Raw genomic sequence first — 57671 nt, forward strand, 5'->3', positions numbered from 1 at the left:
AGCACCAAGCACCCCGCTGACCGGAAACGGTTGGCGGGGTGCTTTTTTGCTGTTATCCTGAAAAAAGACGAGTGCTCGGTTTTGCCGAGCACTCGTCTTTTATATGTAAACCAGATTGAAAAGGTACCATGTACTTACACCGCAGCCATGGCGGCCAGAACGCTCTGCCAGCTCTTGCTGCGTGCGGCAGGCACCGGGGCGGGACGGGCGCGCCGTGCAGCCGGGGCAGTATGACCGGTCGCAGAGGATACCGTCAGGGCAGGGGAGGGGCAGAAGAACACAGCCGTATCCTTTGCCAGCCACTGCGCAGCCAGTGCAGCGGCCTGCGGGTCAGACTGCAATGCGCGGCGCTCGTTCCCGGCCAGAAAATCAGCCAGCCAGTACAAAATTGCGGCCAGCGGCAGGCAGGGGGAAGCGTCCTGATTCCAGTAGCTCCAGCGTGCGCCGCAGCCAAGGTGACTTTCCACCGTGATCTGTGCACCGGTGCGGGCATTCTGCGGGATGGAGCCAACATAGTTGGTCCCGGCGCGCTGCCCAAGCTCCTCCACAAGGCGCTGGGTGCGGGCAGCATTCAGCCGATCCTCCCGGCAGTAGGCGCGGAAGTCGGTCTGGCTCAGCAGGCTGTCGGCACTGGACGGAAAACGCCCGGTCAGCTGACCCTCCGCATTGTGGCACAGCTGCCAGCCCTTGCGGAACAGCTGAAAATTCAGGCAGCGCCGCCCCATGGTGGAATAGCACACAAGGGCACTCTGCTCCCCGGGCAGCTGTTTTACTTCAAGATAGGCATCGTTGCCGCAGGTGTCCTGCAAACGGACGGTAAGCAGCAACTGTGCACCGGCGTGCTGGGTGGACATGGCGTTGTGCATGGCGTCAAAATAACGGGAAGCATCCATGATTGATCTCCTTCCTGAAAGCAAACAGCGAAACGTTGTAAAAGCACCAGCCGGGTGATCGGGCCGACAGGCTGCATAAAACTTCTCTGAACGTAGTATAGCATACTTTTAAATAAAAAACAACTGTAAGTTTTCCAAAATGACAAACTTTTGCAAAAATTTGTGGCACAGAGCGAACAAAGGTTCAAAGTATGGTTGTGCTTTGAAATAAACGGTTGTAAAAAACGCCCCCTGCGGGAGTAGCTCCGGCCTTAGTCGGTAGCTCCCGCAGGGGGCGTTTTTTATCTTCAATCGCCAAGTTCCCGAATCTCGTTCTGGATCAGCCGTCCGGCAGCGCGGGCAAGCTGATCCATGCCGCGGATACGCGCCATATTTTTGCCGTAGATCTGCGTGGCGGCACCGGCGTTGCTGTCCTCGCCCATAAAAACAGCAGACACCCGCACGCCTTGCCGCTGCAAGGTGCGCACCTGCGCGGCGGTATCGGCTACACCGGCGGCGTCCTCGTAGGCGCAGCCCAGAGGATTCTGTGCCGTGGGCGGGATGCGGCGGCTGTCGTTGGGGCTGGCATCGGTCAGCAGGATCATCAGGTGGCGCTGGGCGGGGCCGGGGGCATACCGGATCAAATCACCTGCTGCCCGCAGTGCCAGACCGTCCCGGTTCCAGCCCGAGGCGAAGTAACGGAAGATATTCTGCCGGTTTTTGTCTGCAAAGCCTTTCAGCACCCGCAGCACCGTGTAGCCACGCAGGCTGCTGAAGGCGCTTACCCGCACCGGAATGCCGCAGTTGGCCAAGCTTTCGGCCAGAATGGCACCCTGCGCCGCGATCACCTCCTGACAGTGCAGGCGGGAGGCGGAAGCGTCCAGCAGCAGATCCACCGTAAAGGCAGGGCAGTTTTCCTCCTCCGGGCACAAAAACACCCGGTCGTCGTTCAGGTAAGGGGCGCGCCACACCCGCCCGGCGCACAGGTCGCCGCTGCGCGCCACCCGCTGGTCGGGCTGCTGATGCACCAGAATGCAGTTGCGGATCTGCTCGGTAAGGCGCAGTACAACACTTCGATGCAGCTCCTGATTTTTTGCATAGTAGGCGCGGTTGCGCTCGGCCTGCAATTCTGCTTGCTGTGCCAGTTGCCGCGCCTCCGGGGTGGGTGCCTGCGCCGGGCTGGGCACTCCGGCGCTGAACCACAAATGACAGCCCAGATGCACTCCGGTGCACAGCTCCTGCTCGGCCTTGTGCAGCTGTTCCGGCGGGTAGAAGCAGCGCCCGAAGCAGCTTTCAATGTAGGCGCGGTCCTGCGCGGCGCGCTGCTTCAGGGTAATGTTTGCCCGGCGCTTGTCCACCGCCAGCCCGCTGCCGGTGGCATCCACCGCACCGGAATGCTCCACCGTCACCCGGTCGGTCTTGATCATCTGGGTGGGCATGGTTTTGGTGGCAAGCTTTGCCCAAAAGCCTTGCAGCCGCAGATGCAGCGCGGGCTTCTGGCGTACCTCGCCGTCAAACAGGGCAAATTTTGCAAACAGCGCCAGCAGGTCGTTTTTGAGCTGTGCTGGTTCCGGTACAGTTTCCGGTTCCAGCGCGGCAGCAAGGCTGCTCTCGTAAGGGGTCATGACCGGGGCGGTGCGTCCCAGAACCTTGCGCCAGCGGGCGGCCTGCATGGTGTACACCAGCTGGTTCTTCGCCATCCACTCCTGCCGCGAAAGCTTGTACTGGATGGCAAAAAAGTAGTCCGCGTGAGCAAACCGCAGCGCCTCCAGCACCGGGCGGCGGGGCAGCTCCAGCCGGTAGGCTGCGTTTTCTAAGTACAGCCACGCCATATCGTCCAGCATGGGCTGGCGCACATCGCCCTCCCAAGCAGAAAAAATGTCCCGGATCAGCGCGTCACCGTAGTATTTGTGCACCAGCCCTACGATGCAGTTCATGTAAAAATCAATGGTGCCGTCCGTGTTGCGGGCCAGAAACAGCGGCTCAAAACCGTAGGCTCCGGCAGCGGCCCAGACCTGATTGGCCGCGCGCCGCTCCTGCGCGGTGTAGCTTTGGGCGTCCATCAGGCAAACAGCTTTCCGGCATCCAGCTTGGCCGGGATGCGCGCGGCGATCACGTCCCGGATCAGCCCCTGCTCGTAGGAGTCAAAGGCCTTGTTGGTGATGCCCATATCCAGCGCCGCCCCGGCCGGGATGCCCCGCCGAATCAGCCGCAGCGCGTCCAGCATACCGCGCAGATCCAGCGCTTTGGTGGAAATTTCTGCACTGTCGCATTTTTTCTGCAGGTCCAGAAACAGCAGCGCAAACTGATGCACATATTTTGCGGTAAGATCCGGGAACTGCGCCCGCAGCAGCTTTTCCAGATTATCTTGGGTGATGGTGGGCATCTGCACCACCGCAAAGCGAGAGGTCAGCGCCTCGTTCAGCTCCCGGGTGCCCGCGTAGCCGTAGTTCATGGTGGCAATAAAGCGGGTCTCCTCGGCCAGCGGGATGCGGTCGTAACCGGGTACGTCGATGGCGCGGCGGAAGTCCAGCACCGCGTGCAGCACCGCCAGCGCCTCGTTTTTGGCCATGTTGATCTCGTCCAGCACACCAAAGCCGCCGCACTGTGCGCAGCGGTACACCGGCCCGGGACGGAACACCACCTGCCCGCCCGCAAAAGTATCCATGCCGATGAGGGAGGCGGCGTCCATGTTTACATGAAAGGAGATGTCCCACGCGGGGCGGCCAAAGGCAGCGGCAAGGTTTTCGGCCAGCACGTTTTTGCCGGTGGCCTTGCCGCCGGCCAGCAGCAGGTTTTCGCCGCAGAGGAGGGCTGCCAGCGCCTGCTCCCACACCTCTTTGCCGTAGTAGGTAAAGGCAGGGGCGGGGATGCGCGGGCGCAGCGCCTCGCTGAGCGGATGGGCGGCGCGGTATTCCTGCACCGCCGTAAGCAGGGCGGGGTCCACCCCTTCCTGCCGTAAGGTATCCAGAATATCCGACATTTGTACAAACACCTCGATCTTGTGACCGGGCGGGAATGAACTGCCCGGTTTTCAGCCTTATCATAGCACAATCGCGGGCATTTGTGTAGGGGGCGTGCGGGGTAAAAAAGCAAAGAGGGGCAACCCCGAATGGGGCTGCCCCTCTTCACATGAAAAAGAAGAAAAGAAGAAACGCTTAGAGTATGCCGGGGAACTGCGCTTTATCAGGCGTTCTCCAGACCTGCCATCTGCTTGACGGATTTGATGGCAAAGGTCAGGGTACGGCCACAAGCGGTGCCGCCCATGACGCAGGGGTAGTTGTTCTGGAAGAAGCTACCGGACATATCGCCGGTAATGTACAGGCCGGGAATGGGCTCGTTGTTGCTATCCTTCGCCTGGCAGTTTTCAGTGATGGAAATACCCTGCATACTGCACAGCAGAGAGGCACCCAGCCAGCAGCCGTAGAAGGGCGCGGTGCGGATGGCGCTCAGGCGGCTTGCAGGCTTGCCGAAGTCCTCGTCGTTCTGCTTGTCGTACAGCTCGTTGTAGCGGGCAACGGTGGCTACAAAGTTGTCCTTGTCAGCACCGGTAAAGCCCATCTTGTCGGCAAGCTCTTCAATGGTGTCCGCCTTCATGATCAGGCCCTCACCCTCGTACTGCTCCAGCTGACCTTCCATCATGCCGGGGATGTAACGGGTCAGTGCAGAGCAACCGATGGTGTGGAAGCGATCTACGTCGCTGCGGAAGTTTGCATCGTGGATCATGGCATAAACGTGCCCCGGCTGCTGGAAAGAAGCATGGGAGGCATTGTCGTATTCCTGACTTTCGTTCATAAAACGCTCGCCATGGCGGTTGACCTTCAGGAAGGGCTGGCTGCCGGGGTTGTACTGACCCACAGTGCCGGGGAAGGCCTTGCCGCCAAAGGCAGAGCCATTGTCCACATAACCGGCATCCACACCGGGTGCCACCAGACCGCGGTCGAACAGCACGGGAGCAGGCTCTGCATCCAGATGTGCACCTGCCCAGATAGCGGCGCGGATACCATAGCCTTTGTCAGCAGGGGTATAGGAGCAGGCGGTGGTCACGCTTGTGCCCAGCGGGTCCAGCTGCTCCATCATGTAGGGATTGCCTGCATAGCCGCCACAGGCCAGCAGTACGCCCTTGGCTGCGTTGATGCGGATGAAGTGGTCGTCGGCAGTGCTCTGGGCGATAACGCCGGTGATGCGGCCGTCGGCATCCTTTTCCAGCTTGGCAAGGCCGGTGTTAAAGTCGATGCTGTAGCCCTTGCTCTCGATATACTCCTGAAATACCACATTGCGGGGCTTTTCGGCGCTGCTGTAGTCGACTTGCTGCACAGGGAACATCAGCTTGCTCTGGCTCACCTGCGTATCATCCGGCCATTTGGCTTCATCGCCGGAGGTCAGGTTGCATACATAGTTGTAGGGCTCGCTTTCCAGAATGCCGGAAACAAAATCGTGCATGGCGGCAGACTCATTGATCCAGGTCTTAACTACGCGCTGGTCGCAGCGACCGCCCATGGAGCGGGAGATCTCGCTCAGCAGCTCGGCGCGGTCAACAGGAGCGATGCCCTTTTTCTTTGCTTCGCTGCTGTCGATGGTGCCGTACCAGTGGCGGGTATCCATAACGGCAGAATTCTGCTCGATGATGCGGAAGTTCAGTCCGTTCTGTGCAGCATAAGCGGCTGCGCACATACCGCCGTTGCCAGCGCCCACAATGACGATATCGGTATCCCATGTCTCGGTGATGGAAGCCTCGTCGATGTCAGGCTCTTTGCCCAGCCAGTCGTTCTCATCGCCGGTGGGCAGCTGCACGCTGGAGACCACGGCCTCGCCCTTTGCCTGTGCGTAGCAGCTCTTGGCGGCCTTCATCACGGCATTGGAGGTGACGGTAGAGCCGGAAACGCCATCGATCTCGGCAGAACCGGCAGCCATCAGCTGCTCGCGCAGCTCATCGGCAGCGGCAGCGCCGTAGGAAGCGGTCTCGCCGGAGGTGTCCACCACCACGTCGGTGACAGCGCTGTCAGAGAAGGTCATGGTGACCTTGACGGTGGAGGAGATGCCCTCGGCAGTGCCCTCGTAGGTGCCGGGGATGTACTGGCCGGCAGCACCGGAAGTGGAAGCGGAAGCAGAGCCGGAAGCGGCATTGCAGGCAGCCAAAGCACCAGCGGTCACACCGCTCATGGCGGCAGCAGCGGCGATCTTGATAAAGCCCTTACGGGAGATTTTGTTCATAGGTACGCTCTCTTTCTTTTTTCTCTTCTTGTTTTCCTTCTTGTTGTGCAGCAAGGTGAAGGCCACTTTGCTGAATCCTTAACAATTGTAGCGTAGAAGGGTGCTGTTTACAATTCAAGTTTATTATATTATAATTAAGAAAAACCTAATGTATTGTAGGAGGAAGGAAAGAATGAACCAGAGCGCGATGGCGGGCTTTGTAAAGATCGTGGAGCTGAACAGCTTTTCTGCGGCGGCAGAGGCGCTGTATCTTTCACAATCGGCACTTTCGCAGCAGATCCGCACGCTGGAAGGGCAATTGCAGTTTGAACTGTTCCAGCATGTGCCGCGCCGTGTGGTGCTGACCCCGGCGGGATGGGATTTTTACCCCAAGGCAAAGCAGCTGCTGGAATTGTACAATGAGGCGGTGCATCATGCGCAGGCAGTAAAGCTGAATGCAAATCCACCCAAACGGCATCTACTGATCGGACATCAGAATATGCCGCTGCAAATGCTAGGCTTTGACCTGTTTGCCGCTACAGGGGAGTTGAGCAACCGCTTTTCTCCTATAATGCACCGCTGTGCCAGCAGAAAGGATGTCTGGAGGGCGTTGCTGAATGATGAGATCGATCTTTCGTTGCAGATCGAGTGTGCAGAGATTGCGGCGCGAGGCTTGCACTTTTATCCGGCAGTGTATATGCCAGAGATCGGCGTCCCATTTCATACGCCGCCGGAGGTGCCCCGTGGATATATTACGCTGGAACAGGCGGTGCAGTATCGGTGGATGTTTGCAGAAACACCAGAGCAGTCACTGTATGAGACCGCATTGCTGCACGAGGCTGCGAGACAGCAGGCAGAAATCATTCGCAGCGTAAAAAGTGTACAGTATGAACTGCCCAGCCTGATGCTGACCCCGGCAGTGTACTACCGCAGACCGGATCCTTCACAGGTGTTTATTCTGGATTGGAACAAGGGAATGCGGTTTGGTATTGTTACGAAAGCGGAGCCGGACCCGGTGGTAATGGCTTATGTCCGCGCCTTGCAGCAACAGCTGCCGTCCCTCTCGGAAAAGCTGTTCGGCTTGAAGCTGGAACCGGTGGAGGAATCATAAAGAAAAGACGAAAAACCTCTCAGGCGCATTCGCGCCAGCTCTCCCGAAGGGCGAGCTCTATTGCAGCTGACCGACAGATGCTGAAAAGCTCCCCCTCTCGGGGGAGCTGGCATCGCGCAGCGATGACTGAGAGGGGAATGCAAAGAGCACCTGCTGTCCTCAGAAAGGAAGGCAACAGGTGCTCTTTTTGCAGTTATATTGCGATAACAGGTGCTTTAATCCACAACATCCTCGAACTGGCTGTTGTACAGGTCGGCGTAGAAGCCGCCGGCCTCGATCAGCTGGTCGTGGGTGCCCTGCTCCACAATGTCGCCGTCCCGCATGACAAGGATAAGGTCGGCGTCCCGGATGGTGGAAAGGCGGTGAGCGATGACAAAGCTGGTGCGGCCCTCCATCAGGCGATCCATGGCGGTCTGGATGCGCTGCTCGGTGCGGGTATCCACGCTGCTGGTAGCCTCGTCCAAAATCAGGATGCGGTTATCTGCCAGAATAGTGCGGGCAATGGTAAGCAGCTGCTTCTGTCCCTGACTGACGTTGGAGGCGTCCTCGTTCAGCTCCATCTGGTAGCCGCCGGGCAGGGTGCGGATAAAGTGGTCGGCGTTGGCGGCCTTTGCGGCGGCGATCACCTCTTCATCGGTGGCGTCAAGCCGACCGTAACGGATGTTCTCCATGATGGTGCCCTTGAACAGCCATGTGTCCTGCAGCACCATGCCAAAGCCCTCGCGCAGAGCGCTGCGGTCAAAGTCCCGCACATCGTGGCCGTTCAGGGTGATGGAACCGGCATCCACATCGTAAAAGCGCATCAGCAGCTTGACCATGGTGGTCTTGCCCGCGCCGGTGGGGCCTACGATGGCTACCTTCTGGCCGGGCTGCACCGTGCAGCTGAAGTCGTGGATAACAGTCTTGTCCGGGGTGTAGCCGAAGCGCACATGGTCAAAGGTGACCTGTCCGTCAATGTCGGCGGGGTCGGCGCGGCGGGCAGGGTTGGCCAGTTGCTCTTCCTCCGGCTCGTTCAAAAACTCGAATACCCGCTCGGCGGCAGCGGACATGCTTTGCAGCATATTGGACACCTGCGAGAGTTGCTGGATGGGCTGGGTAAAGTTTTTGACGTACTGGATAAAGGCCTGAATATCACCAATGGTGATGACCCCGTTTGCGGCAAAAATGCTGCCCACGATGGCCACTGCCACATAGCCCAGGTTGCCCACAAAGTTCATGATGGGCATCATCAGGCCGGAGAGGAACTGGCTCTTCCATGCGGATTCGTACAGCTTATCGTTGGCGGCGTTGAAGTCAGCCAGCACCACGGCCTCCCGATTGAAGGCCTTGACCACGTTGTGACCGGCGTAAACCTCTTCTACCTGACCGTTGACCACGCCCAGCGTGGCCTGCTGTGCCTTAAAGTACTTCTGGCTGAACTTGACCACCACCAGCACCAGCGCCAGCGATACCGGTAAAATCAGCAGAGCGATCAGAGTCATGTGGGGGCTGATGGAGAGCATCATCACCAGCACACCGATCATAGTGGTTACGCTGGTGATCAACTGGGTGATGCTCTGGTTCAGGCTCTGCCCCAGCGTGTCCACGTCGTTGGTGATGCGGGAAAGCACCTCGCCCACGGTGCGCTTTTCAAAGTACGCCAGCGGCAGGCGGTTGATCTTTTCACTGATCTGGCGGCGGAAGTCGTAGCAGACCTTCTGGGAAAGGTCGGTCATCAGCCAGCCCTGAATAAAGCTGAAAGCGCTGCTCAGCAGGTACATCCCCAGCAAAAACAGCAGAATGCGGGCGATATACACAAAATCAATGCTGCCGGTGCCGCGCAGCCGGGCGATCCAGCCGGTGGCAAGGGCAGTGGTGGCTTTTGCCAGCACCTTGGGGCCTGCAATGTTGAAGATGGTAGAAAGAATTGCAAACAGCATGGCTGCCGCAAGGGGCAACTTGTAGTGGCTCATGGTGCGGATGAGCTGCCGCAGCGTGCTTTTAAAGTCCTTGGCACGCTCGGTGGTGGGACGTCCGGGTCTGGGCATATCACTCACCCTCCTTTTCTGTATTCAGGGTGTCCAGCGCCAGCTCCTTCTGGCTCAGCTGGCTGCGGGCGATCTCCTGATATTCCGGGCAATTGACCATCAGCTGGGCATGAGTGCCCTTGCCCACCAGCCTGCCCTCGTCCAGTACAAGGATCTGGTTTGCGTGCAGCACGGTGGAGATGCGCTGTGCCACAATGATCACGGTGGCGTTGTCGGTCTGTGCCTTCAAAGCGCGGCGCAGCGTTACATCGGTCTTGTAGTCCAGCGCCGAGAAGCTGTCGTCAAACAGATAGACCTTGGGATTTTTGGCAATTGCCCGGGCAATGGAAAGCCGCTGCTTCTGGCCACCAGATACGTTGGAGCCGCCCTGTGCAATGGGGCTTTGGTAGCCCTCAGGCTTTGCCTCGATAAAATCAGTGGCCTGTGCAATAGCGGCGGCTTTGTGCACCTGTGCGTCGGTGATATCCTCGCCGCCGAATTTCAGATTGCTGTCAATGGTACCGCTGAACAGCACACCCTTCTGGGGCACATAGCCCAGCAGGTCGTGCAGCTGTGCCTGCGGCATCTCGCGCACGTCAATGCCGTCCACGGTCACCTTGCCGCCGGTCACATCGTAAAAACGGGGGATGAGGTTGAGCAGGGTGGATTTGCCGCAGCCGGTGGAGCCGATGATGGCGGTAGTCTCGCCGGGCTTTGCGGTAAAGCTGATGTGCTCCAGTGCATCGCTGTCTGCACCGGGGTAACGGAAGCTCACGTCCTCGAACTGCACAACGCCCTGCCAGTCGGTGTGCGCCTGTGCAGCTTTTGCGGTGGCTTTGTCCGGGTCGTGGATGGTGGCCTTGGTGCGGATGACTTCGTCGATACGATCCGCAGCCACACCGGCGCGGGGCAGCATGACGGCCACCATCGCCAGCATCAGGAAGGACATGACAATCTGCATGGTGTAGGTGATAAAGGCGATCATCTCGCCCACCTGCATGGTGCCGGCATCCATGGCCTTGCCGCCGAACCAGACGATGAGCAGGCTGGTGCCGTTCATGATCAGGGTCATAAAGGGCATCATAGCCACCATGGCGCGGTTGGTAAACAGCTGGGTGCCCATCAGTTCCCGGTTGGCCTTATCAAAACGCTGCTCCTCAAACTTTTCGCGGCTGAAGGCGCGCACCGGCATGATACCGGTCAAAATCTCGCGGCTGACCAGATTCAGCCGGTCCACCAGCTGCTGCATCACCTTGAATTTGGGCATGGCAACGCTCATCAGGAAGAGCAGCAGCAACAAAAGCAGAGCCACATCCAGCACCACGATCCACGAAAGGCCGGAGCTGTTGCCTACAACGTGCAGCACACCGCCAATGCCCAGAATGGGCGCGTAGGCCACCATGCGCAGCAGGATGACGCAGACGAACTGTACCTGCTGGATATCGTTGGTGGTGCGGGTGATGAGGGAAGCGGTGGAAAAATTCTCGATCTCTGCATTGGAGAAGCCGATGACACTGGAGAAGGTTTCCCGGCGCAGGTCACGACCGATGGCGGCGGATACCCGGGAGGCAAGGAAGCCCACGGCCACAGCCACGGCCACCATCAGCAGGGTGAGCGCCAGCATCTGGCCGCCCACCCGGAAAAGGTACTGCATCTGCACATCCCGCGCAACGCCCTGTGCCTCGTATTCCAGCTGCACCAGCAGCAAAGACTGGCTTTTCAGGTTTTCCAGCAGGGTGCTGTCCAGCTGGCTCATGGCACTGTCCAGCTGTTTTTGCAGCATACTGCGGTCAAAGCCGGGCATCTGGCTCATGGCGGCAAACTGGCTGCAAACGGTGTCCAGATCTGCTGCCGTGGGGGTGACGGTCTCGGTGTCGGTGTCCGCAGCGGCAGAGGGCATCTCGGCAAGGCCGGTCATGCCCATGCTGTTCTGCCCGGCGGAGGTGTTGGCGGCCTGTGCAGCAGCCATATACAGCACGATGTCCGGGGTGGTCACGGCATCTTCCAGTGCGGTGCGCTCGTCCTCGGTCAGGTCGGAGCGCAGCTGCAACACGCCATCGTCCTGCAGATAGTACTGGTAGGCGCTTTGCAGCTTCTGCGCATCCTCCTCGTTCATCAGCAGGCTCAGCGCGTCCAGCGTACTCTGGCGCACCGTCTGGGGCAGGGGGCTTTCAATGCCGCCCTGCTGGATGCCGGTGTCCACGATCTTGCTGGTGTAGTCCGGCAGGGCAAGGTCGCAGTACGCCTGCACGAACAGCAGTGCGAACACCACAAGGCAGACCGCCCAGTGCCGGGCCAGCTGCTTAAAGATCTTTGTCATGGTTCGTTTCTCCCTTCGGGTCAATGTTGCGCGCGGCATTTTCCGCAAGAATGGCATCCATCAGCGCGCCGCGCAGCGCGTCCATCTGGGCTGCCTGCTCAGGCTCTAACCGTGCCAGCACGCTGGCAAAGTAGTCGCGCAGAGCCTGCTCACACTGGTGGCACAGCTCATACCCTTTGGGGGTGATGCGCACCAGCGTTTTGCGGCGGTCGGCGGGGTCCGGCTCCCGCACCACGGTGCCGTCCTGCTCCATCAACCGCAGCCCGCGCGAGACCGCCGGCAGCGGCTGACGGATCTCCTGGGCAAGGTCGGAGACATAAATGGCACCGTCCTTTCCGTGGCAGTTGATGGAATGCAGCAGGCCTTCCAGCATATTAAAGTGGCATTTGGGGCAATCGGCCAGCGCCGCCCGCATCCCGGCCTTGGATGCCTTGCTCAGCTGCCCGATAAAGTGGCACATCCCCTGAAAGCTGGGAGTGCTTGGCTCGGACACAACGATCCCTCCTCGTTTGCATTTTCAAATACTTAACAGTTGTTAAGTATTAACGCCTGATAAGCATATTCCTTTTGCAGCGGGATTGCAAGAGAATAGGGAAATATTAAACAAAAATTCACAAAAAACTTGTAGGCTTTGTCAATGCGCAAATCGGCTCTCGCTGCATAGAAATAAGGGACAGGCAGAAACGGAGGGTGCGGATGGAGCAGGGATTCCAAGTGTTGTTACAGGCATTCGGCGGATTGGCGCTGTTTTTATACGGGACGGACAGCCTGTGCCGGGCGGTGCAGCAGGGAGCGGGCAGGCGGCTGCGCAGCTTGCTGGCGCGGTGCACCGCAAACCCGGTGGCGGGACTGCTGACCGGGGCGGCGGTCACGGCGGTGCTGCAAAGCAGCTCGGCGGTCACGGTCATGGTCATTGCCTTTCTGGCGGCGGGGCTGTTGCAGCTGCGGCGGGCGGTGCCGGTGGTGTTCGGGGCGAACATCGGCACAACGGTCACGGCACAGCTGCTGGCGTTCCGGGTGGAAAGCTGGCGGTATCTGCTGCTGTTTTGCGGGGTACTGCTCTGCCTGGCCTGTAAGGGCTGGCGGGGACGCTGCGTGGGTGAGACAGTGTTTGGCTTCGGACTGCTGTTCGAGGGCGTCACGGTGATGCGCAGCGCCATGGAACCGCTGCTGCAAAGCCCGCTGCTCCGGCTGGAGCTTGCCCGGGTGCAGCAAAGCCCTTTGCACGGGCTGCTGGCGGGCGTCTGCATGACCTTAACGGTGCAAAGCAGCTCTGCCACGGTGGCGCTGCTGCAAAGCATGGCGGCGCAGCCCGGGGCAGACGGCGTACACAGCCTGCTGGGGCTGACGGCGGCTATCCCCATTCTGCTGGGGGATAACATCGGCACCACCATCACAGCGATGCTTGCCGCCATCGGGCAGGGAAGAGACGCCAAGCGGGTGGCGGCAGCCCACGCCATTTTTAACCTGAGCGGAGCGGCGGTGTGCTGCGCACTGCTGCAGCCCTTTGCGGCGCTGGTGCGGCTGTGCTCACCCGCAGGGACGGAGTGCGCCATGATCGCCCGGCAGATCGCCAACGCGCATACTCTGTTCAATGTACTGTGTGCGCTGGTATGGCTGCCCCTGACCGGGCAGATGGTGCGGCTGGTCTGCGCGTTGCTGCCCGATAAAAATCGCCCGAAGGAACGGTTGTAAACCGGAGCGGGGAATGGTATACTGAAGCAGATGATACCATTATATATAAAGGATGAAATGCAATGAAACGGAAAATCGGCAGGCTGTGCATGGTGCTGGGTGCGGTGCTGATCTTATGCGCCGCCGGGCTACTGGGCTACAACCGGTGGGATGCCGCCCGGGCAGAAAAGGCTTCGCAGGAAGTATTGGGCGAACTGGAGCAGACCATGCAAAAGACCATCACGGAGCACCGGCAGGAAAACGAGACTGTAGCCCCGCAGCCTGTGCTGGACCCGGCGCAGGAGATGACCACCGTGGAGGTGGAAGGGCAGGACTACATCGGGGTGCTTTCCATCCCCGCGGCGGGGCTGGAGCTACCGGTGATGGCACAGTGGAGCTACGCCGGGCTGAAGGTCGCCCCCGGGCGGTACAGTGGCACCACCTATGCCGATGATCTGGTGATCTGCGGCCACAACTACGCAAAGCATTTCAGCCCCATCAAGTGGCTGGCGATCGGCAGCCCGGTCTATTTTACGGATGCGGACGGTCTGCGCTGGAGCTACGAGGTGGAGAGTGTGGAGACTTTGCAGCCCACCCAGATCGAAGAGATGACCACCGCCGCCGAGACGGACAGCTGGGATCTGACCCTGTTCACCTGCACCTCCGGCGGCAACGCCCGGTATGCAGTGCGCTGTGTGCGGACTGGTTATCCTGTCCGGGTGACGGACGCGGCAGAGTGATGTCGGCGCGGCGTGACGATTTGGAATGGCTTCCGCTTTGCTCTAGCCATTATCAGCGGAAAATTTGTTTTTAATTTCGGGATAGCGGAGCGTCTGCGGACGCTCCGCTATCCCATTTTCACGGGAAGGGGTCGTGACGGAAAACGGCAGCTCCGGAACCTGTTTCCTGCGGAAACGCGGCGCTGGGAGAAGATTTATTCTCAAGGAAAGCGGTTTTGACGGAAGGATGAAGGCTGCGGGGACTGCCAAAGACCCGATTTCCAAGGAAAGTGGCTGCGAACGGTGTGAGCAGACTAGGGTAGCATACGCTGCTTTTTGCGTAAAAAGTCTGCGAAAACGGTTGAAAGTCCTTTTTATGGTATCCTGATTGTGCGATACTGTGTTTACCGGGGAAGTCCCGGGTACAAAACAGATACACAGGAGGGAAACACCATGAAGGATTTTGAGTTGCGTTATGTGGGCAGTCATGTGGAGGTATACACCGGCAGTGGTGTGTTCCTGTTTTCGGCCGATACGGTGCGGGAGGCCATGGAGGAGCTGGCCGGGTAAGCGGGGATATCCTGCGCCCCGAGAAGGCACAATGTAAAATGTATGTAAAATAAAAGAAAGCTTTTGGTTTTACACCCGAAAATATGTTGCGAAATGTGTGGAAAAAGTAACTTTCCTGTAAAATAAACCTTGTTGAGACGCCCCCTTTGATGGTATAATAAAAATAAGCGGCTTCCGGAACAGTGCGGCGCTGTGCGTGCGTAAGGTTCCGGCGGCTGTGTGCTGTAAAGGATAAAAAGGGAAGTTTCATATTAGGAGTATCGTTATGGATATCACACACATTACCTCTCTGCTGGGCGGCGTTGCGCTGTTCTTGTACGGTATGTCCATCATGGGCGCCGGACTGGAAAAGCTGGCAGGCGGCAAGATGCAGGGCGTATTGCAAAAGCTTACCTCTTCCACCATCAAAGGTGTGATCTTCGGCACACTGATCACCGGCGTTATTCAGTCGTCGGCTGGTACGGTGGTTATTTGTGTCGGTCTGGTCAACTCTGGTATCATGACACTGACGCAGTCGGTAGGCGTGATCATGGGTGCAAATATTGGTACTACGGTAACAGGTCAGTTGATCCGCATGGCGGATATCTCAGGCGACAGCCTGTGGCTGACCTTGATCCAGCCCAAGACCTTTGCCCCTGTGGTGGCGTTTATTGGCTGCATTTTTTATGTGTTCCTGCGCAATGCCAAAAAGAAGAATATCGGTCAGATCATGCTGGGCTTCGGCATCCTGTTTACCGGCATGAGCCTGATGGATACCGGCGTGGCACCCCTGCGGGAGAGCGCAGCCTTTCAGAATCTGTTCGTCACTATGACAAACCCCATTCTGGGCGTTCTGGTGGGCGTGGTGGTCACCGTGATCATCCAGTCCTCTTCTGCCTCCGTGGGTATTTTGCAGGCACTGTCCAGCACAGGGCTTGTCACCTTCAGTTCTGCCATCCCCATCATTCTGGGTGCGCATATCGGTACGGCGTTTACCCCGCTGCTCACCATCGGCGGCTCTTCCAAGGATGGTAAGCGGGCCGCGCTCATCCATCTGTACTTCAATGTCATCGGCAGCGTGATCCTGCTGGCGCTGATCTATGCGGTGCAGTTTACCATCGGCATCCCCATGTGGGGCGATGTAATGAACAAGAGCTCCATCGCAAATATCCATACTTTGTCCAGCGTATGCGCCATGCTGTTGTTCCTGCCTTGCAGTGGGGTGCTGAGCCGCTTGGCGATGCTCACGGTGCCCAGCAGCGTGGAGGAAGCACAGGAGCTGAGCATGCCGGTGCTGGACGAGCGCCTGTACAAGAGCCCGGCTGTGGCTTTGCAGCAGGCTAAGAACGCGGTGATCAAGATGTCCCGCCGTGCCGCCCGCAACGTGGGTCTGGCTGCGCCGCTGCTTTTGAAGATGGACGAGGAGACCGTGAGTGCCATCAAGGTACGCGAGAACCTGATCGACCGCATGGAGGTGGAGATCACCAACTACCTGATCAAGCTGACCGACCAGGAGCTGGGCGACGACGAGAGCCACGCGGTGACCGAGCTGCTGAATTTTGTCACCGAGTTCGAGCGCATTGGCGACTATGCCGTGAACATCATGGAAAAGGCCGAGGAACTGTACGACAAGGAAGCCAGCTTCAGCGAGAGCGCCAAAAAGGAGCTGCAACTGCTGGACGCCGCATTGGAGCGCATTCTGGTTCTGACGGACGAGGCCTTTGAGAACGATGATACCCAGAAGGCTGCACAGGTGGAGCCGCTGGAGGAGATCATTGACGTGATGGTGGAGCGCCTGCGCGACCAACACATCCGCCGCCTGAAGGACGGCATTTGCTCCATCGACACCGGCGTGGTGTTCCTGGATGTGCTGAACAACGCCGAGCGTATCTCCGACCACTGCTCCAACATTGCGGTGCGCATGGTGGGCATGGAGGCCGGCGATGATTACGACTCCCACACCCTGAAAAGCATTATGCACCACAACCCCAGCAAGGACTATATGCTGGAATATGAGCAGTGCCGCAAGGAGTACCTTGTGCCGCTGGAAGAAATGGAAGCGTAAAATATTCTTTGTTTTTAAATAAGCCGGGCCTGCGGGTCTGGCTTATTTTGCGTTTTCACGCAGGAATATGCAGTAGGAGCTGCCGTATATCTTTGTAATCCCCCTTGTGAAAATGGGATAGCGGAGCGTCCGCAGACGCTCCGCTATCCCGAAATTAAAAATATATTTTCCGCTGAATATGGCCAGAGCGCAAGCGGAGGCCATTGAAAATCGTTAGCCCTGCCGGGCATTTACTCCCCCAGATCCTCCAGCAGCAAGTCCAGCTCCCGGGGGCTGTTGACCACAAGCCCGCGCTTGATGCGCAGGGCATCGTTTTCCGGCAGAAGATTGGTGTAGATACCGGTCACGCGGATCAAAGTGCCCGGGGTGCCGTCGGCGCGGCAGGTGTACACCGCCACCCGTCCGCCGCTGTCCCGCAGGCAGTAGCGGGCGGCGTTCGTCTGGGGCACTGCCTGTGCGGCAAGGCTCAGGGGAGAGGCGGGGTCGGTCTCGGACCCGGCAGGGGTTTGGGATAGCGGCAGCTTTGGCAGCGCCATCCAGAACAGACTGAATACAATGGTGAATACGCAAAGCCCGTAGAACAGGCAGGCAGACAGCTTGCGCATAAAAAACACTCCCTTCCCCCGTAAGTATGCCCCATTTTTGCGGATAGCAGACAATTTTCACACGCAGATACTGTACTTTCCACAAGAGAGTGTGTTATACTATTTACATCTGCTCAGCGCACAAAGATTGGTTCTTGCCCGGCTTGGGCGTGCGTGCTATAATATGGTATTGCAGTTTGAAGTTTCGTGTCACAAACGATGTGGATAAAGCCCGGCGCAGCAATGCCCGGCAACAGTCTTGAAATGTCAGGAGGCGATCCCTATCTCCAACAATGAGATGAGAAAGATCCATCGGAGCGGCGAGGAGCAGCCTGCCCGCCCGATGGGACGTAAGGTCAATGTTTCCCAGAGCCGCCGCGAGGCACGCTCCGCAGCGGAAAACCGTACCCGCGCACCCAAGGCACCCAAAAGCCCCAAGCCGCCGAAGGAAAAAAGCAAACACCCCATTCTGCGGTTCATCGGCCGCACCCTTGCTACGGTGCTCTGCCTTGGCATCATGCTGGGCAGTGTGGTGGCTGTGGGCATGGTGTTCTATGTGGTGCAGGCTACCGCCAACGACGGCGACCTGCTGGACTTGGACAACATCCAGTTGAGCCAGTCCAGTATGGTGGTGGCTACCGACCCGGATACCGGCGCACAGGTGGAGTATGCCACCCTGCGCTCCTCCAACAGCCACCGCGTATGGGCAGACCTTGAGCAGATCCCTTCCAACTTGCAGTATGCGTTCATCTGCACCGAGGATAAGGACTTCTACTCAGAGCCCGGCGTCAACTTCAAGCGTACCATCGGCGCAATGATCAACGAGTATCTGCTGCCCATCTACAGCTCCAAGCAGGGTGCATCCACGCTGGAGCAGCAGCTCATCAAGAACCTGACCGATGACAACAGTGCCAGCGGTATCAATGGTGCACTGCGCAAGGTACGCGAGATCTACCGCGCCCTCTGCCTGAGCCGCAGCTACTCCAAGGAGACCATTCTGGAGGCTTACCTGAACACCATCAGCTTTACCGGCACCATTCAGGGTGTGCAGACGGCGGCCAACGAGTACTTCAACAAGGATGTCAGCCAGCTGAGCCTGTGGGAATGCGCCACCATTGCCTCTATTACCAAAAACCCCACCAACTATAACCCCTACACGAACCCCGAAAACCTGATCAACCGCCGTAACTTCATTATGTACAATATGTGGCAGCAGGGCGTGATCAGCGAGGAGGACTACCGCAACGGTGCTGCGCAGCCCCTTGTGCTGGCCGAAGAGGACAGCGGCAAAAAGCCCAGCACCGTCACCTCCTACTTCACCGATGCACTGTTCAACGAGGTCGTGCAGGATATCATGGCCAAGGAGGGCATCTCTGAGTCTGAGGCGCAGAAGCTGCTCTACACCGGCGGATTTACTATTGAAGCGACGGTCAACACCAAGCTGCAGTCCCAGATGGAGAACCTGATGCTGAACACCGATGATGCTTACTTCCCGGCGGGCTGGCATGAGGAAGAGGTCACCTCCATTTCGGACGATGATGTGCAGGTGTTCAACGAGGACGGCACCCCCAAGACCCGCACAGGCGAGGACGGCACCGTCTACTATTACCGCAACGTGCGCACGCAGGCTGCCATGGTCACACTGGACTATGACGGCAACGTGCTGGCTATTGCGGGCGGCTTGGGCGAAAAGACCAAGAGCCTTTCCCTGAACCGCGCCTACAACGTGGAGCGGCAGACTGGTTCTACCATCAAGCCTATCGGCGCCTATGCACTGGGCATCGAGTACGGTCTGGTCAACTGGTCCACCATGCTCAACAACTCCCCCCTGTACCAGAAGCAGGATATGATCATCCGGGACGAGGATTATTGCCGCAAGAACGGCCTGATGGGTCTCTCCGACAAGCAGCTCCGCGCTTACCCCAACGCATGGCGCAGCTGGCCGCGCAACTACGGCGGCAACTACGGCGATGGCAGCGATCTCCCGCTGTGGAACGGCCTTGCCCGCTCGCTGAACACCATCGCGGTGCGTGTGGGCGACCTTGTGGGCGCAAGCAATATCTTCAACTTCGTCTACAACACCTTGCAGCTGAATACGCTGGACCCCACCAACGACGTGGGTCTGGCGCAGATGGTCATGGGCAGCCAGACCAAGGGCGTTACCCCCATGGCGCTGGCCGCAGCCTTCCAGATCTTCTATGATGGCGAGTACACCACCCCGCACCTGTACACCCGTGTGCTGGATCGGGACGGCAACATCTATCTGGAAAACAACGCCACCAGCTATCAGGCGCTGACCCCCGATACTGCCTATGTCATGAACCGCCTGCTGAAGAACGTTCTGTTCTCCAGTGTGGGTACTGCCAGCGGTCGTTATCCCAACTCCAACGGTATGGAAGCCTTTGGTAAGACCGGTACTGCCAGCGACGAAAAGGATCTGTGGTTCGTGGGCGGCACGCCCTACTATGTCACCGCTGTGTGGTGGGGCTACGATGCACCTTACGATATGACCAAGACTCTGTCCAAGCAGCAGGCCAAGACCCGCACCTGTGTGACCGCGTGGAAGGCACTGATGGAGCAGGCGCAGGCAGACCTGCCCTATAAGGCATTCCCCACCTCCGCAGGCGTGGTGGAGCGCCGCTACTGCACCCAGAGCGGCCTGCTGGCCGGTGCGGGCTGCCCGAGCACTGCCGTGGGCTACTACCGCGCCGATGACCTGCCCGATACCTGCACCTACTCCCACGCAGCCCCGCAGGCTGCTGCCCCTACCGAGAACACAGACGACGCTGTGCCCACCCAGCCGGTCACCCCTGCCGACACCAGTGCGCTGGATACGGAATAAGGGTAAAAATCGTACTTTTTCGCCCCTTTGCTGAAAAATCCGGCAAGGACAGGGCGCACTTTACAAGACAAAACTGGACAAAGTGACAAAATAGCATCCGGGCTCTTGCATTGCAAGGGTTCGGATGCTATTATATTTTCTGCAAGAACACTTGTGTTTGAGAGGTGAACAAGTTGGAACGCCGTTTTTATCTGGTGGATGCGCAGGTGCTGCCGGAGGTCTTTCTCAAGGTGGTACGCGCCAAGGAGCTGCTGGCCAGCGGTGAGGCCCGCAGCATTTCGGCTGCGACCCGTGCCGTAGAGCTTTCGCGCAGCGCATTTTATAAGTATAAGGATTGTATCTTTGATTCCGAGAATGGTCGTGAGGTCATCACGGTCATGGCCACCCTGCGGGACGAGACCGGCGCGCTGCAAAGCCTTCTGGCTGGTATCAGCGCCGCAGGTGCCAGCATCGTGACCATCAACCAGTCCACCCCGGAAAACGGGGCTGCGCTGGTGGCGGTCACCATCCGCACCGATACCATGCAGATGTCCCCGGAGGAATTGACCGAAAAGCTTTCGCGCCAGCGCATGGTCGTGGGTGTGCGCTGTGGGTATAACCTGTAACAAAACAGGAAACGAGGGAAAGAGAGTATGGCTAAAATTGCAATTCTGGGCTTTGGCACGGTGGGCAGCGGCGTATACGAGGTGCTGTGCCGCAATGCTGCAAGCGTCTCCCGCCGGGCTGGCGAACCGGTGGAGGTAAAGTACATTCTGGACCCGAAGGACTTTACCGGCAACCCGGTGGAGCCTTTGGTGGTGAAGAGCATTGACGTGATCCTGCAGGACCCGGAGATCCGGGTGGTGGTGGAGACCATCGGCGGCACCCGCTTTGCCTACCCCTACGTCAAGGCGTGTCTGGAGAGCGGCCGCAGCGTGTGCACCTCCAACAAGGAGATGGTGGCAACCTACGGCGCAGAGCTGCTGGCACTGGCCAAGGAGCACGACTGTGCTTTCCTGTTCGAAGCCTCTGTGGGCGGCGGTACGCCCATCATCACCCCCATGCACCAGTGCCTAGCGGCTAACGTCATCACCGAGGTGGAGGGCATCGTGAACGGCACCACCAACTTCATGCTCACCAAGATGGTGCGGGAGGGCCTTGACTTTGAGGATGCGCTGCACATTGCGCAGGAGCTGGGCTACGCCGAGACCAAGGACCCCAGCGATGACGTGGACGGCCGCGATGCCTGCCGCAAGATCGCCATTCTGTCCTCCATGGTGTGCGGCCACCAGATCTACCCCCAGAACATTCCCACCCGGGGCATCCGGGCCATTACCGCCGCCGATGTTGCCAGCGCCGAAAAGCTGGGCTGCGTCATCAAGCTGATCGCATGGATGAAGCTTGGCAAGGACGGCAGCGTGGCCGCTGGTGTAGAGCCGTGTCTGGTGCCCAAGGCAAACCAGCTGGCCAGCGTGGACGATGTTTTCAACGCGGTGCTGGTCAAGGGCGATATGCTGGGCGATGTGGTGTTCTACGGCAAGGGCGCAGGCAAGCTGCCCACCGCCAGCGCTGTGGTGGCAGACGTGGTGGATGCCCTGAAAAACGGCGCACAGGTGCACGACAGCCTGTTCTGGCAGCCTGCGGACCCGGTGGATGGTATGCTCACCGACCCGGCTCCCGCTGCATATTATGTGCGTGTGGCGGGCATTGCACCCGCTGTGGTGGAAGCCATCTACGGCTACGGCAAGGTGGTGGATGAGCGGTACGAGGGCTGCGCCTACTTTGTGGAGCGCGCCGACGAGCGTGCGCTGGCCGAGGCCGCGCGCAAGGTGGAGGCCGTGGGCGGCAGCGTGAAGCTGGTGCTCAAGCGCCTGCCCGAGGAAGTGTAACGGAAAGGAACTGCGGCAATGAAGATCAAGGTTTCGGTCCCTGCCACCAGCGCCAACGTAGGCTCCGGCTTCGATGCGCTGGGTCTGGCAGTTACCCTGTACAACACAGTCACCTTTGAGGACAGCGAGGTGCTGGAGATCTCGGCATCGGACGGCACCCGCATCCCCCGGGGCGAGTCGAATCTCGTGTACCGCTCCGCCAAGGGTCTGTTCGAAAAAGTTGGCAAGCAGATCCCGCCCCTTAAGATCACCCAGACGAACCCCATCCCCATGGCGCGGGGTCTGGGTTCTTCTTCGGCCTGCATCATCGCGGGTCTGCTGGGCGCAAACCGGATGCTGGGCGATGTGCTCAACACGCAGGAGCTGCTCACGCTGGCAACTGCCATCGAGGGACACCCCGATAACGTGGCTCCGGCCCTGCTGGGCGGCCTGACCAGCAGCGTATTTGAGGACGGCAAGGTGTATTCGGTCAAGCGGAATGTAGACGAAAGCCTCTGCTTTGCCGCCATCGTGCCGGACTACAAGCTGCTGACCGAGGCAGCCCGCGCTGCCCTGCCTAAGGAAGTATCCCATAAGGACGCGGTGTATAACCTGTCCCGTGCGGCGCTGGTGCCCGCGGCCTTTTGCGAGGGACGGCACGACCTGCTGGCCATTGCCACCGAGGATAAGCTGCACCAGCAGTACCGGATGCCCCTGATGCCCGGCTCCCGCGAGGTATTCGATATGGCGCGGCTGTGCGGCGCAAAGGCCGTGTATGTGTCCGGTGCAGGCAGCACCGTCATGGCTGTGGCCGAAAAGGCCGAGGCCGAAAAGTTCTATTCCAAGCTGGAAAAGGGTCTGGAGCTGCTGGAAGGTCTGGACGGATGTGAAGCATTTACACTGTTGCAGCTGGATGCCGATAACACCGGCGCGACTGTGGAATGATAAACGGGTAAGGGAAGTGCAAGAACGCTTCCGCCCGGCAAGCCCCCGCAAGCGCGGGGCGTTAAAGAGGAGAGTGACAAGATATGGCGTTGATCGTACAGAAATTCGGCGGTTCCTCCGTAAAGGACCGTGACCGTATCTTCAACGTTGCGCGGATCGTGGCCAACACCCACAACGCGGGCAATGACGTAGTGGTGGTGGTCTCCGCACAGGGCGACACCACCGATGACCTGATCGCCAAGGCAGGGGAGATCACCCATAACCCCTCGGCGCGTGAGATGGATATGCTGCTGGCCTCCGGCGAGCAGATCAGCATCGCACTGCTGGCCATGGCGCTGAACGAGCTGGGCTGCCATGCCATCAGCCTGACCGGCTGGCAGGCAGGATTCCGCACCGACCGTGCCTACACCAAGGCGCGCATCACCCGGCTGGAGACCGAGCGGATCTCCTCCGAGCTGGAGCGCAACCGCGTGGTGGTGGTGGCAGGCTTCCAGGGCTTGAACAAGCTGGACGATATCACCACCTTGGGACGCGGCGGCTCCGACACCAGTGCTGTGGCCATTGCTGCTGCTCTGCACGCTGACCGCTGCCAGATCTACACGGATGTGGAGGGCGTTTACACCGCCGACCCGCGCAAGGTGCGCAACACCCGCAAGCTGGAGGAGATCACCTTTGACGAGATGCTGGAGCTGGCATCTCTGGGCGCACAGGTGCTGAACAACCGCAGCGTGGAGCTGGCCAAAAAGTACAATGTGGAGCTGGAGGTGCTCTCCAGCCTGAACCCCATCCCGGGTACGGTGGTTAAGGAGGTTACAAAGGACATGGAAGGTATGCTGATCAAGGGTGTTGCCAAGGACACCGATGTTGCTGTTATCACGATTCTCAACGTTCCCGATGAGCCGGGCATGAGCTTTAAGATCTTTGGTCTGCTGGCACAGAAGAACATCAACGTGGACATCATCCTGCAGTCCACCGGCCGCGACGGCAAGAAGGACATCAGCTTTACCTGTGCCGAGGGCGAAGCCGAGCTGGCCATGCGTGTGCTGAAAGAAAGCGCACACTTCAGCGATGTCAGTGTGGACACCACCTGCGCCAAGGTCTCCATCGTGGGTGCTGGTATGCAGAGCCACAGCGGCGTTGCTTCCAAGATGTTTGAGGCACTGTCCAACAACAATATCAACATCAAGATGATCTCCACCAGCGAGATCAAGATCTCCTGCATCATCGACCGTGCAGACGCCGACAAGGCTGTCGGCGCCATCCACGATATGCTGTTTGACTGATCTGCGTAAAATTTTTGGTTATGGCCTGTCTGCTCCCTGCCGGGGGCGGGCGGGTCATAATTTTTTTACACACGGCGGCGTTTACACAAATTGCAAAGGGGTGTATAATATAGTTTGAATCTGTGCGGCGCACCGGCGCTGCAACTATGCCGAAAAGGAGCCCCGCCGCATGAGTGAACCCACCCGTACCTCCAGAGCGCCTGCCGATAAGCGCCTGACCTATCAACAATGGAAGCGCCGCAAAATGCTGCGGCTGGCCCGCAACTGGGTGCTGTTTCTGGCCGGCTGCACGGCAGTGGTGGCGCTGCTGACCGGCGGCATCCTGTGGCTGCTGCCCAAGGTGCACGGTCTGCTGGCCGGGCCAAAGGTGTTTGCAGCCAGCGTGTACGACGGCACGGATTATGTATTCGACGCCGCAGACGCGCGGCTTACGTTGGTGAACGCTAACCTGCCCTATGTCGCCGAGCCCGCCCCGCTGCTGGACACCGCCGACGAAGCTACCGGCCAGCAGCTGGAAGCCGAAGCGGCCATGCAGTACCGCAGTATGGCCGCCGCCGCGCAGGCAGACGGGGTCAGCCTGACCCTTGTGGCCGGTTATCAGGACGCCGACACCCGGCAGGCCGCCTATGAAGCCCGGGTGCAAACCTACCGCGATAAGCGCAAGAGCGAAGAAGCCGCCGCCCGTCTGGCGGCTTCCATCCAGCCCGCCGCCAACGCCAACGAGCACGGCACCGGCTACGCGGCAGATATCCTCAGTGCGGACGACCCGCAGCAGAATACCAGCTTTGCCGAGACCCGCGCCTACGAGTGGCTTACGGCCTACGCGGCGGAATACGGCTTTATCCTGCGCTACCCGCAGGACCGACAGGCTGCCACCGGCATCGTGTTCGAGCCGTGGCACTGGCGCTATGTGGGGGTGGAAAACGCCCTTGCCATCCGCGCCAGCGGCCTGAGCCTGGAAGAGTTCATCGCCCTGCAACGGGCAGACTGAATCAAATGCTCTGCGCTGCGGCACAGAGAGAAGGGAACTATCATTGGAACGTACTCTCATTGCACCGGGCGTGCATCTTTCCTGCGACCCGGCTTCTAAATTCAACCGCTGCCGCATCAGCATCCACTTTGCCTTCCCGGCAGAGCGCAAAACGGCCACTGCCCATGCGCTTTTGCCGCTGGTGATGGAACGCGGCTATGCGGACTGCCCGGATATGACCCGCCTGACCAAAAAGCTGGCAAAGCTCTACGGTGCAGACCTGACCGTGGACGCCCGCCCCATGGGCTGCAACCATAACCTCTGCGTCAGTGTGACCGGCATCAAGGATGCCTTTGCGCTGGAAGGCGAGACGCTGACCGCCGAGTACACTAAAATCGCGCTGGGCGCGGCCTTTCACCCGTATCTCGTGGACGGTTGCTTTGACCCGCAGGCCGTCAGCATTGAAAAGCAGATGCTGAAAAAGGGCCTTGAGGACGAGATCAACGATAAACGCATCTACTGCCTGCATCAGGCCAACCGGGAGTTCTTTGGCGACAGCCCGGCGGGCGTGCGGCAGGAGGGCTATCTGGAAGAGGTGGACGGCCTTACCCCGGCTATGCTGACCGATGCCTACCGGCAGATGCTGCGCACCGCCAACATCGAGCTGCTGGTGCTGGGCTGTGACGCCGCCCAGACCGCCGCCATCCGGGACGCTTTGCTGGCAGAGCTTGCCTGCATCGACCGCGCCCCGCTGCCGCTGGTGGAAAACATGGCCATGCCCACCATTGCACCGGTGCACAAGACCGAAAACTACGATATGGTGCAGGCAAAGTTGTGTATGCTGTTCACACTGGGGCAGCCCATGCAGCCGCAGCAGCTGGCAGCCGTGCGCCTTGCCATGGCGCTGTACGGCGGCAGCGTGACCAGCCGCCTGTTTCTCAATGTGCGGGAGCGGGACCATCTGTGCTACTACTGCTCCTCCTCCTTCCAGAGCTTTACCGGCAGCATGGCGGTGAACAGCGGTGTGGAGCACGCCGACGCCGCCCGCGCAGAGCAGGCTATTTTGAAAGAGCTTGCAGACCTGTGCACCGGCCCCATCACCGATGAGGAATTCGAGGACTGCCGCCGGGGTCTGCTCAGCGGTATGAACGGGGTAGAGGACAGCCTTGGCGGCATCGAGAGCTGGTACTACATCGAGGTGCTGCGCGCCGGTGCCAACAGCGCTGCACCCATCCAGAGCCCGGAGCAGGCGCGGAATGCCCTGCGCGCCGTGACCAAGGACGAGGTGCGGGATATCCTGCGCCGCCTGACCCTCTCGGTCAGCTATCTGCTTACAAAGGAGGATGCTGCCCATGCCGCAGAATAACCAGACCTTGCTGGAAAAGACCGTGGCCGACCAGTGGCAGACCCTGCCCTCCGGCCTGACGGTGCTGGTGCGCTCCATGCCGGGGTATTCCAGCACCCATGTGATCTATGCCACCAAGTTCGGCTCCATCGACCGGGATTTCTGCCTGAACGGGCAAACGGTGCATCTGCCGGCAGGCGTGGCGCATTTTCTGGAGCACAAGATGTTCGAAGACGAGGACGGCGACGCCTTTGCCAAGTACGCAAAGACGGGTGCCAATGCCAACGCCTTTACCAGCTTTGACCGCACCTGCTACCTGTTCACGGCCACCCAGCAGCTGGACGAAAGTCTGGACGTGCTGCTGGGCATGGTGGGCCACCCCTACTTTACCGAGCAGACCATTGCAAAAGAACAGGGCATCATCGGGCAGGAGATCAAAATGTACGACGACAGCCCGGACTGGCGGCTCATCACCGGCCTGTTCGAGTGCCTGTACCACAGCCACCCCATCCGCAGCGACATTGCGGGCACGGTGGAGAGCATTGCCGAGATCACGCCCGCCATGCTGTACGACAGCTGCAAGGCCTTTTATGCCCCGGGCAATATGGTGCTGGCTGCGGCCGGCAACACCACCATGGAGCAGATTTTGGCCGCCTGTGAGCGGCACGGTCTGATGGAGCCCCGCCCGGTGCAGAAGGTGCAGCGGCTGTGGGCACCGGAGCCCATGACCCTTGCCGCCACGGAAAAAACGCTGACCATGCCGGTTTCCAAGCCCTGCTTCGGCGTAGGCTTTAAGGAAGAGCCGTTGCCTGCGGACGATCTGCGCACCGAGGCGCTGTACGACCTTGTACTCAGTTGCATCGTGGGCGGGATGTCGCCCTTGTACCGCCGCCTGTACGACGAGGGCCTTGTGAACCCCGGCTTTGGCGGCGAGGTGCTGCGGGTGGACGGCTGCTGCTGCATCCTGTTCACTGGCGAAAGCGATGTGCCGGACACCGTGCGGCAGTTGCTGCTGGACGAGATCGCCCGGGTGCGCGCCGCCGGTGTGGACAGGGAAGTATTTACCCTGTGCAAGAACGAAAAATATGGTCAGCTGATCGAAAATCTGGAAAACGTGGAGGACTCGGCCAGCCAGATGGCAGACTTTGCCCTCAGCGGCCAGACGGTGGCGCAGCAGATCTCCATGCTGGCCGGGCTGACCGCAGAGGATGCGGACGCTGCCTTGCAGCACATTCTGTGCACCGACCGCATGGCTACCATGTACATTCAGCCGGACGGCACGGCGCAGGCGGCAGAAGAGGACGAGGAGGAAGAAGAATGACAAATCTGGTACAGTTCCCGGGTCTGGGACTGAGTTTTCACCTGAACCGCGTGGCTTTTACCATCGGCGGGGTCAGCATCTACTGGTACGGCGTGTGCATCGCAGTGGGTCTGTGTCTGGCACTGGTCTTTGCCTTCCGGCACAGTCTGGAATTTGGCGTAGACCCGGACAGCATGGTGGACGTCATCCTCATCGGCGTGGTGCTGGGCATCATCAGCGCCCGCGCCTACTATGTGGCTATGGCACCTTTTAAATATGAGAGCATCTGGGAGATGATCGCCATCCGGGATGGCGGCCTTGCCATTTACGGCGGCATCATTGGCGGCTTTTTGTTCGGCGGTCTGGCCTGCAAGTGGCGGGGCGTGCCGGTGCTGCCCATGTTCGACCTTACCGCCATGGGCTTTCTCATCGGGCAGGGCTGCGGCCGCTGGGGCAACTTTTTCAATCAGGAGGCCTTTGGCTGCAACACCACCCTGCCGTGGGGTATGTACAGCGAGGCCACCCGCGCTTACCTGATGAGCAGCACGGTCACGGTACCCAAGGGCGTGGTCATCGACCCCAACCTGCCGGTGCACCCCACCTTTTTGTACGAGAGCATCTGGTGCTTTGTGGGCTTTTTCCTGCTGTTCCGCTACATCAAAAAGCGCAAGTTCAACGGCGACATCACCCTGCGGTATCTGATCTGGTACGGCGCAGGCCGTTTCTGGATCGAGGGTCTGCGCACCGACAGCCTGATGCTGGTTCCCTCCATCGGGCTGCGGGCATCCCAGCTGATGGCAGGCATCGCCGTGGTGGCGGGCATTGCGGCAGAGGTGTACTTTACCCGCAAGCTCAAGGACAAGCCCCTGTTTGTGCCGCTGGCGCTGAACGCCGAGAACAAGGCGGCTCAAAAGAAGCTGGACGGTCCCATCTCCTTTGCAGGTAAGGACACCCAGCTGCTGGCTTCCAGCCCGCGCAAGCTGTTTTTGGAAAAGACCGAGGCCTATAATGCGCAGGTGAAAGCCGCCATAGAACAGACCGGGCAGAAAAAAGCGTAAAAATCTGCGCAAAAGGGGAAATTTCCTCTTGCAATCCGGTTTGGTTTTTGCTATAATATTCTAGCCGCATGGTGTGGGCGCCTGAAATGGCCCGCTGTAAGGGCCTGCCTTTACGACCAGCGAGTACAACGAAAAGGAATGAACAAAATGTACGCAATCATTGTTACCGGCGGTAAGCAGTACCGCGTGGAGCAGGGCGACATCGTCTACATCGAAAAGCTGGACGTTGAGGCCGACTCCGAAGTGAAGTTTGATCAGGTTCTCGCTATCGGCGAGGAGGGTTCTGTGAAGGTTGGCGCTCCTGTTGTTGAGGGTGCTACCGTTTCTGCCAAGGTCATCAAGAATGGCAAGGGCAAGAAGCTGAACATCATCACCTATCGCGCAAAGAAGCACAGTGCTCGCCGTATGGGCCATCGTCAGCCCTACACCAAGGTTGAGATCACTGCGATCAACGGCTAAGGAGGTAAATTACAATGGCACATAAAAAGGGCGTAGGCAGCACCAAGAACGGCCGCGATTCCGCAGCACAGCGTCTGGGCACCAAGCGTGCAGACGGTCAGTTCGTTCTGGCCGGCAACATCCTGGTTCGTCAGCGTGGCACCCACATCATGCCGGGTGAGAACGTTGGCAAGGGCAGCGATGATACCCTGTTTGCTCTGGTGGACGGCACCGTCCGTTTCGAGCGCGTGGGCAAGAGCGGCAAGAAGTGCAGCGTTAAGCAGTAACTTCTTTCTGAATAACTGCAATCGTAGAGCCGGACCCTCGTGGCCCGGCTCTTTTTGATGAAATAAGGCTATGCGTTCGTGTAGCGCTGTTTGCAAGCCTTCCCCCGGTCGGGGGAAGGTGGCACGAAGTGCCGGATGAGGGCGCTGAAACGCAAAGGCCTATAAAGCTAAGGAGGGGCTGTATGGCAGCACAGACTAACTTTATCGACATCGCCACGATATGGCTCCATGCGGGCAAGGGCGGCGATGGCGCGGTGAGCTTCCACCGCGAAAAATTCGTGGCCGCAGGCGGCCCGGACGGCGGCGACGGCGGACGGGGCGGCGACATCATCTTTGTGGCGGACGACCATCTGTCCACCCTGATGGACTTCCGCTATAAGCGCAAGTATGTGGCCCCGGAGGGCGGCAAGGGCGGCGCAAGCCTGTGCCACGGCAAAAATGCCGAAAATCTGGTCATCAAGGTGCCGCTGGGCACTGTGATCAAGGACGCAGAGAGCGGCCTTGTTATCGCAGACCTGTCCGACCACACCCCGGTCACCATTGCTAAGGGCGGTCGCGGCGGCTACGGCAACGCACACTTTGCCACCCCCACCCGCCAGATCCCCAAGTTTGCAAAGCCCGGTATGCCCGGCGAGGATCTGCAGGTGACCTTGGAACTGAAGCTGATCGCGGACGTGGGTCTGATCGGCTTCCCTAATGTGGGCAAGTCCACCCTCATCTCCACCATCAGCGCGGCAAAGCCCAAAATCGCAAACTACCACTTTACCACCCTTGTGCCCACGCTGGGCGTTGTGTCGGTGGGCGAGGGCGCAAGCTTTGTCTGCGCCGACATCCCCGGCCTGATCGAGGGTGCCAGCGAGGGCGTCGGTCTGGGACACGACTTCCTGCGCCATGTGGAGCGCTGCCGCCTGCTGCTGCACGTCGTTGACGTTTCCGGCAGCGAGTGCCGCGACCCCATCGAGGACTTTGAAAAGATCAACGAGGAGCTGGCAAAGTTCAGCCCCGTGCTGGCCGAGCGCCCGCAGATCGTGGTGGGCAATAAGTGTGACCTTGCCACCGAGGAGCAGATCGAGACCTTCCGCCAGTATGTGGAGGGCAAGGGCCTGACCTTTGTGCCCATTTCTGCCGCCACCATGCAGGGCGTCAAGCAGCTGCCGGGGCTCGTGTACAACCGCCTCAAGGATATCCCGCAGGTGCCGGTGTTCACCCCCGAGTACAAAAAGCCGGAACCCAAGAAGAACGGCCACGACTTCACCATCCAGCGCATGGAAGCCCATGTGTGGAGCGTGGATGCCCCGTGGCTGGAGTATATTCTGGCCGGCAGCAACGTGGACGACTACGAGAGCCTGCAGTTCTTCCAGCGTCAGCTGGGCGAGAGCGGCATTCTGGACGCACTGGTGCAGAAGGGCGTGGAAGAGAACGATACCATCCTTATCGGCGAGTATCAGTTCGACTATATCTTCTAAGGATAAAGCAGCATGAACGAATCAGAAAAGATCGACCCGCGGGAGCTCAGCCCGCTTGCGCTGGCCTTTGTAGGGGACAGCGTGCTGGAGCTGCTGGTGCGCCAGCGTCTGGTGGAGCACCACCGCCTTTCCGCCGGAAAGCTGAATGCCGAAAAGGTCAAGTATGTATCTGCCAAGGCGCAGTTCAGAGAGGAGCAGCTGCTGGAGCCGCTGTTCACCGAGGACGAGCTGGCCGTGTTCAAGCGCGGGCGCAATGCCAGCAAGGCCAGCGTCGCCAAGCATGCCTCCCCGGAGGAATACCGTGCATCCACCGGCTTCGAGTGCCTTTTGGGCTGGCTGTACCTGAACGGACGGCTGGAGCGTGTGCACCAGCTGTTTGAGGTACTGTGGCAGCAGTTTGACCCTGACCAGAAATAAGAATGCGAAAGCCCGCTGCTTTCCGCACTGGAAACCAGTGGTGGAGGGCAGCGGGCTTTGCTTGTTGGCATCTGTGGTCCGTCAGATGCTGCTTACGCCATCAGCGGCTGTTTTTTGCGTTGGTGGAACGGCTGTTGGTGGAGTTCTTGGCGCTCTCGTCATCGGCACCCTTGGTGTACTGGTTGGGGTGCTTGTGCTCGTTGGTGGCGCTGTTGGTGGTCTTGCTGCTGGTGCGGTTGGAGGTCTGGTTCTTGCAATTGGTACTGCGGTTCTCACTACGGTTTTCCATGGTGTGAATGCTCCTTTCGGTCGTTGCTGTGGGGGCGGGGCCGCCCTCACAGTCCATAGTGTGGCCGCAGCCGGCGGCTTTATACATCCCATGGGAGGAAAAGAATATGCCTACGGAATATTTTGAGCAGCGGGAACGTGCCCTGCTGGGCCCGCGGTACGAGCAGTTGTATGCCGCCCCGCAGCAGACGGCAGAGCGCGGGGTCACCGTGTCGGCGCTGCGCACCACACCGGAGCAGTTTGCGCAGAGGGCAGATTTCCCGCTGGAACCCTCGCCCTTTTGCAAGGCGGCTTTTGTGGTACATCAGCCGGACTTTAAGCCCGGACGGCATCCGTACCACCATGCGGGTGTGTTCTATTCGCAGGAGCCCTCGGCTTCCTCGGCAGCGCCGCTGCTGGGGGTGCAGCCCGGGATGCGGGTGCTGGATCTGTGCGCCGCTCCAGGCGGCAAAAGCAGCCAGCTGGCGGCGGCATTGCAGGGGCGCGGTGTGCTGGTAAGCAACGAGTATGTGGCTGCGCGTGCCGAGATTTTAAAAAGCAACCTTGAGCGCATGGGCGTTTCCAACGCCGTGGTGCTCAACGAGACCCCCGCCCGCATTGCCGAGGCGCTGCCGGAGTTTTTTGACCGGGTGCTGGTGGATGCGCCCTGTTCCGGCGAGGGAATGTTCCGCAAGGAGCCGGTAGCGTTGCAGCAGCACTGCGAGGCACTGGTAAAGCAGTGCGCAGAGCTGGGCGCGCAGATTCTGGACTGCGCCGCAGCGGCACTGGCGCCTGGCGGGCAGCTGGTGTATTCCACCTGCACCTTTGCGCCGGAGGAGGACGAAGCGCAGGTGGCGGCTTTTTTGCAGCGCCACCCGGAGTTTGCACTGGCCGATGTGCTGGGCAACGTGGACTACACCTTTGGCAGCGCAGGTGAAGAAAACCGCACCGGCGGTCTGCCGCTGGACGTGAGCAAGGTGCGCCGCATCTGGCCCTGTCAGGGCGGCGAGGGGCACTTTATGGCACGGCTGGTCAAGGCGGGCACGCCCCGCACCCTGCCGCCGGAGGGAGAATACACCCCGGAGGAGCAGCTCTGGCTTGCCGCTGCTGCGGAAGCGGGCAAAAAGGGCAAGGGCAAAACTAAGCCCGCCAAGGCCGCAGATGCCCGCAGCGCACGCCGCGCAGACAGCCGCGCCTGCCGGGATGCAGTGCAGGGCACGAGCCGCCGCACCCGGGATACCGGGGCAGGGGAGGCCACCCCTACACAGAGCCTTGCCGCATGGCAGGAGTTTGCCCGGCAGTATTTCCCCGCGCTGGCACAGCGTCCGGCTGTGGTGCACGGCGGTGGTGTGCTGCTGCCGGTTGCCTTTCCGCAGACGGGGCTTCATGTGCTGCGGGCGGGGGTATTCGTGGGCAGCGTGCAGAAGGGACGCTTTGTGCCGGAGCACCATCTGTTCACGGCCTTTGGCAGCCTGTGCACGAACTGCGAGCAGCTGACCCTTGCCGACTGCCGCTGCACCGAGTACCTCTCCGGCCGCGAGGTGGAAGCCCGCACGGCAGCGGACGGCTGGTGCTGCGTGACCGTGGACGGCTGGCCGCTGGGCGGCGGCAAGGTGTCCGGCGGGCGGGTGAAAAACCACTATCCCAAGGCGCTGCGGCTGCTGTAAACCGCAGATTTACACGCATCCGGGCGAAAATCGGGCTTTTCAGGCTTGAACGTGCCGGTGGATTGTGATAAAATAACAGAGTTAGATTTTGTGTGCTGCCACAAGCGGGCGACCACAGCCCGTCTGCCCGCAGGCGGAGATACCGATAAATTTAGGAGGCTCTTTCCCATGTCTGGACATAGCAAATGGAACAACATTAAGCGCAAGAAGGAAAAGACTGACGGCGCCCGTGCCAAGGTCTTTACCAAGATCGGCCGCGAGATCAGCGTTGCCGTCCGTGACGGCGGCCCCAACCCGGCTTCCAACAGCAAGCTGGCAGATCTGATCGCCAAGGCAAAGCGCATGAGCGTGCCCAACGATAACATCCAGCGTATCATCAAGAAGGCCGAGGGCGGCGACAAGACCGAGTTCGAGGCCATCACCTACGAGGGCTACGGCCCCGGCGGCGTGGCAGTCATGGTGGAGACCCTGACCGACAACCGCAACCGTACCGCTGCCGACCTGCGCCACTACTTCGATAAGAACGGCGGCAATCTGGGCGCTATGGGCTGCGTGGCTTTCCTGTTCAACCAGAAGGGTGTCATCGACATCTCTCTGGAGGATAAGGACGCCGACGAGGCCATGATGGACGCTCTGGATGCCGGTGCCGAGGACTTTGATGCCAGCGAGGACGCAGCCGAGGTCACCACCGACCCCGAGAACTACTCCGCTGTGGTCAAGGCTCTGGAAGAGAAGGGCTACGAGATCCTGTCCGACGATCTGGCCATGGTGCCCATGACCACCACCCGCCTGACCGACCCCGATCAGCTGAAGCAGATGGGCAAGCTGCTGGATTCTCTGGAAGATAACGATGACGTCCAGAACGTCTGGCATAGCCTGGAGAACGAAGAGGACCTGCCGGAATAAGCTTCCGCAAGGCTCTTTGCTCCTGAAATAAAATGATAAAAAGCCGCTTTTTGTGCTGTTTAGCACGAAAGGCGGCTTTTGCTTGTTATTTTTGTATGTCGTGCGGATAAGGGTTCCTTCTGGCATCAGAAAAATCGTACTCTGCACGCATATCCTCATCGTAGGATGGATTTTCCGAAGAAGTGCCATTAGATTTATCGTTCATAGTGCGTCCACAGACTGAGAATCTTAACGGTCTGCTCTTTTTCATAGACCTGATAAACAAGGCGGTACTGGATGTTGATGCGGCGGCTGTATGCACCGTTCAGATCACCCACCAGCTTTTCGTACGGGGGCGGGTTTTGGAAAGGATCAACACGAATGATTTCAATGAGCGCCCTTGCCTTTTCGTCCAGATGGGCAGACTTCAGTTTTGGCACGTCCTTTGCGGCGGTTTTGGTGTAAACGACCTTGTACATTTACCACTCCACCGCCGTTTCGTCCACACAGTCCTCAAGCGGCGTGGCGATTCCGTCCATAATCTTTTCGCGCATACCCGGTGCAGAGACCAGATACAGCGTTTCCATGATGCCGCTGTAATCTTCTTCAGACAGCAGTACGGCATTGCCGTCCTTGGTGGTGATGTTGATGGGCTGGTTGTATTTAATGGTCTGCTCTACATAGTCGAAGGCATTCTTACGGAAATTCGTGATATTTGTAGTGGTCATCGTAGAAGCACTCCTTTCGCGTACAGTATAGCGTACGCTTGTAAAAATGTCAATATGCGACCGGCAATCGAAACATGACACACGGTTACCCCTGTGCCAGCGCCCTGCCTTTTTGATAGTAGCGCTGCATTTCTTCCCAGGGGACCATATTCCCGCCGGTGGCCCAGACCAGATGGGTGGCGTTTGCCAGCGCACCGGCGGGCAGGGCGGTTTCGGTGTAAGCGCCAAGCAGCTGTCCGGGCTGGGTGAGCACCGGGCCGTACATTCCCGCCAGAGCGCTGGGTTCAAGGTATAGACCTTCGGCGTCTGCCAGCTGCGCCAGAAGGGTGTACATCCGCTCGTCCTGCAGGGTGTAGCAGCCGCTCATAAAGGGGCGCATCAGCCCGCCCACAAAGCCGGAGGCGCGCCCCACGGCAAGACCGTCGGCGGCGGTGCGGTTGTCTATGCCAAAGTCCTGCACACAGACGCTGCTGTTTTCGCCGGTAGCCATGCCCAGCATCATGCAGGGGGAGTGGGTGGGCTCGGCGAAGAAGCAGTGTGCGGCATCGCCGAACAGCATCTTCAGGCCAAAGGCCACGCCGCCGGGGCCACCGCCCACGCCGCAGGGCAGATAGGCGAAGAGGGGATGCTCCGCGTCCACGGTGACGCCCTGCGCGTCCAGCTGCTTTTTCAGCCGCAGGGCAGCCACGGCATAGCCCAGAAAGAGGGTCTTGGAGTTTTCGTCATCCACAAAGTGGCAGTAGGGGTCGCCCGCCGCCAGCTTGCGTCCCTCGGTCACAGCGATGCTGTAATCGGAGGCGTACTCCACCACCTTGACGCCCCGGCTGCGGAGTAGGTCTTTTTTCCATTGCCGCGCGTCAGCAGACATGTGTACAGTGACCTGAAAGCCCAGCTTTGCGCTCATGATGCCGATGGAAAGCCCCAGATTGCCGGTGGAGCCCACCGCGATGGAATACTGCGAGAACAGCTTGCGGAAGCGCTCTTCTGCCAGCACGGCGTAGTTGTCGGTAAGGTGCAGCATCCCGCTGTGCAGAGCAATGTCCTCGGCGGTTTTCAGTACCTCGTAAATGCCGCCCCGGGCCTTGATGGAGCCGGAAATGGGCAGATGACTGTCCAACTTGACCCATACCTGCCCGGCAATGCGGGTGCCGCTGCGCTCTTCCAGCACCTTCTGCATCCGGGGAATGGGCTGAACAGGGGACTCAATGATGCCGCCGGTCGCAGCAGTCTCGGGAAAGACGGCGGCAAGATAGGGCGCAAACCGCTCCAGCCGTGCGGCGGCGTCCTCAATGTCGGAAAGGGTCAGCGGGCAGGCAGCCGCAGCCTGTGCAAAGGGCAGCTTGTCCGGGTTTGTCCATGCAGTCTCCTTCAGGGCACAGAGGTCGGAGACCACGGGATATGCCGCGATCCAATCGGCAACAGAACGCCCGGCGATGCACTTGGCAGGTGAAACCATAGCGGATCCTCCTTTATATATAGAACCAGATGGTGCGCCCGGCAGTTTTCGCGGAGCGCTGCGTGTCTTGAATATAAAGGTTTTTACAGGAATTGTCAACCGGCTGCTTTTTGTGCCGGGCAGGTCAGAGCGTTGCGATGTGCTGACCGCAAGAACAGGAAAAGCTTGGAAAGAGAGCAGCACACTGCCCAAAAACCTTGTTAAAAAACTGGCATTTTGCCGTTTTTGTGTAAAGTATACAAGAATAAACACAAAAAAATGGCATTGTGCGTATTGCTATTTTAAAACTGATATATTAGAATATAAGCAAGAAGAGCGTGCAGGCGTACTGCGCGTGCCACATGATAAATAACGACAGGAGGAACTTCTCTATGCCTATGAAAATGGGTTGGCGCTGGTATGGCGAGGGCAACGACCCCGTCACTCTGAGCGACATCAAGCAGATCCCCGGCGTGACCAGCATCGTCTGGGCACTGCACAACAAGATGCCCGGCGAGATCTGGGAAATCGACGAGATCCAGAAGGTTGCAGACCAGATCCATGCCTACGGCTTTGATATGGATGTTGTCGAGTCCGTCAACGTGCATGACGATATCAAGATCGGTCTGCCCACCCGCGACCAGTATATCGAGAACTACAAGCAGTGCATCCGCAACCTGTCCAAGTTCGGCGTCAAGGTCATCTGCTACAACTTCATGCCCATCTTCGACTGGACCCGCACCGACCTGTTCCACCCGGTAGGCGACGGCTCCACCGCACTGTTCTACGAGAAGGACAAGATCAAGGGCGATTACAAGGCTATGGCTGAGTACATCATGTCCTTCACCGAGAAGTACAACATGACCTTCCCCGGCTGGGAGCCGGAGCGTATGGCAAAGCTGGACGAGCTGTTCAAGGCCTATGCCCCTGTCACCAAGGAGAAGCTGTGGGAGAACCTGAAGTACTTCCTCGAGGCTCTGATGCCCACCTGCCACGAGTGTGACATCAAGATGGCCATCCACATGGACGATCCCCCTTGGGATATCTTTGGCCTGCCCCGCCTGCTGGTGGACGAGCCCAGTATCGACCGCTTCCTGAAGATGGTGGACGATCCGTACAACTGCCTGACCCTGTGCACCGGCAGCCTGAACGCAAATCCCAACAATAACTGTGCCGAGATCATCCGCAAGCACTGCGACCGCATTGCCTTCGGCCACGTCCGCAACATTCACCACTTCCCCAACGGCGACTTCTCCGAGGCTGCTCACCGCGACTGCTGCGGCGAGACCGGCATCATTGAGGTGATGCGCGCTTACCATGACTGCGGCTTTGAGGGCTACATCCGCCCCGACCACGGCCGTCAGCTGTGGGAGGAAGGCCCCGGCAACTGCCGCCCCGGCTATGGCAAGTATGACCGTGCTCTGGGCATCCAGTATATGCTGGGTATCTGGGATCTGCTGGACCGTCTGGATGAAGAAAAGAAGGGCTGATTATTATGAAGCTGTCTGATATCAAAAACGGCAATCTGTCCGCCGAGTGGGCAGAAAAGGGCTACGAGCTGCCCAAATTCGACATTGAGGCCGTCAAGGCCAAGACCCACGCCGAGCCCACTTGGGTGCACTTTGGTGCCGGCAACATCTTCCGTGCTTTCCCCGCTGCCGTGCTGAACGACGCACTGAACAGCGGCAAGTACGACCGCGGCGTCATCGTGGCCGAGAGCTTTGACTACGAGATCATCGACAAGGCTTACCAGCCCTACGATAACCTGAGCCTGCTGGTCTGCCTGAAGTCCACCGGCGAGATCGAGAAGAAGGTCATTGCCTCCGTCACCGAGAGCCTGAAGGCTGACTATTCCTTCGGCGCCGACTGGGCACGTCTGGTGGAGATCTTCCAGAACCCCAGCCTGCAGATGATCTCCTTCACCATCACCGAGAAGGGCTACGGCGTTGCTCCTGCTGACTTGGAGCGCGGCCTGACCCCCGTGCTGGCCATGGGCAAGGTCACCGCCCTGCTGTACGAGCGCTTCAAGGCAGGTAAGCTGCCCCTGACCGTGCAGAGCATGGATAACTGCTCCCACAACGGCGATAAGGTCAAGACCGCTGTCCACGCCTACGCTGCAAAGTGGGTGGAGCAGGGTCTGGTGCCCGCCGAGTTCCTGGCTTATGTGCAGGACGAGACCAAGATCACTTTCCCCTGGAGCATGATCGATAAGATCACCCCGCGCCCGGACGCAAAGGTGCAGGAGATGCTGGCAAAGGATGGCTTTGAGGACAACTATACCATCGTGACCGAGAAGCACACCTTCACCGCTCCCTTCGTCAACGCCGAGGAGACCCAGTACCTGTGCATCGAGGATCACTACACCAACGGTCGTCCTCCGCTGGAGCTGGGCGGCGTACTGTACTGCGACCGCGAGACCGTGGACAAGATCGAGAAGATGAAGGTCTGCACCTGCCTGAACCCCCTGCACACTGCCATGTCCATCTATGGCTGCATGCTGGGCTACACCCTCATCTCTGCCGAGATGGCAGACGAGGATCTGCGCTCCTTTATCCAGAAGATCGGCTATATCGAGGCTATGCCTGTGGTCGTTGATCCCGGCGTGCTGAACCCCTACGAGTTCATCGGCGCTGTCATCAACCGCCGTCTGCCCAACCCCTTCATGCCCGATGCTCCCCAGCGTATCGCTACCGATACCTCTCAGAAGCTGGCTATCCGCTTCGGCGAGACCATCAAGGCTTACGAGGAGCGCGGTCTGGACAAGTCCAACCTCGTGCTGATCCCGCTGGTGCTGGCAGGCTATGCCCGCTACCTGAAGGGCATCGACGACAACGGCCAGCCCTTCGAGATCTCTCCCGATCCGCTGCTGGCTGAGCTGCAGGCCATCGTCAACCCCTTGGAGGTCAAGGAAGGCGAGCAGGACTTCAGCTGCCTGAAGGCTCTGTACAGCCGTGCCGACGTGTTCGGCGTGGATCTGTATGCCGTCGGTCTGGGCGAAAAGATCGAGGGCATGGTCAAGGAGCTGTACGCCGGTAACGGCGCAGTGCGCAAGACCCTGCACAAGTACACCCTCGCCCGCTAAAACTTTATAACGCTATTTCCGTGCCCACGCTGCGCTTTTGCTTTGCCGTAGCGTGGGTTTTTGTTTTGTAAAAATTGTTATGTAAAAATAGACTCCCGGAGCGTCCGCAGACGCTCCGGGAGTTCGAAAAAACCATAATTGTTCCGCTATTCATGCGCAGAGCAAAGAGGAGCGCATGAAAAATCGTCACGGTGCCCTTATTTCCGGCAGTCGTGCAGGCTGGCGGCGGGCAGGGTGCTGCCCAGCAGGCTCCATGCGGCATCCATGCTCTCGTTCAGCAGATAGGCCTGATTCTTCTGGACATAGATGTACACCGCCTCTTTGGTGCGGTAGGCGCAGTACACGGTGTTCCAAGTGTAGCGGTTGGTGGGCTCGGCCTTGTTTTGCTCACCGGCCATCCAGACCGAAAGCCCGGCGGTGTCCAACTCCAGCCGGTAGAAGGGACGGGGCAGACCCAGCTTTTTGATCTGCTTGGAGAGGTTCGAAAAAAAGGTGCCGAAGTATACGGCGGGCAGACCGATGGCTACGATGGCCAGCACGGCGGTCAGCAGCCCGGCCCCCTCCCGCTTGCCGATCTGGCTCAGGCAGATGCCGGCACACACCAGCAGAATGGCGGTGAACACCGCCGGACGCTGCCAGCCCTTGTTGTGGCGCAGCAGGTCGAAAGATGCAAAATCGCGAAAGCCCTTTTCGTCCATCTGAACGGAAACGCAAACATTCTGGGTCATAAAGTTACCCTCCTTTTTGGGCATAGTACCACATTTACCGGCAAGAAGCAAGCAAAAGATGCACTGGCGGCGGTGCATCCGGCTTGCAAATCGCCCGCAAGGCGTGGTAGAATAAGGTACTATCTTGGGTGTATCTGAAAAGTCGAAAATTTAGTCTATTTCTACAAGCACAGCTGGATTTTGCGTTAAACAGCCTTGAAATCCACAAAGGATTCCTGCGGCTATTTGCCTTAAATCCCGCTTGTGCTTGCGAAATATTCGTCATTTTCTTTGTTTTCAGATACACCTTAACGAAAAGGGGGAAGCCTTGCATGGAAAAGCGCAACTGGAAGCGCAGCGTTACGCTCAAGCAGCGCATGGTGCTGTGTCTGGCAGCTTTTTTTGCTGCCTTTGCATTGCAGCTTGCCCTCAACGGCTATCAGGCACGGGCAGTGCAGCAGGTGCAGGACGACCAGATGAGCAACTTTAATGCCATCAGCCGCTTTCAGGGCGGCGTGGAAAGCTCCATCAGCATTCTGGAAGCGTACCGCTGGGAAAACGGCGAAACCGAGGAAATGCTGGAAAAGCTTCAGGCAGCCTGCTCCACCAGCAACGCATGGCTGTGGCGCATCCGATCCAATATGGACGGCTTGCAGAATGTCAGTGATGAACAGTGGGTGCTGTACGGTGCGGTGGAGACCACCTACGGCAGCTACAACACCCTGCTGGAGGAGCTGGAGAGCTATCTTTCCAGTGGGCAGGATGCAAAGGCATCCCAGCTGTACTACAACAAGGTCTCGGTCTGCGGCGGGTATCTGAGCCAGTACACCATGCAGCTGCTGAAAGCCTCGATTCTGGACGCCCAGACTACTTACACCGAGATCTCGGAGCTGGGCGAGCGGATCGCCCTGATGCAGATCGTGGTGGTGGCGCTGTGTGTGGCGCTGGGCTGTGCCTCCGGTCTGATGGTCATGCGGCTGCTGACCCCGGTCTCCCAGATGATCGTGGCTTCCCGCGCCATCAGCCGCAGCCAGTTCGATACCCCGGACATCCCGCTGCCCAAGCAGCCGGAGATCGGCCAGCTGGCGGAGTCCTTCAACCGCATGAAGCACTCCATGGCGCAGCAGGTGAACACCTTACAGGAGAAAAACGAGATCGAGCGGGAGCTGCACCGCCAAAAGACCGAGGCATTGGAACTGCAGAACCGCATGGAGCGCAGCCGGTTGCAGCAGCTGCGCAGCCAGATCGACCCGCATTTTCTGTTCAACACCCTGAACGTCATCCAGCAGATGGCGGGCACAGAGTCTGCCTACCGCACGCAGGCGCTCATTATGGCGCTTTCCCATCTGCTGCGTTACAGCCTGATGAGCAACGATGAGCAGGTGCCCCTCTCCCGGGAGGTGCGCGTTGTGGACGAGTACTATTCCATCTACCATGTGCGTTTTGGCGACCGGGTGCAGATGGAGTGGGCGTTCTCGGACTCGCTGGATCTGACCGAGACCATGGTGCCATCCTTTATCTTGCAGCCCATCGTGGAAAACGCCTTCAAGCATGGCATCTGCCCCAAGGAAGAGGGCGGCGTGGTGCGCATCCGCATGGTGCCCCTGTGGGAAAAAGGCCTGCTGTGCATCCGGGTGCTGGACAACGGCGTGGGCATTGAGCCGGAGCAGTTACAGCAGCTGCGCACGGCATTGGAACAGCCCGCACCCCGCTGGGAACATATCGGTATTTATAACGTGGCCGCCCGCCTGCGGCTGCTGGATGCCCGCTGCCGGGTGGTGGTGCGCTCCCGGCCGGGGCGGGGAACTGCGGTGATCCTGTATCTGCCGCTGGTGGAGAATGAGGAGGAATTTGAGGAATGATTCGTCTGTTGATCGCGGATGACGAGAGAATGGAGCGGGAAGCGCTGGCGGATATCGTCATGCGCCGGTTCGAGCATGAGGTGACGGTGGAGATGGCGGAAAACGGCCGCAAAGCCGCCGATACCGCTGTGCTCTGGGAAGCAGACCTGATTTTGATGGACATTGAGATGCCGGGCATGAACGGCTTGGATGCCGCCCGCGCGGTGCTGGAACAGCGCCCGGAGTGCAAGGTGATCTTTATCACGGCGTACAGCCTGTTCCAGTACGCCCACGAGGCGGTGCATCTGGGTGCCTGCGATTATCTGCTGAAGCCGGTGGATCCGGACGAGACCGAAGCGGCCATCCGCCGCGCCATCCGGCAAATTGAAGCCGGACGCCGCTTGGCCGAGCTGGCTGCGGAAGCCCCGGAGCCGGAAACCGTCCCGGAGCAGGAGACCGACCCCGCCGGGGAAGGGGAGAGCGACCGCAACGCACTGGTGATGGACCATGTGCGCAAGTATATGGAAGATAACTATATGGCCGACCTCTCGCTAGACAGCGTGAGCGAAATTTTGCACATCAGCCCGGCGTATCTTTCGGCACAGTTCAAAAAGTACCAGAAGATGAATTTTCTGGACTGTCTGACCGAGCTGCGCATCAACGCCGCCAAGGAGCTGCTGGCCGACCCCTTCCGCTCCGCAGCGGAGGTGGCCTCCATGGTGGGCTACGAGGATGCCAGCTACTTTGCCCGCGCCTTTAAAAAGCGCACCGGTATGACCCCCACCCAGTATCGGAAGGAAGCGGCAAAGGCGGCTCGGGAGGCGCGGCTGTGACCCGCCGTCAGCTGCTGCGTCTGCTTGCGGCAGCCCCGGCACTGGCAGTTACAGGCTGCACGGCGCAGTCTGCTTCTTCACAGCAGGAGAAGCCGCTCATCCTGCGCTATGCCGAGAACCAGCCGGAGGACTACCCTACCAGCAAGGCAGCAAAGGCCTTTGCCGAACTTGTGGCACAGCGCACGGATGGCCGGGTGAAGGTGCTGGTTTACAGCGGGGCAGAACTGGGCGCAGAGCAGAGCGTCATCCAGCAGATGCAGTTCGGCGGGGTTGATTTTTCCCGTGTATCTCTGAGCCAGCTGGCAGAGTACGAGCCGGAGCTCAGTGTATTGCAGCTGCCTTATTTGTACAGCGATGCCCAGCAGATGTGGCGGGTGCTGGACGGCGGCATCGGCGATGAGTTTCTGGCCATGCTGGATGGGATGGACTTAGTAGGGCTTTCGTGGTTCGACGCCGGCGTGCGCAGCTTCTACACCCGGGAAAAGGTGACAGGGCTGGATGACTTGCAGGGGCTGACCATCCGGGTGCAGGAGTCGGACATGATGAGCGACATGATCATCGCACTGGGCGCAAAGCCGGCGCAGGTGGTGTACAGCAAGGTGTATGCCGCCCTGCATAACGCCGAGATCGATGGCGCAGAGAACAACTGGCCCAGCTACGAGGTGATGGGGCACTACGAGGTAGCGCCCTTTTTCCTGAAGGACGAGCACACCCGTGTGCCGGAGGTGCAGCTGGCCAGCCCGGCGGTGATGGAAAAACTTGCCGCGCTGGACGAAAGCTTCCCAGAGGTGATCCGCGCCTGCGCCCGGGAGAGCGCACAGACAGAGCGGGAGCTCTGGGCGCGGCGGGAGGCGAACGCAGAGCAGAATATGCGCAAGCGGGGCATCTGCGTCACCGAACTGGACGAGGCCGAAAAAGCCCGCTTCCGCGCAGCGGTGCAGCCCATGTACGATGAATTCTCTGCCCAGCAGGAACTGATCGACCGGATACAGAAAAGCTGAAGAAAACACCCCGAGAAGTGCCCGGACGGACATTTGTCGGGGTGTTATTTTGTACTATAAATACAGGAATGTATCCAACTGGTCGGTAGTGTTGCACAAACAAGATAGAAAGTGATTGTGCAATATGGCAAAAACAATCTTGACATTCTTTCGAAAAACAGGACATTTTTTGAAAGCCCTTGTTTCATTTCGGAAAATTTGCTAAAGTGTGTACAGTCAATGAACGAAAGCTCCGGCACCTGTGCGCCCGGAGAAGTTCACAAATATTTTAAGGAGGACGATTCCTATGAAAATGATCTCTCGTCGTAGCTTTATGGCCGTTGCCGGTGCAGCTACCGCTGCTGTTGCTCTGACCGCCTGCGGTGGTTCCAAGAGCAATTCCACCTCTACCGCTGCTTCCACCTCTACCGCAGCTTCTGCTTCTGCTGCTGCCGGTGATGCAGCTGCTGCTGCCAACGATCCCAAGGTGACTCTGGTCTACGCCGAGGTCAACCCGCTGGATACCATCGTTGGTCAGACCGGTTCTCACTTCAAGGAGAAGGTCGAGGAGCTGAGCGGCGGTTCTGTGGTCGTCGATGTGCAGGCTTCCGGTGTTCTGGGCTCTGAGAACGACGTTCTGGATGCTATTCTGGGCGGCTCTACCTCCATTGATATCAGCCGTATCTCTGCTTTCGCTCTGACCAGCTACGGCTGCAACAAGTCTAAGCTCCTGTCCATCCCCTTCACCTTCAACAACCGTGCTCACTTCTGGAACTTTGCCAACAGCGATCTGGCTCCTGAGTTCTTGAACGAGCCCCAGGAGCTGGGCCTGCCCGTTCGCGGCCTGTTCTACGGCGAGGAGGGCTTCCGTCACTTCTTCACCGTCAAGCCCGTTGCAACCATCGATGACCTGAAGGGCATGAAGCTGCGTGTGTCCAACGACCCCGTTATGAACGGTATGGTCGAGGGTCTGGGCGCTAACCCCACCGTCGTTGCCTTCGGCGAGCTGTACAGCGCACTGCAGACCGGCGTTGTGGATGGCGCTGAGCAGCCCATCGCAAACTACAAGTCCAACGCCTTCCCCGAGGTTGCTAACAACCTGATTCTGGACGGCCACACTCTGGGCGCTGTTCAGGCTGTTATCACCGACAACGCATGGGGCAAGCTGACCGCTAACCAGCAGGCTGCTGTTATGGCTGCTGCTGCCGACACCCAGAAGTTCAACGCTGATCTGTCTGAGACCGCTGAGAACAAGGTTCTGGAAGAGCTGCGCTCCTCCGGCTGCAACGTTGTGGATGTGGACGACAAGACTCCCTGGCAGGAAGCTTGCGCCAAGGTCATCAAGGACAACACCTCTGATCAGGCTGAGCTGTACCAGAAGCTGCTGGACATGAAGGCATAATCTGGCTTTCCATCCAATCTAAGTAGTACATTGCCCGGCGGAGGCCCACGGGAATACGCCCGCAGGCTTCGCCGGGCTTTTATATGGAGGAATTTCTATGCCGAAAATCTTTACCACTCTGGATAAGATCAGACCGGCGTACGACTTTACCTACAAGGTGGTTCTGTTCATCTGCAAGATCCTGCTGATCGCAGATATCCTCATTACCACGATGTCGGTCATTGGCCGTTACGTCCCCTTTATCCCGGACCCCTCCTGGTCTGAGGAGGTCGTTCTGACCTGCATGAGTTACATGGCCGTGCTGAGCGCTGCGCTGGCCATCCGCCGCGGCGCACACATCCGCATGACTGCCTTTGATATGTACCTGCCCAAGAAAGTGGTCAAGGCGCTGGACATTTTGTCCGACGTGGCCGTGATGGTTCTTGGTGTGGTGATGATGGCGGTCGGCTGGAACTACGCCACCACGCTGGGCGGCCGTGGCTTCTATGTTTCCATGCCTTGGCTGAGCCGCTTCTGGATGTACTTCCCGGTGCCGCTGGCCGGTGTTGCCATGGTCATCTTCGAGATCGAGTCTCTGTATAACCATATCAAGAGCTTTTTTGTAAAGGAGGAAATGTAATATGACAGTTCAGACACTGGCGATCATTGTCCTTCTTGTCAGCTTCTTTGTTATGATCTTCCTGCGCTTCCCCATTGCATATGCCGTTGGTCTGTCCAGCGTGCTGTGCATGCTGGTGCAGGGTCAGGCACTGACCGACGTCTGCCGCCTGATGGTCAAGGGCATTTCTTCCTTCAGCCTGATGGCTGTACCGTTCTTCATCACCATGGGCGTGCTCATGGGCTCCGGCGGCATTTCTGAAAAGCTGATCGCACTGGCTGACGCCTGCGTGGGCTGGATGCGCGGCGGTATGGCCATGGTCAATATCGTGGCTTCCTACTTCTTCGGCGGCATTTCCGGTTCTGCTTCCGCCGATACCGCTTCCATCGGTTCCATCATGATCCCCATGATGGTGGATCAGGGCTACGGCGCAGACTTCTCCACCGCTGTTACCATCACCTCCTCCTGCGAGGGTCTGCTGGTTCCCCCCAGCCATAACATGGTCATCTACGCTACCACCGCCGGTGGTATCTCCGTGGGCAGCCTGTTCCTGGCCGGCTACCTGCCCGGCGCTCTGCTGGCCATCGTGCTGATGATCGGCTCCTACATCATCTCGGTCAAACGCAACTACCCCAAGGGTGATCCCTTCAGCATCAAGGCTTTTGTCAAGCAGCTGGGCACCTCCATCTGGGCACTGGCCGCTGTTATCATCGTGGTGTTCGGCGTTGTCGGCGGCGTGTTTACCGCTACCGAGTCCGCTGCTATCGCCGTTATCTACTCCCTGCTCGTTTCCGTGTTCGTCTATAAGGGTCTGGACTGGAAGGGCGTGTGGCACGCTCTGGACGAGTGCGTCAACACCCTGTCCATCGTGCTGATCCTGATCGCTACCTCTGCAGTGTTCGGCAACTGCCTGACCATGCTGCATGTGCCTGATCTGGCAGCAACCGCCATCACCGACCTCACCGATAACCCCTACATCATTGCACTGCTCATCGACCTGATCCTGCTGGTACTGGGCATGATCATGGATATGGCTCCCATCATCCTGATTGCTACCCCCATCCTGCTGCCCATCGCCACCTCCATCGGCATCGATCCCATCCAGTTCGGTATCATCGTGGTTCTGAACTGCGGCATCGGTCTGCTGACTCCTCCCGTTGGCTCCGTTCTGTTCATCGGCTCTGCCGTTGCAAAGCGCCCCATGGAGAAAGTGGTCAAGGCAACCCTGCCGTTCTACCTGTGCATGTTCGTTGCACTGCTGCTGCTGACCTACATCCCCGACATCAGCCTTGCTATCCCCAAGCTGCTGGGCGGTTACGTCAGCCCCATCACAAACCCGCTGGGTCCTGTGTTCATCCACTAAGCGCAGCATAAGGGAATACCCCTTGCATCTATAAGACCGGAGCTTGTCAGCCCTTTGGGCTGCGGGCCCCGGTCTTTTTGCGTGTGCACCAAAATGCGGATAGCTTGCACGGCGGGGAACACTATGATACAATAAAGTGTATAGAAGCTGGGAAGGGGAGAGAACACTATGGAGCAAAAACGCCTGTGTCCGTTCTGCATTGGGGAGCTGCCGCCTGCGGCGACCGTCTGCCCCCATTGCGGGAAGATTCTGGAGGGGTGCAACCCGGCGGGCTGTCTGCCGGTGGGTACGGTGCTGGCTGGGCGCTACACCGTGGGCGAGATGCGCAGTCTGGACGGCGAAGGCGTGCTGTACAGCGGCGTGGAGAATCTGGGCGGTTTCCGGGTGACCATCAAGGAGTACCTGCCCGTCACCCTTTCTGCGGAGCGGGGTGCGGACTGCATCCTGCGCCCCAAGCAGGGGAGCGAGGTACTGTTCAAGACTACCCGCATGGACTTTGCAGACCTGTACCGCGCCATCCAACGCATTACCCCCGCCAGCGGTCTGGAGGCCGTGCTGGACGTGGTGGAGGCCAACAACACCGTGTATGCGGTGCTGGAAAATTTAGGCGGCACCCCGCTGGAGCAGTGGCTGGCAAACCGTCCCGCCCCGGTGCGGGCAGAGGATGCCTGCGCCATGCTGCGCCCGGTGTTTGAGGGCGTGGCGGCCATGCACAAGGCAGGGCTGGTGCACCGCGGCATCTGCCCGGAGAATATCCGGGTAATGGCAGATGGCCGCTGCCGTCTGGCCGGGTATGCCACCGTGGGTCTGCGCACCGCAGGCAGCGGCCTGCACGAGCAGCTGTACGAGGGCTACTCCGCGCCGGAGCAGTACACCACCGCTGAGTTTGAGGGGCGCTACACCGATGAGTACAGCCTTGCCGCCGTCTTTTACCGCATGGTGTGCGGGCAGGCACCCATGCCCGCTGCTCAGCGCGTGGTGTCGGACTCCAACCCCCGGGCACGCACCGTAGAGCCTGCCGTACCGGCCTACGTCTCCGATGTATTGCAGCTGGGGCTGCGGCTCAAGGTCATGGAGCGCATCCAGACTGTGCCGCAGCTGTATCAGGCACTTTCTTCCAAGGAATATACCGCAGAGCTGACCCGCACCATGAAGCCGGAGACCCCGATGCATCCGGTGCGGGCAGAGCAGAGCGGGCAGGGCAGGGAACATCTGCTCAGTTTGAAGGGGCTGCTGGCGGGCATCCTGATCCTGCTTTCCGTTCTGATCTTGCTCACCCTGTGGGGCATCGTGAGCAGCAAGGAGGAACAAACTCCCTCTTCGGAGCCGAGCTCGGAAGCTGCCAGCAGCGAGGAAATGAAGCCCCAGAATCTTGTGCCCAACTTTGTGGGCATCGATTATGAGCAGATCAAGAATAACCGCGAGTACACCAGTATGTACCTGTTCCGGGCGGTGCTGGAGTACAGCGATACCGTGCCCTCCGGGCAGGTCATCCGGCAGGAGCCGGAGGCCGGTGAGGTGATGGAGAACGGCGAGGTGATCCAGATCGTGGTCAGTCAGGGCCCGGAGAAGGTGGAGATGCCCAAGATCATCGGTGCATCGCAGGATAAGGCCATTGAGATATTGAGCAGCCGGGGGCTTGTGGCCAGCTGCTTTATGGTGGTGAACGATGGCTCCTACGCCACGGGCTGCGTGGTCTCTGCCAGTGAGGAAGAGGGCGCCATGGTCACGGTGGGTACGGTGATCACCATATATATCGCCGCAGACCCCAGTGTGCAGATCACCGCCACCCCGGAAGAACCTGCCGCTACCGAGCCTACCACCCCGGAAACGCCCCCGGAGGGCGGCACAGAGCCGGAATACGATACCGATTAAAAAATAAAAGCAGAAGCGGGAGCCTTGCAACGGGCTCCCGCTTCTGCTTGTTTAGGATAGGAAAGAGAATGGCGAATTAAAGATTGGTGTAGCCCATCAGGCAGCGGTCTACCTCGGCGGCGCAATCGCGGCCCTCGCGCAGACCCCACACCACAAGGCTCTGGCCGCGGCGCATATCGCCGCAGACGAACACCTTGTCCACATTGGTCTTAAAGTTGTGGTCGGCTACATTGCCCCGGGCGGTCAGTTCCACACCAAAGGCATCGGCTGTGTAGTTTTCGCAGCCGGTAAAGCCTGCGGCGATAAACGCCAGCTGGCAGTCGTAGGTAAATTCTTTGCCGGTGGGCACCATGCTGGTGCGGCCGGTCTCGGGGTCGCGCTCCGGCTTCAGGCAGCTGATGACGGCACCGGTCAGGTTGCCGGCGTCATCCTTCAAAAACTCCTTGACGGTGGTCTGATACACGCGCGGGTCCTTGCCGAACTTGGCGATGCACTCGGTCTGGCCGTAGTCCACCTTCAGCACCCGGGGCCACTCCGGCCACGGGTTTGCAGCGGTGCGCTGGACAGGGGGCTGCGGCATCATTTCCAGCGCCATCAGGTCGGTGCAGCCCTGCCGCAGGGCAGTGCCCTGACAGTCGTTGCCGGTGTCGCCGCCGCCGATGACCAGCACGTTTTTACCGGCTGCGTTGATGGCTCTGCCGTCTGCAAAACCCGAGTCCAGCAGGCTCTTGGTCACGCTGGTCAGGTAGTCCACCGCAAAGTGCACGCCCTTGGCGTCCCGGCCGGGCACGTTCAGGTCCCGGGGCTTTTTGGCACCGCAGCACAGCACCACGGCATCAAAATCAGCCAGCAGCTGCTCGGCGGGCACTGCACCGCCTACGTCCATGCCGGTGCGGAACACAACACCCTCGGCCTGCATCAGCTTGACCCGGCGCTCAATGACTGCTTTGTCCAGCTTCATGTTGGGGATGCCGTACATCAGCAGACCGCCCACACGGTCGGCGCGCTCAAACACCGTAACGGCGTGGCCGCGCTTGTTCAGGTACTCGGCCACCGAAAGCCCTGAAGGGCCACTGCCCACCACGGCAACGCTCTTGCCGGTGCGGGTCGGCGGCGGGGTGGCGGTAAGCCAGTTTTTGGCGTAGGCCGTCTCGATGATGGCGTGCTCGTTTTCGCGCACGGTGACGCTGCTGCCGGTCACATCCCCGCAGGTGCAGGCGGCCTCGCACAGGGCGGGGCACACCCGGCTGGTAAACTCCGGGAAGCGGTTGGTGGCCATCAGGCGGTGGAGCGCAAGCTCCCACTTGCCGTGGTACACCAGATCGTTCCACTCCGGGATGAGGTTGTTCAGCGGACAGCCGGAGGCCATGCCGCCGATCATCATGCCCGCCTGACAGAAGGGCACGCCGCAATCCATGCAGCGGGCGGCCTGCGTCTGCTGCTGCTCCCGCGAGAGCCAGATGTGGAACTCGTTAAAATTTTCAAGGCGCTCCAGCGGCGCAACGTCCGTGCTGGTCTTGCGCGCATAATCCATAAATCCTGTTGTCTTACCCATGCTGCTGCCCCTCCTTACTTATGCTTCTGCACTGCATAGAATGCTTCGATCTGTGCCTGCTCGCCGTCCAGACCACGCTCCTCTACCGAGGCGATGACCCGCAGCATACGGTCGTAATCGTAAGGCAGCACCTTTTTGAATTTGGGCAGGAACGCACTGAAATTATCCAGGATCTCTTTGCCGCGCGGAGAGCCGGTGGCTTCCACATGGGCGCGGATCAGCTCCTTCAGGGTGGCAACATCGTACTTATGTTCCACCGGCTCAAGGCTGACGGTCTCCTTGTTCACCCGCTGGTAGAAGTCCCAGTTCTCGTCCAGCACATAGGCAATGCCGCCGGTCATACCGGCTGCAAAGTTCTTGCCGGTCTGTCCCAGCACCACCACGGTGCCGCCGGTCATGTACTCGCAGCCGTGGTCGCCCACGCCCTCTACAACGGCGGTCGCGCCGCTGTTGCGCACGCAGAAGCGCTCACCGGCCACGCCGGAGATGAACGCCTTGCCACTGGTAGCGCCGTACAGCGCCACGTTGCCAGTGATGATGTTCTCCTCGGGCTTGAAGTCGATGCCCTGCGGCGGGCGCACAACGATCTTGCCGCCGGAAAGGCCCTTGCCCATGTAGTCGTTGCAGTCGCCCACCAGTTCCAGCGTCAGGCCATTGGGGATAAAGGCGCCAAAGCTCTGACCGCCTGCACCGGTGCAGTGCACGGTGTACACATCATCCGGCAGGTCGTTGCCGTATTTGCGGGTGATCTCGCTGCCAAAGATGGCACCAAAGGCGCGGTCCACGTTGGAAACATTCAGGCTGACGTTCTGGGAAGCTTTGCTGCCCAGCTTGAACTTCTTCATCAGCACCTTCATGTCCAGCGTGTTTTCCAGATGGAAGTCGTAGCTGTCCTCCTTGATAAAGTGGACGTTGCTGTTTGCAATGGCGGGGTTGTGCAGGATGCAGTCCAGATCCAGCTCCGCTGCACGGCTGCCCGGGGCGGCGGGCTTGACCCGCAGCAGGTCGGTGCGGCCTACCAGCTCGTCCACGGTGCGCACGCCCAGCTTTGCCATGTACTCCCGCAGCTCCTCGGCCACAAAGGTAAGGTAGTTGATGATGTACTCCGGCTTGCCCTTGAAGTTCTTGCGCAGCTCGGGGTTCTGGGTGCAGATGCCCATGGGGCAGGTGTCCAGATTGCACACGCGCATCATCACACAGCCCTCGGCCATCAGCAGGGTAGTGCCGAAGCCGAACTCCTCTGCGCCCAGCATGCAGCTGATGGCTACATCCCGGCCGGACAGCAGCTTGGAGTCACTCTCAATGCGCACGCGGGTGCGCAGGCCGTTCAGGATCAGGGTCTGGTGGGTCTCGGCGATGCCCAGCTCCCAAGGCAGACCGGCGTGCTTGATGGAGGTGCGGGGCGCAGCACCGGTGCCGCCGTCATAGCCGGACACCAGAATGACCTGTGCGCCGCCCTTGGCAACACCGGCGGCAATGGTGCCCACACCGGCCTCGCTGACCAGCTTGACGTTGATGTTAGCGCTGCGGTTGGCGTTTTTCAAATCGTAGATCAGCTCTGCCAGATCCTCGATGGAATAGATATCGTGGTGGGGCGGGGGAGAGATCAGGCCCACGCCGGTGGTGCTGTGGCGGGTCTTGGCGATCCACGGATACACCTTGGCACCGGGCAGGTTGCCGCCCTCACCGGGCTTTGCGCCCTGTGCCAGCTTGATCTGGATCTCCTCGGCGCTGACCAGATACTTGCTGGTCACGCCAAAGCGGGCAGAGGCCACCTGCTTGATCTTGGAATTGCTCTCGCTGTGGTAACGCTCCTCAGGCTCGCCGCCCTCGCCGGTATTACTGCGCCCGCCCAGACGGTTCAGGGCGATGGCAATGGTCTCGTGCGCCTCACTGCTCAGTGCGCCGTAGCTCATGGCAGCGCCCTTGAACCGCTTGACGATGCTGGAGACCGGCTCTACTTCTTCCAGCGGGATGCCGCCGTCTGCGGCGTAGTTGAAGTCCAGCAGGCTGCGCAGGTGCACGCCCTCGGCACCCATGTTGTCCACCGTCTGGGTGAACTGCTTGAAGGTGGCGTAATCGCCGGTGCGGCAGGCTTTCTGGAACAGATGAATGGTCTGGGGGTTGAACAGGTGCTCTTCCTTGCCGCTGCGGAACTTGTGGGCACCGCTGTCGGCCAGCTCCATGTTGATATCCAGCCCCAGCGGGTCAAAGGCGGCGTTATGCAGCGCTTCCACATCGGCCTGAATGTCTGCCATGCTGATGCCGCCCACGCGGCTCACCGTGCCGGTGAAGTATTTGTCGATGACCTCCTTCGAGATGCCCACAGCCTCAAAGATCTGGCTGCTCTGGTAGCTCTGGATGGTGGAAATGCCCATCTTGGAGGCAATCTTCACGATGCCGTTGAGGATGGCGTTGTCGTAGTCCTGCACGGCGGCGTAATAGTCCTTGTCCAGCAGACCCTCGTCGATCAGCTGTCCAATGGTCTCGTGCGCCAGATAGGGGTTGATGGCGCAGGCACCGTAGCCCAGCAGGGTGGCAAAGTGGTGCACCTCCCGGGGTTCGGCGCTTTCCAAAATCAGCGCCAGTGCGGTGCTCTTTTTGGTGCGGATGAGGTACTGGGACACTGCCGAAACAGCCAGCAGGCTGGGGATGGTCACATGGTATTCATCCACGTCACGGTCAGACAGGATGATGATGTTCGCACCCTCCTTATAGGCGCGGTCGACTTCCAGAAATACCCGGTCGATGGCCTTTTCCAGACTGGTGTTCTTGTAGTAGTTGATGGACACCGTAGCCACCTTGAAGCCCGGCACGTTCATGTACTTGATCTTCAACAGGTCGGTGTTGGTCAGGATGGGGTTGTGCACCTTGAGCACTTTGCAGTTCTCCGGCTTATCCTCCAGCAGATTGCCGTGGGCACCGATGTAAACGCTGGTGGAGGTGACCACCTTTTCCCGGATGGCGTCAATGGGCGGGTTCGTCACCTGCGCGAACCGCTGCTTGAAGTAGTTGAACAGCGGGGGATGCTGGCTGCTGAGCACGGCAAGCGGGGTGTCGGTACCCATGGCACCGGAGGGCTCTGCGCCCGCCCGCGCCATGGCAAGGATCATAGTGTTCACGTCCTCGTACTTGTAGCCGAACACCTTCTGCAGCCGGGTCAGCTGCTCGCCGGTGTAGCTTTCCACCTTCACGTTGGGGATCTTCAGCCCGCTCAGCTGCACCAGATTGCGATCGATCCACTCGCCGTAGGGCTCACGGCTGGCGTAAAGCTCCTTCAGCTTTTCATCGTCCACCACCTCGCCCTTGACGGTATCCACCAGCAGCATCTTGCCGGGACGCAGGCGCTCCTTGACCAGAATATTCTCCGGGTCGCATTCCAGCACGCCCACCTCAGAGGACAGGATCATGCGTCCGTCCTTGGTGATGTAGTAGCGGCTGGGGCGCAGACCGTTGCGATCCAGCACTGCGCCCATCACGTCACCATCCGAGAACAGGATGGCGGCGGGGCCGTCCCACGGCTCCAGCATGGTGGCGTAGTACTGGTAGAAATCCCGCTTTTTCTGGCTGATATTCTTGTTATTCTCCCACGGCTCGGGGATGGTGATCATCACGGCCAGCGGCAGGTCCATGCCGTTCATCACCATAAATTCCAGAGTGTTGTCCAGCATGGCAGAGTCCGAACCGGAGGTGTTGATGATGGGCAGGATCTTGTTCATGTCGTCCTGAAGAATGGGGCTGGAGATGCTCTCCTCGCGCGCCAGCATGGCGTCGGTGTTGCCCTTGATGGTGTTGATCTCGCCGTTGTGCAGGATAAAGCGGTTGGGGTGTGCACGCATCCAGCTGGGGTTGGTGTTGGTAGAAAAGCGGCTGTGCACCATGCCAATGGCGGACTCATAGTCCGGGTCCTGCAAGTCGGCATAGAAGCGGCGCAGGTCGTGCACGAGGAACATACCCTTGTACACGATGGTGCGGCTGGACAGGCTGGGCACATAGGTGCCGTTGCTGGCCTGCTCGAACACGCGGCGCACGATGTACAGGCGGCGGTCAAACTCAATGCCCTTGCTTACCTTGGCGGGCTTTTTGATGAAGCACTGCCAGATGGCGGGCATGCAGTCCCGCGCCTTCTGACCCACGGCATCGGGGTCCACGGGCACCTCGCGCCATGCCAGAAACTCCAGTCCCTCCTTGCGGGTGACCACCTCGAACAGCTTCATGGCCTGTGCCCGCAGGTGCTCGTTCTGGGGGAAGAAGAACATGCCCACGCCGTACTCCCGCTCGTTGCCCAGCCGGATGTTCAGCTCCTCGGCAACCTTGGAGAAGAACTTGTGGCTGATCTGCAGCAGGATGCCCACGCCATCGCCGGTCTTACCCTCGGCGTCCTTACCGGCGCGGTGCTCCAGCCGCTCCACGATGGACAGTGCATCGTCCACCGTCTGGTGGCTTTTACGTCCCTTGATGTCCACCACAGCGCCGATGCCGCAGGCATCGTGCTCGAACTGTGGGTCGTACAGACCAAGGGTGGTTTTCTGCTCTGTAAAGTTTTCCATAGTCTTTCCCATCCTTTTTACTTGTTTACCGGGGGCTGCGGCACCCTCCGCAGCTTTTTATCCCCTGCAAAAAGAAAAAAGCGCCCCGCAAGGGCACAGGATGCCCCTGCGGAACGCCTTTGTTCCGATACCTGATATTATACAGATTCCTGAAAAATTTTCAAGTGACAGCTGCACCAAATATGCTACACACATTGCGCCGCTTCTTGTGCGAGATGCCGCGAGCCCCCGCAGCTGTGCGCGGCATACAAACAAAACCGCCGCACCCGGCGTTGTGCACGCGGGTACGGCGGTTTGGAGGAATTTGCCCTGAGTGATGCGGAACACTCAGGACTCAGGAATGCTTTGATTTGCGGGTGAAGAACCATCCGCAGGCCAGCAGCAGGGAGCCCAGGCTTGCCAGCACACCGGCCATCCAGCCGGTGGTGCCGGTCTGGGGCAGGGTGGGCACTGCCGGGGCAGCGGGCTGTGCGGCGGCGGGAGCTTCCGTGTGGGGAGCCTGAGCCGGAGCGTCGGATGCGGCGGCAGCTTCGGTGCCGTTGGTGTCGTCAGAGTCAGCCGGGGCTTCCGGGGCGGAGGCGTCTGCATCGGGGTCCGGTGCCAGAGAGATCTCTTCCACCGGCAGAACCGCCAATTCTGAGTTGCGGGTTTGTTGTAAAATAACCAAACGAAACCTCACCCGCCCAGAATGGCCTGCAGGTCGGCTTCCGGGGTGGCAATGGGCTTGAGGCCGTACCGTTCCTGCAGGGTGCGCACCACCCCCGGCGAGAGGAACGGGGGCAGGGTAGGCCCCAGCCGGATGTTCCGGATGCCCAGCGCCAGCAGCGCGATGAGGATGCACACGGCCTTCTGCTCAAACCAGCACAGCACCAGCGAGAGGGGCAGGTCGTTGACGCCGCAGCCAAAGGCGTCGGCCAGCGCCAATGCGATGCGGATGGCGCTGTAGGCGTCGTTGCACTGGCCCACGTCCAGGATGCGGGGCAGGCCGGTGCCCGGCACGGTGCCAAGGGGCAGGTCGTTCAGGCGGAACTTGCCGCAGGCCAGGGTCAGCAGGATGGTGTCGGGCGGGGTAAGGCGGGCAAACTCGGTGTAGTAGCGGCGGCTGGGCCGGGTGCCGTCGCAGCCGCCCACCAGAAAGAAGTGCCGCAGCTTACCGTCCCGCACCGCCTGCACGATCTCGTCCGCGTGCTGCAGCACGGCGGTACGGGCAAAACCGGTGGTCACCGTGGAGCCGCCGTTCAGGCCGGGCAGCAGGGTGTCCTGCGCGTAGCCGCCCAGCTCCAGCGCCTTTTCGATCACCGGGGAAAAGTCGCGCCCTTCGTCGATGTGGGGCACGCCGGGGTAAGCCACCACCGAGGTGGTGAACACCCGGTCGGCGTAGCTGGCGCGCAGGGGCATGATGCAGTTGGTGGTGAACAGGATGGGCGCGGGGATGTCCTCGAACTCCCGCTGCTGGTTCTGCCATGCGGTGCCAAAGTTGCCCTTGAGGTGGGGGTAGCGGCGCTTCAGCTCCGGGTAGCCGTGGGCGGGCAGCATCTCCGAGTGGGTGTAGACGTTGACGCCCCGGCCTGCAGTCTGTTCCAGCAGCTGCTGTGCGTCGTAGAGGTCGTGGCCGGAAATCACGATGAACGGCCCCTTTTCAATGGTCAGGGGCACCTGCACCGGTTCCGGATCGCCAAACGCGCCGGTGTTGGCCGCGTCCAGCAGCTCCATGCAGCGGTAGCTGGCTTCTCCTGTGGCCTGCACCAGCTGCCACAGGGCGTCGGTGGTCTGGCCGGGGTCGCCCACGGCCTGCAGGGCGGTACAGAAGAACCGGTCCAGCTCCGGGTCGATGCGGCCCAGCACCCGGGCGTGGTAGTTGTAGGCGGCCATGCCCCGCAGGCTGAACAACACAAAGCATTTCAGGCTGCGCCGGTCGGCATCCGGTTCCCGCCAGAGGGCCTGCATGTCGTAGTCCGGGCCGGTGCCGGGGCTGGCGTCGTGCACCCGGCGGGTCAGCGCGTCCACGGCGGCGGGGTCAAAGTTCACGTTGGTAATGGTGGTGAACAGCCCCTGCATCAGCAGCCGGGCCTGTTCCGGGGCCGGGCCGCGCCCCGCCGCGATGAGCTGCCCGGCAAATGCGATGAGCGCCCCGGTGAGCCGGTCCTGTGCGGCGGCTGTCTCGGCCGACTTGCCGCACACCCCCGCTGCGCCGGTGCAGGCGGTGCAGCCCGCCGCCTGCTCACACTGAAAACAAAACATCTGCTCGTCCATACAAAACTCCCTTTCTGCCATAAGATACTGCCAGTGTGGGCAGAGCGGGGCGGGGTTATACCCAAAAAGAGCCGCACCCCTGCGGGCGCGGCTCTTGGACGATGCAGTATGACTTAGTAGGTGATGCCCTGTGCCATCATGGCGGTAGCAACCTTCAGGAAGCCGGCGCAGTTTGCACCGACCATCAGATTGCCCTCAGAACCGGCAGCCACAGAAGCGTCGTAGGAAGCGTGGAAGATGCCCTCCATGATGCCCTTCAGCTTGGCATCCACTTCCTCAAAGCTCCAGCTCAGGCGCTCGGAGTTCTGGCTCATCTCCAGACCGGAGGTAGCTACGCCGCCTGCGTTGGAAGCCTTTGC

Annotated in this window: 47 protein-coding genes (1 of these 47 only partly in view); 29 read left to right on the forward strand and 18 right to left on the reverse strand. The window is 59.7% G+C overall.

Translation table 11 applies throughout. The annotated features are described in order from the left end of the window. Positions 1–134 precede the first annotated feature (134 nt). The 4 genes from MTP36_RS06285 to MTP36_RS06300 form a co-directional block, all read right to left on the reverse strand. Positions 135–893: a hypothetical protein gene (locus MTP36_RS06285; protein WP_249254165.1), complete on the reverse strand. Its 759-nt coding sequence runs from the start codon at positions 891–893 to the stop codon at positions 135–137. Between the two features lie 287 nt (positions 894–1180). Further along, positions 1181–2935: a hypothetical protein gene (locus MTP36_RS06290; protein ID WP_249254167.1), complete on the reverse strand. Its 1755-nt coding sequence runs from the start codon at positions 2933–2935 to the stop codon at positions 1181–1183. Continuing rightward, entirely contained in the window at positions 2935–3855 is a 921-nt protein-coding gene (locus MTP36_RS06295) for an AAA family ATPase (RefSeq protein WP_249254168.1), read from the reverse strand. Before MTP36_RS06295 ends, MTP36_RS06290 begins: the two co-directional genes overlap by 1 nt. A 203-nt stretch (positions 3856–4058) precedes the next feature. Next, positions 4059–6086, reverse strand: coding sequence for an FAD-binding protein (locus tag MTP36_RS06300; RefSeq protein ID WP_055184947.1), 2028 nt, complete (start codon positions 6084–6086; stop codon positions 4059–4061). 172 nt (positions 6087–6258) lie between these two features. On the opposite strand from MTP36_RS06300, the gene MTP36_RS06305 reads away from it, so the two are divergent. After that, positions 6259–7176, forward strand: a complete 918-nt coding sequence (locus MTP36_RS06305; protein WP_249254169.1) for a LysR family transcriptional regulator — start codon at positions 6259–6261, stop codon at positions 7174–7176. A gap of 215 nt (positions 7177–7391) precedes the next feature. Here the strand turns inward: MTP36_RS06305 and MTP36_RS06310 are convergent, their stop codons facing one another. The 3 genes from MTP36_RS06310 to MTP36_RS06320 are packed head-to-tail and all read right to left on the reverse strand — an operon-like array spanning position 7392 to position 11995. Next, positions 7392–9203, reverse strand: a complete 1812-nt coding sequence (locus MTP36_RS06310; protein WP_249254170.1) for an ABC transporter ATP-binding protein — start codon at positions 9201–9203, stop codon at positions 7392–7394. 1 nt (position 9204) lies between these two features. Continuing rightward, positions 9205–11502 (reverse strand): ABC transporter ATP-binding protein, encoded by a 2298-nt coding sequence (locus tag MTP36_RS06315; protein WP_249254171.1) that lies wholly within the window; start codon positions 11500–11502, stop codon positions 9205–9207. Then, positions 11486–11995: a MarR family winged helix-turn-helix transcriptional regulator gene (locus MTP36_RS06320; RefSeq protein ID WP_249254172.1), complete on the reverse strand. Its 510-nt coding sequence runs from the start codon at positions 11993–11995 to the stop codon at positions 11486–11488. The genes MTP36_RS06315 and MTP36_RS06320 overlap by 17 nt, the downstream gene beginning before the upstream one ends. Positions 11996–12198: 203 nt before the next feature. Between MTP36_RS06320 and MTP36_RS06325 the strand changes: the two genes are divergently transcribed. The 3 genes from MTP36_RS06325 (at position 12199) to MTP36_RS06335 (ending at position 16509) form a co-directional block, all read left to right on the forward strand. Then, positions 12199–13197 (forward strand): Na/Pi cotransporter family protein, encoded by a 999-nt coding sequence (locus MTP36_RS06325; protein ID WP_249254173.1) that lies wholly within the window; start codon positions 12199–12201, stop codon positions 13195–13197. 62 nt (positions 13198–13259) lie between these two features. Continuing rightward, positions 13260–13916 (forward strand): sortase, encoded by a 657-nt coding sequence (locus MTP36_RS06330; RefSeq protein WP_249254174.1) that lies wholly within the window; start codon positions 13260–13262, stop codon positions 13914–13916. 814 nt (positions 13917–14730) lie between these two features. Next, positions 14731–16509 carry a Na/Pi cotransporter family protein gene (locus MTP36_RS06335; RefSeq protein ID WP_249254175.1) on the forward strand — a complete coding sequence of 593 codons (1779 nt, stop codon included), beginning with the start codon at positions 14731–14733 and terminating at the stop codon, positions 16507–16509. A gap of 230 nt (positions 16510–16739) precedes the next feature. Here the strand turns inward: MTP36_RS06335 and MTP36_RS06340 are convergent, their stop codons facing one another. Next, on the reverse strand, positions 16740–17114 hold the full coding sequence (locus MTP36_RS06340; protein WP_249254176.1) for a hypothetical protein: 375 nt from the start codon (positions 17112–17114) through the stop codon (positions 16740–16742). A 277-nt stretch (positions 17115–17391) separates the two neighbouring features. Here MTP36_RS06340 and MTP36_RS06345 point away from each other — a divergent pair, with 277 nt between their 5' ends. From MTP36_RS06345 to MTP36_RS06405, 13 genes are all read left to right on the forward strand, one after another. Continuing rightward, complete coding sequence (locus tag MTP36_RS06345; protein WP_249254177.1) at positions 17392–19935, forward strand: transglycosylase domain-containing protein; 2544 nt, start codon at positions 17392–17394, stop codon at positions 19933–19935. A 164-nt stretch (positions 19936–20099) separates the two neighbouring features. After that, complete coding sequence (locus MTP36_RS06350; protein ID WP_005923329.1) at positions 20100–20540, forward strand: ACT domain-containing protein; 441 nt, start codon at positions 20100–20102, stop codon at positions 20538–20540. 27 nt (positions 20541–20567) lie between these two features. Continuing rightward, positions 20568–21803: a homoserine dehydrogenase gene (locus MTP36_RS06355; RefSeq protein ID WP_055184962.1), complete on the forward strand. Its 1236-nt coding sequence runs from the start codon at positions 20568–20570 to the stop codon at positions 21801–21803. A gap of 18 nt (positions 21804–21821) precedes the next feature. After that, positions 21822–22727: a homoserine kinase gene (gene thrB, locus MTP36_RS06360; RefSeq protein ID WP_005923334.1), complete on the forward strand. Its 906-nt coding sequence runs from the start codon at positions 21822–21824 to the stop codon at positions 22725–22727. An 83-nt stretch (positions 22728–22810) separates the two neighbouring features. Further along, a complete protein-coding gene (locus MTP36_RS06365; RefSeq protein ID WP_249254178.1) occupies positions 22811–24010 on the forward strand; it encodes an aspartate kinase in 1200 nt (399 codons plus the stop codon). A 169-nt stretch (positions 24011–24179) separates the two neighbouring features. Then, on the forward strand, positions 24180–25001 hold the full coding sequence (locus MTP36_RS06370; protein WP_249254179.1) for a M15 family metallopeptidase: 822 nt from the start codon (positions 24180–24182) through the stop codon (positions 24999–25001). A 43-nt stretch (positions 25002–25044) separates the two neighbouring features. Further along, positions 25045–26346 (forward strand): M16 family metallopeptidase, encoded by a 1302-nt coding sequence (locus tag MTP36_RS06375; protein ID WP_249254180.1) that lies wholly within the window; start codon positions 25045–25047, stop codon positions 26344–26346. Then, entirely contained in the window at positions 26333–27646 is a 1314-nt protein-coding gene (gene yfmH / locus MTP36_RS06380; RefSeq protein WP_249254181.1) for an EF-P 5-aminopentanol modification-associated protein YfmH, read from the forward strand. The genes MTP36_RS06375 and yfmH overlap by 14 nt, the downstream gene beginning before the upstream one ends. Beyond that, positions 27643–28683, forward strand: a complete 1041-nt coding sequence (gene lgt, locus MTP36_RS06385) for a prolipoprotein diacylglyceryl transferase (protein WP_118657396.1) — start codon at positions 27643–27645, stop codon at positions 28681–28683. The genes yfmH and lgt overlap by 4 nt, the downstream gene beginning before the upstream one ends. A gap of 147 nt (positions 28684–28830) precedes the next feature. After that, on the forward strand, positions 28831–29142 hold the full coding sequence (rplU, locus tag MTP36_RS06390; protein WP_015537858.1) for a 50S ribosomal protein L21: 312 nt from the start codon (positions 28831–28833) through the stop codon (positions 29140–29142). Between the two features lie 14 nt (positions 29143–29156). Then, the gene (gene rpmA, locus MTP36_RS06395) at positions 29157–29408 is read left to right on the forward strand and encodes a 50S ribosomal protein L27 (RefSeq protein ID WP_005923362.1); all 252 of its coding nucleotides are present in this window, start codon (positions 29157–29159) and stop codon (positions 29406–29408) included. A 182-nt stretch (positions 29409–29590) separates the two neighbouring features. After that, the gene (gene obgE / locus MTP36_RS06400) at positions 29591–30874 is read left to right on the forward strand and encodes a GTPase ObgE (protein ID WP_249254182.1); all 1284 of its coding nucleotides are present in this window, start codon (positions 29591–29593) and stop codon (positions 30872–30874) included. A 12-nt stretch (positions 30875–30886) separates the two neighbouring features. Continuing rightward, positions 30887–31291, forward strand: coding sequence for a Mini-ribonuclease 3 (locus MTP36_RS06405; protein ID WP_249254183.1), 405 nt, complete (start codon positions 30887–30889; stop codon positions 31289–31291). A gap of 100 nt (positions 31292–31391) precedes the next feature. Here the strand turns inward: MTP36_RS06405 and MTP36_RS06410 are convergent, their stop codons facing one another. After that, positions 31392–31580: a hypothetical protein gene (locus MTP36_RS06410; protein WP_097779635.1), complete on the reverse strand. Its 189-nt coding sequence runs from the start codon at positions 31578–31580 to the stop codon at positions 31392–31394. 106 nt (positions 31581–31686) lie between these two features. Here MTP36_RS06410 and MTP36_RS06415 point away from each other — a divergent pair, with 106 nt between their 5' ends. Together MTP36_RS06415 and MTP36_RS06420 are read left to right on the forward strand one after the other, a co-directional pair. Next, positions 31687–33225, forward strand: a complete 1539-nt coding sequence (locus tag MTP36_RS06415; protein ID WP_249254184.1) for an RsmB/NOP family class I SAM-dependent RNA methyltransferase — start codon at positions 31687–31689, stop codon at positions 33223–33225. 168 nt (positions 33226–33393) lie between these two features. Next, positions 33394–34131 (forward strand): YebC/PmpR family DNA-binding transcriptional regulator, encoded by a 738-nt coding sequence (locus MTP36_RS06420; protein WP_005923378.1) that lies wholly within the window; start codon positions 33394–33396, stop codon positions 34129–34131. A 194-nt stretch (positions 34132–34325) separates the two neighbouring features. On the opposite strand, the gene MTP36_RS06425 is transcribed toward MTP36_RS06420, so the two are convergent. The 3 genes from MTP36_RS06425 to MTP36_RS06435 form a co-directional block, all read right to left on the reverse strand. Then, positions 34326–34589, reverse strand: a complete 264-nt coding sequence (locus tag MTP36_RS06425; RefSeq protein WP_249254185.1) for a Txe/YoeB family addiction module toxin — start codon at positions 34587–34589, stop codon at positions 34326–34328. Then, a complete protein-coding gene (locus tag MTP36_RS06430; protein WP_097779638.1) occupies positions 34590–34838 on the reverse strand; it encodes a type II toxin-antitoxin system Phd/YefM family antitoxin in 249 nt (82 codons plus the stop codon). Between the two features lie 85 nt (positions 34839–34923). Further along, positions 34924–36273, reverse strand: coding sequence for a D-serine ammonia-lyase (locus MTP36_RS06435; RefSeq protein WP_442900288.1), 1350 nt, complete (start codon positions 36271–36273; stop codon positions 34924–34926). A 4-nt stretch (positions 36274–36277) separates the two neighbouring features. Between MTP36_RS06435 and MTP36_RS06440 the strand changes: the two genes are divergently transcribed. The 3 genes from MTP36_RS06440 to MTP36_RS06450 are packed head-to-tail and all read left to right on the forward strand — an operon-like array spanning position 36278 to position 39355. Beyond that, complete coding sequence (locus MTP36_RS06440) at positions 36278–36646, forward strand: hypothetical protein (protein ID WP_249254188.1); 369 nt, start codon at positions 36278–36280, stop codon at positions 36644–36646. 19 nt (positions 36647–36665) lie between these two features. Beyond that, positions 36666–37763 (forward strand): mannonate dehydratase, encoded by a 1098-nt coding sequence (gene uxuA, locus MTP36_RS06445; protein WP_055184985.1) that lies wholly within the window; start codon positions 36666–36668, stop codon positions 37761–37763. A gap of 5 nt (positions 37764–37768) precedes the next feature. Continuing rightward, entirely contained in the window at positions 37769–39355 is a 1587-nt protein-coding gene (locus MTP36_RS06450) for a mannitol dehydrogenase family protein (protein ID WP_055184988.1), read from the forward strand. 197 nt (positions 39356–39552) lie between these two features. Here the strand turns inward: MTP36_RS06450 and MTP36_RS06455 are convergent, their stop codons facing one another. Continuing rightward, positions 39553–40083 carry a YcxB family protein gene (locus MTP36_RS06455; RefSeq protein WP_249254189.1) on the reverse strand — a complete coding sequence of 177 codons (531 nt, stop codon included), beginning with the start codon at positions 40081–40083 and terminating at the stop codon, positions 39553–39555. Between the two features lie 311 nt (positions 40084–40394). Between MTP36_RS06455 and MTP36_RS06460 the strand changes: the two genes are divergently transcribed. The 7 genes from MTP36_RS06460 (at position 40395) to MTP36_RS06490 (ending at position 48954) form a co-directional block, all read left to right on the forward strand. After that, a complete protein-coding gene (locus MTP36_RS06460; protein WP_249254190.1) occupies positions 40395–41924 on the forward strand; it encodes a sensor histidine kinase in 1530 nt (509 codons plus the stop codon). Further along, positions 41921–42736, forward strand: a complete 816-nt coding sequence (locus MTP36_RS06465; RefSeq protein WP_249254191.1) for a response regulator transcription factor — start codon at positions 41921–41923, stop codon at positions 42734–42736. Before MTP36_RS06460 ends, MTP36_RS06465 begins: the two co-directional genes overlap by 4 nt. After that, the gene (locus tag MTP36_RS06470) at positions 42733–43737 is read left to right on the forward strand and encodes a TRAP transporter substrate-binding protein (RefSeq protein ID WP_249254192.1); all 1005 of its coding nucleotides are present in this window, start codon (positions 42733–42735) and stop codon (positions 43735–43737) included. The genes MTP36_RS06465 and MTP36_RS06470 overlap by 4 nt, the downstream gene beginning before the upstream one ends. Positions 43738–44023: 286 nt before the next feature. After that, positions 44024–45118 carry a TRAP transporter substrate-binding protein gene (locus tag MTP36_RS06475; RefSeq protein ID WP_249254193.1) on the forward strand — a complete coding sequence of 365 codons (1095 nt, stop codon included), beginning with the start codon at positions 44024–44026 and terminating at the stop codon, positions 45116–45118. Positions 45119–45215: 97 nt separating this feature from the next. Next, a complete protein-coding gene (locus MTP36_RS06480) occupies positions 45216–45737 on the forward strand; it encodes a TRAP transporter small permease (protein ID WP_117553410.1) in 522 nt (173 codons plus the stop codon). A gap of 1 nt (position 45738) precedes the next feature. Next, positions 45739–47079 carry a TRAP transporter large permease gene (locus tag MTP36_RS06485; protein ID WP_118657387.1) on the forward strand — a complete coding sequence of 447 codons (1341 nt, stop codon included), beginning with the start codon at positions 45739–45741 and terminating at the stop codon, positions 47077–47079. Positions 47080–47247: 168 nt separating this feature from the next. Then, positions 47248–48954 carry a PASTA domain-containing protein gene (locus MTP36_RS06490; protein ID WP_249254196.1) on the forward strand — a complete coding sequence of 569 codons (1707 nt, stop codon included), beginning with the start codon at positions 47248–47250 and terminating at the stop codon, positions 48952–48954. A gap of 76 nt (positions 48955–49030) precedes the next feature. Here the strand turns inward: MTP36_RS06490 and MTP36_RS06495 are convergent, their stop codons facing one another. The 5 genes from MTP36_RS06495 to gdhA all read right to left on the reverse strand — a co-directional run. Next, positions 49031–50509, reverse strand: a complete 1479-nt coding sequence (locus tag MTP36_RS06495; protein ID WP_249254197.1) for a glutamate synthase subunit beta — start codon at positions 50507–50509, stop codon at positions 49031–49033. Positions 50510–50523: 14 nt separating this feature from the next. Beyond that, positions 50524–55059 (reverse strand): glutamate synthase large subunit, encoded by a 4536-nt coding sequence (gene gltB, locus MTP36_RS06500; RefSeq protein WP_249254198.1) that lies wholly within the window; start codon positions 55057–55059, stop codon positions 50524–50526. 334 nt (positions 55060–55393) lie between these two features. After that, positions 55394–55678 (reverse strand): LPXTG cell wall anchor domain-containing protein, encoded by a 285-nt coding sequence (locus MTP36_RS06505; RefSeq protein ID WP_044960260.1) that lies wholly within the window; start codon positions 55676–55678, stop codon positions 55394–55396. A 56-nt stretch (positions 55679–55734) separates the two neighbouring features. Beyond that, on the reverse strand, positions 55735–57312 hold the full coding sequence (gene hcp / locus MTP36_RS06510; RefSeq protein WP_044960262.1) for a hydroxylamine reductase: 1578 nt from the start codon (positions 57310–57312) through the stop codon (positions 55735–55737). A gap of 113 nt (positions 57313–57425) precedes the next feature. Continuing rightward, on the reverse strand, positions 57426–57671 hold the 3' portion of the coding sequence (gene gdhA, locus MTP36_RS06515; protein ID WP_249254200.1) for an NADP-specific glutamate dehydrogenase. The gene runs 1107 nt beyond the window's last position; only the last 246 of its 1353 coding nucleotides appear in the window; the start codon falls outside the window, past its right edge — the gene reads right to left on this strand; it ends in the stop codon at positions 57426–57428.

Origin of the sequence: Faecalibacterium sp. I4-1-79 (assembly GCF_023347235.1) — a bacterium.
Lineage (GTDB): Bacteria > Bacillota > Clostridia > Oscillospirales > Ruminococcaceae > Faecalibacterium > Faecalibacterium tardum.

What these genes read in the sequence shown, in the direction of transcription:
- MTP36_RS06285 (WP_249254165.1), bottom strand. Translation starts at nt 893, where the DNA reads ATGGATGCTTCCCGTTATTTTGACGCCATGCACAACGCCATGTCCACC.
- MTP36_RS06290 (WP_249254167.1), bottom strand. Translation starts at nt 2,935, where the DNA reads ATGGACGCCCAAAGCTACACCGCGCAGGAGCGGCGCGCGGCCAATCAG.
- MTP36_RS06295 (WP_249254168.1), bottom strand. Translation starts at nt 3,855, where the DNA reads ATGTCGGATATTCTGGATACCTTACGGCAGGAAGGGGTGGACCCCGCC.
- MTP36_RS06300 (WP_055184947.1), bottom strand. Translation starts at nt 6,086, where the DNA reads ATGAACAAAATCTCCCGTAAGGGCTTTATCAAGATCGCCGCTGCTGCC.
- MTP36_RS06305 (WP_249254169.1), top strand. Translation starts at nt 6,259, where the DNA reads ATGAACCAGAGCGCGATGGCGGGCTTTGTAAAGATCGTGGAGCTGAAC.
- MTP36_RS06310 (WP_249254170.1), bottom strand. Translation starts at nt 9,203, where the DNA reads ATGCCCAGACCCGGACGTCCCACCACCGAGCGTGCCAAGGACTTTAAA.
- MTP36_RS06315 (WP_249254171.1), bottom strand. Translation starts at nt 11,502, where the DNA reads ATGACAAAGATCTTTAAGCAGCTGGCCCGGCACTGGGCGGTCTGCCTT.
- MTP36_RS06325 (WP_249254173.1), top strand. Translation starts at nt 12,199, where the DNA reads ATGGAGCAGGGATTCCAAGTGTTGTTACAGGCATTCGGCGGATTGGCG.
- MTP36_RS06330 (WP_249254174.1), top strand. Translation starts at nt 13,260, where the DNA reads ATGAAACGGAAAATCGGCAGGCTGTGCATGGTGCTGGGTGCGGTGCTG.
- MTP36_RS06335 (WP_249254175.1), top strand. Translation starts at nt 14,731, where the DNA reads ATGGATATCACACACATTACCTCTCTGCTGGGCGGCGTTGCGCTGTTC.
- MTP36_RS06340 (WP_249254176.1), bottom strand. Translation starts at nt 17,114, where the DNA reads ATGCGCAAGCTGTCTGCCTGCCTGTTCTACGGGCTTTGCGTATTCACC.
- MTP36_RS06345 (WP_249254177.1), top strand. Translation starts at nt 17,392, where the DNA reads ATGAGAAAGATCCATCGGAGCGGCGAGGAGCAGCCTGCCCGCCCGATG.
- MTP36_RS06355 (WP_055184962.1), top strand. Translation starts at nt 20,568, where the DNA reads ATGGCTAAAATTGCAATTCTGGGCTTTGGCACGGTGGGCAGCGGCGTA.
- thrB (WP_005923334.1), top strand. Translation starts at nt 21,822, where the DNA reads ATGAAGATCAAGGTTTCGGTCCCTGCCACCAGCGCCAACGTAGGCTCC.
- MTP36_RS06365 (WP_249254178.1), top strand. Translation starts at nt 22,811, where the DNA reads ATGGCGTTGATCGTACAGAAATTCGGCGGTTCCTCCGTAAAGGACCGT.
- MTP36_RS06370 (WP_249254179.1), top strand. Translation starts at nt 24,180, where the DNA reads ATGAGTGAACCCACCCGTACCTCCAGAGCGCCTGCCGATAAGCGCCTG.
- yfmH (WP_249254181.1), top strand. Translation starts at nt 26,333, where the DNA reads ATGCCGCAGAATAACCAGACCTTGCTGGAAAAGACCGTGGCCGACCAG.
- lgt (WP_118657396.1), top strand. Translation starts at nt 27,643, where the DNA reads ATGACAAATCTGGTACAGTTCCCGGGTCTGGGACTGAGTTTTCACCTG.
- rplU (WP_015537858.1), top strand. Translation starts at nt 28,831, where the DNA reads ATGTACGCAATCATTGTTACCGGCGGTAAGCAGTACCGCGTGGAGCAG.
- rpmA (WP_005923362.1), top strand. Translation starts at nt 29,157, where the DNA reads ATGGCACATAAAAAGGGCGTAGGCAGCACCAAGAACGGCCGCGATTCC.
- obgE (WP_249254182.1), top strand. Translation starts at nt 29,591, where the DNA reads ATGGCAGCACAGACTAACTTTATCGACATCGCCACGATATGGCTCCAT.
- MTP36_RS06405 (WP_249254183.1), top strand. Translation starts at nt 30,887, where the DNA reads ATGAACGAATCAGAAAAGATCGACCCGCGGGAGCTCAGCCCGCTTGCG.
- MTP36_RS06410 (WP_097779635.1), bottom strand. Translation starts at nt 31,580, where the DNA reads ATGGAAAACCGTAGTGAGAACCGCAGTACCAATTGCAAGAACCAGACC.
- MTP36_RS06415 (WP_249254184.1), top strand. Translation starts at nt 31,687, where the DNA reads ATGCCTACGGAATATTTTGAGCAGCGGGAACGTGCCCTGCTGGGCCCG.
- MTP36_RS06420 (WP_005923378.1), top strand. Translation starts at nt 33,394, where the DNA reads ATGTCTGGACATAGCAAATGGAACAACATTAAGCGCAAGAAGGAAAAG.
- MTP36_RS06425 (WP_249254185.1), bottom strand. Translation starts at nt 34,589, where the DNA reads ATGTACAAGGTCGTTTACACCAAAACCGCCGCAAAGGACGTGCCAAAA.
- MTP36_RS06430 (WP_097779638.1), bottom strand. Translation starts at nt 34,838, where the DNA reads ATGACCACTACAAATATCACGAATTTCCGTAAGAATGCCTTCGACTAT.
- uxuA (WP_055184985.1), top strand. Translation starts at nt 36,666, where the DNA reads ATGCCTATGAAAATGGGTTGGCGCTGGTATGGCGAGGGCAACGACCCC.
- MTP36_RS06450 (WP_055184988.1), top strand. Translation starts at nt 37,769, where the DNA reads ATGAAGCTGTCTGATATCAAAAACGGCAATCTGTCCGCCGAGTGGGCA.
- MTP36_RS06455 (WP_249254189.1), bottom strand. Translation starts at nt 40,083, where the DNA reads ATGACCCAGAATGTTTGCGTTTCCGTTCAGATGGACGAAAAGGGCTTT.
- MTP36_RS06460 (WP_249254190.1), top strand. Translation starts at nt 40,395, where the DNA reads ATGGAAAAGCGCAACTGGAAGCGCAGCGTTACGCTCAAGCAGCGCATG.
- MTP36_RS06465 (WP_249254191.1), top strand. Translation starts at nt 41,921, where the DNA reads ATGATTCGTCTGTTGATCGCGGATGACGAGAGAATGGAGCGGGAAGCG.
- MTP36_RS06475 (WP_249254193.1), top strand. Translation starts at nt 44,024, where the DNA reads ATGAAAATGATCTCTCGTCGTAGCTTTATGGCCGTTGCCGGTGCAGCT.
- MTP36_RS06480 (WP_117553410.1), top strand. Translation starts at nt 45,216, where the DNA reads ATGCCGAAAATCTTTACCACTCTGGATAAGATCAGACCGGCGTACGAC.
- MTP36_RS06485 (WP_118657387.1), top strand. Translation starts at nt 45,739, where the DNA reads ATGACAGTTCAGACACTGGCGATCATTGTCCTTCTTGTCAGCTTCTTT.
- MTP36_RS06490 (WP_249254196.1), top strand. Translation starts at nt 47,248, where the DNA reads ATGGAGCAAAAACGCCTGTGTCCGTTCTGCATTGGGGAGCTGCCGCCT.
- MTP36_RS06495 (WP_249254197.1), bottom strand. Translation starts at nt 50,509, where the DNA reads ATGGGTAAGACAACAGGATTTATGGATTATGCGCGCAAGACCAGCACG.
- gltB (WP_249254198.1), bottom strand. Translation starts at nt 55,059, where the DNA reads ATGGAAAACTTTACAGAGCAGAAAACCACCCTTGGTCTGTACGACCCA.
- hcp (WP_044960262.1), bottom strand. Translation starts at nt 57,312, where the DNA reads ATGGACGAGCAGATGTTTTGTTTTCAGTGTGAGCAGGCGGCGGGCTGC.